Below are 57,671 nucleotides of genomic sequence, written 5' to 3'. Positions count from 1 at the left end.
GCCCACCACCGTTCCCGCTCTGTCGATGCAGATGACGTCCACTGCGACGGGCGCCCCTCGCAGCACACCGAGCGCCTCGTCCCTCGCCCTCATCGCCACCAGGTCACCCAGCGGGACGCCCGCCGCCTCGCACAGGCGCAGGGCCTCCAGGCCCGTGTTCGCGGACGCCACCTGGGTCGTCAGGGATTCGTCCGCGCCGCCCGCTCGGGCCAGTTCCGCAAGGAAACCCTTGTCCACCTGGGAGCGGGCCGAGTGCAGGTCCAGATGGCCCGCCGCCAGCTTCGACAGTTTGGCGAAGCCGCCGCAGATGGTGAGGCGGTCGACGGGGTGACGGCGTACGTACTTGAGGACCGCGCCCGCGAAGTCGCCCATGTCGAGCAGGGCGTCCTCGGGCAGGTCGTACTCGGCGACGACCGTCTTCTCCGAGGTCGAGCCCGTGCACCCGGCGACATGCGTGCGCCCGGCCGCCCGCGCCACGTCCACGCCGCGCCGGATCGAGTCGATCCACGCCGAGCAGGAGTAGGGCACGACGATGCCGGTCGTCCCGAGGATCGACAGGCCGCCGAGGATGCCGAGGCGCGGGTTCCAGGTGGAGCGGGCGATCTCCTCGCCGTGGTCGACGGAGATCGTGATCTCGACGTCAGGCGCGACGCCCGCGCGCTCGGCCACCAGGGTCACGTGGTCCCGCATCATCTGCCGCGGCACGGGGTTGATCGCGGGCTCACCGACGTCCAGGGGAAGGCCGGGGCGCGTGATCGTGCCCACACCGGCGCCCGCCTTGAAGACGACGCCCGAGCCCGGCGGCAGCCGCCGCACCGTGGCCCTGACCAGCGCGCCGTGCGTGACGTCCGGGTCGTCGCCCGCGTCCTTGACGACGCCCGCCATCGCGTACGAAGCGGTGAGCTCCTCGGCGGCGAGCGCGAACGCCGGCGTCTGGCCCTTGGGCAGCGTGATGGTCACCGGGTCGGGGAAGTCACCGGTCAGCAGCGCCGTGTACGCGGCCGTGGTGGCGGCGGTCGCACAGGAACCGGTCGTCCATCCGGGCCGCAGACCGGTGTGCTTGAGTTGGGCGCTGCGCCCACCCTTGGCCTTAGCTGCCTCACTCATGAAGGAAACCGAACTCCGTGCACGTACTGATTCTGGGGGGAACGACCGAGGGCCGCCTTCTGGCGGAGCTCCTCGCGGACGAGACGGGGGTCCGGGTGACCAGTTCCCTGGCGGGTCGGGTCGCGGCGCCCCGGCTGCCGCCCGGCGAGGTGCGCGTCGGCGGCTTCGGCGGGGCCGAGGGGCTGGCGGCGTGGCTGCGGGAGCACCGCGTGGACGCGCTCATCGACGCCACCCATCCTTTCGCTGGGACGATCTCGTTCAACGCGGCGAAGGCCGCCGCGCTCGCCCATGTTCCCCTGCTCGCGCTGCGCAGGCCCGGCTGGGTGGCGGGACAGGGCGATGACTGGCACGAGGTCGGTTCGCTGGATCAGGCAGCACAGGTGCTTCCTGAGCTGGGGCGGCGCGTGTTTCTCACCACCGGGCGGATGGGGCTCGCCACGTTCTCCGGGCCTGAACTGGCTGATCTCTGGTTCCTCGTACGTTCGGTCGACGCGCCCGAGCCGCCGTGTCCCGCGCGCATGGAGGTACTGCTCGACCGAGGGCCTTTCGCCCTCGACGGGGAACGGGAACTGCTGCGGCGGCATCGGATCGACGTCGTGGTGACCAAGGACAGTGGGGGTTCGGCCACCGCACCGAAGCTTGTCGCCGCGCGCGAGGCGGGGATTCCTGTCGTGGTGGTGCGAAGGCCCGCCGGGCCGGAGGGGGTTGTCGGCGTCGCCACGCCGGGGGAAGCGGTTGCCTGGGTGCGCCTGCTGTGTGGTTAGGCGCGGGTTGTATGTGGCTGGTCGCGCAGTTCCTCGCGCCCCTTACAGGGGCACGGATCCGCCCCGTAAGGGGCGCGGGGAACTGCGCGACCAGCCCCCACACACCCACAGCCGACACGCGCCCGCAGAACCCCTAGTCCGGATACCGCCGAGGAGTCCACACAACCTGCTCCGCGCCCCCGCGCCTCCGTACCCACCGGGTCTGCGAGGACCCGACGATCAGCAACGTCCGCATGTCGACCTCGGCAGGGTCGAGGTCACCGAGCCGCACCACTCGCACGCTCTCCTCAGGTCCTCCGACGTCACGCCCGAGCACCACCGGCGTATCCGGTGCCCGGTGCTCCAGCAGAAGCTCCCTCGCCTTGCCCACCTGCCACGTGCGGCTGCGCGAGCCGGGGTTGTAGATGGCGATGACCAGGTCCGCCGCGGCCGCCGCGGCCAGCCGCTCCGCGATGACCTCCCACGGCTTGAGACGGTCGGAAAGAGAGAGGGTCACGTAGTCGTGGCCGAGGGGCGCGCCCGCGCGGGCGGCGGCGGCGTTCGCGGCCGTCACCCCCGGCAGCACCCGCACCGGAACATCCGCGTACTCCTCCTGCGAGGCGACCTCCAGGACGGCCGTGGCCATCGCGAAGACGCCCGGGTCACCGCCGGAGACGACGGCGACGCGACGGCCCCGCTTCGCCAACTCCAGGGCGAACTCGGCGCGTTCGGACTCGACGCGGTTGTCGGAGCCGTGCCGCTGCTGTCCGGGGCGGTGCGGCACGCGGTCGACGTACGTGGTGTAGCCGACCAGGTCGTCGGCCTCGGCGAGGGCGCCGCGCGTCTCGGGGGTCAGCCAGAGCGGGCCCGCGGGACCGGTGCCGACCACGACGACCTCACCGCGCTCCGGGTCCGCCGAAGGCTCGGGCGCGGGACCGCCCGTCAGCGGCGCCACCCGGCTCGGCAGCACCGCCACGGAGAAGTACGGCACCGACTCCGGGTCCACGTCGGCCAGTTGACCGGTGCGCTCGCCCTGCATGGTGGCGCGCTCCACGTACCGGGCCTCGTCGAGGCGGCCCGCGCGCTCCAGGGCGCCGCGCACCTTGCCGAAGGTGCGGCCGAGCTTCATGACGACCGCCGAGTCCGTGGCCGCGAGGCGTGCGGCCAGTTCCTCCTCGGGGAGCGTGCCCGGCAGGATCGTGAGCACCTCCTCGGCCTCCACCAGGGGCTCGCCGAGCCGGGCCGCCGCCGCGCTCACCGAGGTCACCCCGGGGATCACCTCGGTCGGGTAGCGGTGCGCGAGCCGTTTGTGCATGTGCTGGTAGGAGCCGTAGAAGAGCGGGTCGCCCTCGGCGAGGACGGCGACCGTGCGGCCCGCGTCGAGGTGGACGGCCAGGCGCGCCGCGGCCTCCTCGTAGAAGTCGTCGAGAGCGCCCCGGTAGCCGCCGGGGTGGTCGGTGCTCTCCGTGGTGACGGGGTAGACCAGCGGCTCCTCGATGTGGTCGGCGCGGATGTGCGCGGCCGCGATCGAGCGGGCGATGGAGCGGCCGTGCCGGGCGGAGTGGTACGCGACCACGTCGGCGGCGGCGATGGTCTCCACGGCGCGCACGGTCATCAGGGACGGGTCGCCGGGGCCGAGCCCGACGCCGTAGAGCCGGCCCTGCGGGCTCTGCTCGGTGTGCACGCCGCTCATTCCGCTTCGCTCGCAATCGCGTTGATCGCCGCCGCGGCCATCGCGCTGCCGCCCCGACGTCCCCGTACGACCAGGTACTCCAGACCGGAGGAGTGCTCGGCGAGCGCGTCCTTGGACTCGGCGGCGCCGACGAAGCCGACCGGTATGCCGAGGACCGCGGCCGGACGCGGCGCGCCCTCCTCGATCATCTCCAGGAGGCGGAAGAGCGCGGTGGGCGCGTTGCCGATGGCGACGACCGAGCCTTCGAGGCGGTCGCGCCACAGTTCCAGGGCGGCGGCGCTGCGGGTGGTGCCCATGCGCTGCGCGAGGTCGGGCACGGACGGGTCGGCGAGCGTGCAGATCACGTCGTTGTCGGCGGGCAGCCGCTTACGCGTGACGCCGCTCGCGACCATGTTCGCGTCGCACAGGATCGGCGCGCCGTCGCGCAGCGCCTTGCGGGCGTCGGCGATCACGCGCGGGCTGTAGGCGAGGTCGCGCACGAGGTCGACCATCCCGCAGGCGTGGATCATCCGCACCGCGACCTGACTGACGTCGGCGGGCAGGCCCCCGAGGTCCGCCTCCGCGCGGATGGTGGCAAAGGACTCGCGGTAGATGGCCGCGCCGTCCTTCTCGTAGTCGAACACTGTGCTCTCGCTCATCTCGTGGCCGTTGTTGCCGTTGGTTTCGTGGGGATACGTGCCGTGGTGACCGTCTCGGTCAGGGTGCCGCCCGTCATGGGCGCGCGGTCCTCGCCGACGATGCGCACCGTCACCTCGTACTGCCCGTCGCCGGTGGCGAGGACGTCGACCCAGTCGCCCCACGGGTGCCCGCAGCGCCGTTCGCAGCCGGACCAGTGGACGGGCAGACCGCCGAGGCCGGGGACGGCGTCGGCGCGTACGTCGGAGAGGGACTTGGCGCAGCCGGGGCGTCCGGTGCAGGCGCCGACGCCCAGCCAGGGCGATTCGGCGTCGGTGATGTGCCCTGCGTCGGCGAGTACGGCGAGGCGCTCGCGGGCCGCGGCCTCGTCGGCGAAGCCGGGGACGACGAAGCCGCGCCAGGGCGTGACGCGCAGTTCGTCGGCGGGCAGCGGCAGGAGGGCTCGCCACTGGGCGGCGGTGACGCGGCCGAGGGGGGCGTTGACGACGACGGCGTCGCCGACCACCCCGGGTGCCTGCGGGGCACTGCGGGCGACGGACCACGGCTCGGCGCGCACGGCGTCGATGCCCGCGCGCTCCAGTGCTCCGGCGAGGTCCACGCGCCGCTCGCGGGGCAGCTCCCACACCCGCCAGGCGCCGTTGCCCGCGGCGGTCGCGGCGGCGAGGAAGGCCCTCGCGGCGGTGAGTGCGGCGCGGGGGGCGTCGGCTCCGGCGACCCGGAACGCCAGGCCGCCGACGCGGACGATCGCCGTCCCGCCCGATTCTGCGATCAAGGTCACATCGCCGCCGAGCCCGACGACGTCCCCGCGCCCGTCGTCCAGGGCGAACAGGAAGCGCCCTGAGAGCTCCGCGGTCCACCCCTCGGAGCACAGGAGTCCGTCCAGCTCACGGGCCCACAACTGCACGTCACCGTGGCCGAGTCGGTCGATTCCCGCCAGCGGTGACGCCACCACGTTGCGGATGCGTTCGTGCCGTTCGGAGGGGAGCAGGCCCGCTTGTGAGAGCAGCGCGGAGAGTTCGCCGCCGCAGGTCTCGCCGAGGCCGCGCAGCTCGATGTTGCCGCGCGAGGTGATGCTGAGGTTGCCGTCCGCCAGACGCTCCGCGGCGGTGGCCAGCACCTCGGCCTGACGGGACGTCAAAAGGCCGCCGGGCAGGCGGAGTCGGGCGAGGCGGCCGTCGTCGGCGCGGTGCAGGCGAAGGGCTCCGGGGCAGGCGTCGCCCCGGTCACGTATGGGGGGTTCGCCCTGTTTTGGGGATGTTGCTCGGGTGGGCGGCATGGCGGCGAGCATACCCACGCCGATCCGGCGGGACGCCTCCCGAGACGGGCCGTCCTGGCAGGTGGCCGCACCGCCGACCGTGGGCAGGACTTACTATGCAGGCGGCGGACCGCCAGGTCCGTCGACGCCAGCGACGGCGTGGGTCCACCAGGACCCGAAGGAGGAAGCCCGGTGCGAATCCGGCGCGGTCCCGCCACTGTGAGCCCCACCGACGTGGGGTGAGCCAGGAACTCCTGCCGTCCATACGACCACCCGGGGCGCGGACACCCCGAGGAAGGCCTGCGCCCGCATGCTTCTGCTGCTGTCGACCTCCGACACCGACCTGCTCAGCGCCCGCGCGGCGGGAGGCCCGGTCGACTACCGGTTCGCCAACCCCTCCCGCCTGGACCTCGACGGGCTGCCCGCGCTGCTCGACGGCGTCGACCTCGTCGTCGTACGCCTCCTCGGCGGTGTCCGAGCCTGGCAGGACGGCCTCGACCAGCTCACCGCCAGCGGCCTCCCGGTCGTCGTGCTCACCGGTGAACAGGCGCCCGACGCCCAGCTGATGGCCTCCTCCACCGTGCCCGTCGGCATCGCCGCAGAGGCGCACGCCTACCTCGCGCACGGCGGCCCCGCGAACCTGGAGCAGCTGGCCCGCTTCCTCTCCGACACGGTGCTGCTCACCGGCCACGGCTTCGAGCCGCCCGCGGCCGCCCCGTCCTGGGGCCCCCTGGAGCGCGCCGCCCGCGCCGACGGCACCGAAGGCACGGACAGCCCGACCGTGGCCGTGCTCTACTACCGCGCCCACCACATGAGCGGCAACACCGCGTTCGTGGACGCCCTGTGCGGCGCCATCGAGGACGCGGGCGCACGGCCCCTGCCGCTGTACGTGGCCTCGCTGCGCGCCCCCGAGCCCGAGCTGATCGAGGAGCTGCGCGCCGCCGACGCCATCGTGACCACGGTCCTGGCGGCCGGCGGCACCAAGCCCGCCGAGGCCTCCGCGGGCGGTGACGACGAGTCCTGGGACGCGGGCGCGCTGACCGCCCTGGACGTGCCGATCCTGCAGGCGCTCTGCCTGACCGGGTCGCGCTCGGCCTGGGAGGAGAACGACGAGGGCGTATCGCCGCTCGACGCCGCGAGCCAGATCGCCGTGCCGGAGTTCGACGGACGCCTCATCACCGTCCCCTTCTCCTTCAAGGAGATCGACGAGGACGGCCTCCCCGCGTACGTCGCCGACGCCGAGCGCGCGGCCCGGGTCGCCGGAATCGCCGTACGCCACGCGCGCCTCAAGCACATCCCGGCCGCCGACAAGCGCCTCGCGCTCGTCCTGTCCGCGTACCCGACCAAGCACTCCCGCATCGGCAACGCGGTGGGCCTGGACACCCCCGCGTCCGCCGTGGCGCTCCTTCGCAGGCTCATCGGCGAGGGCTACGACTTCGGAGCCGCGGAAGAGATCCCCGGTCTCGTCTCCGGCGACGGCGACGAGCTGATCCGCGCGCTGATCGACGCGGGCGGCCACGACCAGGACTGGCTGACCGAGGAGCAGCTCGCCGCCAACCCGGTGCGCATCCCCGCCGCCGACTACAAGCGCTGGTACGCGACGCTGCCCGAGGAGCTGCGCGAGTCCGTCGAGCAGCACTGGGGCCCGCCGCCCGGCGAGATGTTCCTCGACCGGTCCCGGGTGGGCCAGGGCGGCGACCCGGAGGGCGACATCGTGCTCGCCGCCCTGCGCCGCGGAAACCTCCTGATCATCATCCAGCCGCCGCGCGGCTTCGGCGAGAACCCGATCGCGATCTACCACGACCCCGATCTGCCGCCCTCGCACCACTACTTGGCGGCCTACCGCTGGATCGCGGCGTCCGCGTCGGACGGCGGTTTCGGCGCCGACGCGATGATCCACCTCGGCAAGCACGGCAACCTGGAGTGGCTGCCGGGCAAGAACGCGGGCCTCTCGGCGGCCTGCGGCCCCGACGCCGCGCTCGGCGACCTGCCGCTGATCTACCCCTTCCTGGTCAACGACCCGGGCGAGGGCACGCAGGCCAAGCGCCGCGTGCACGCCACGCTCATCGACCACCTGGTGCCGCCGATGGCGCGCGCCGACTCCTACGGCGACATCGCGCGCCTCGAGCAACTCCTCGACGAGTACGCCCAGATCAGCTCCATGGACCCGGCGAAGCTGCCGGCGATCCGCGCGCAGATCTGGACGCTCATCCAGGCCGCGAAGCTCGACCACGACCTGGGCCTGGAGGACCGCCCGGACGACGACGGCTTCGACGACTTCCTGCTGCACGTCGACGGCTGGCTCTGCGAGATCAAGGACGCCCAGATCCGCGACGGCCTGCACGTCCTCGGCCAGGCCCCGAAGGACACCGACCGCGTCAACCTCGTCCTCGCGATCCTGCGGGCCCGCCAGATCTGGGGCGGCACGACGGCGCTGCCGGGTCTGCGGGAGGCGCTCGGCCTGGACGAGTCGGCGGCCACGCGCACCAGCGCGGACGAGGCCGAGGACAAGGCCCGCGCCCTGGTCCAGGCGATGGACGACGCAGGGTGGGACCCCGCCGCGATCGCTTCCGTGGCCGCCGACCAGAGCGAACAGGTCGCCGCCGTCCTGGAGTTCGCCGCCCGCGAGGTCGTGCCGCGCCTCGCGGCCACCACCGCCGAGCTCGACCACGCCGTACACGCCCTGAACGGCGGCTTCGTCCCGGCGGGACCCAGCGGCTCCCCGCTGCGCGGCCTGGTCAACGTCCTGCCGACCGGCCGCAACTTCTACTCGGTCGACCCGAAGGCCGTCCCTTCCCGCCTCGCGTGGGAGACGGGCCAGGCCCTGGCCGACTCCCTGATCGAGCGGTACAAGTCCGACAACGGCGAGTACCCCACCTCCGTGGGCCTCTCCCTGTGGGGCACCAGCGCGATGCGCACCGCGGGCGACGACGTCGCGGAGGCCATGGCCCTGCTCGGCGTCCGCCCCGTCTGGGACGACGCGTCACGCCGCGTCACCGGCCTGGAGGCCATCCCGTACGAGGAGTTGGGCCGCCCTCGCATCGACGTGACGCTGCGCATCTCGGGCTTCTTCCGTGACGCGTTCCCGCACACGATCGGCCTGCTCGACGACGCGGTGCGGCTCGCCGCCTCGCTGGACGAGCCCGCGGACCACAACTACGTACGCGCCCACACCCAGGCCGACCTGGCCGAGCACGGGGACGAGCGCCGGGCCACCACCCGCATCTTCGGCTCCCGCCCCGGGACGTACGGCGCGGGCCTGCTCCAGCTCATCGACTCCCGCGACTGGCGCACCGACGCGGACCTCGCCGAGGTCTACACGGTGTGGGGCGGGTACGCGTACGGCCGCGGCCTGGACGGGCGTTCGGCGCGCGAGGAGATGGAGACCGCGTACAAGCGCATCGCGGTGGCGGCGAAGAACACGGACACCCGCGAGCACGACATCGCGGACTCGGACGACTACTTCCAGTACCACGGCGGCATGGTGGCCACCGTGCGCGCGCTGCGGGGCACGGCCCCGGAGGCGTACATCGGTGACTCGACGCGCCCCGAGACGGTCCGCACCCGCACGCTGGTCGAGGAGACCTCACGCGTCTTCCGGGCCCGCGTCGTCAACCCCAAGTGGATCGAGGCGATGCGTCGCCACGGCTACAAGGGCGCCTTCGAACTCGCCGCCACCGTGGACTACTTGTTCGGGTACGACGCCACGACGGGCGTCGTCGCCGACTGGATGTACGACAAGCTCACGGAGACGTACGTCCTGGACCCGACCAACCGCGAGTTCCTCCAGGAGGCCAACCCCTGGGCCCTGCACGGCATCGCGGAGCGCCTCCTGGAGGCGGAGTCGCGCGGCATGTGGGCGAAGCCGGACCCGGCGGTGCTCGAAGCGCTGCGCCAGGCGTACCTGGAGACGGAAGGCGACCTGGAGGACGAGGGCTGAGCCGGGAAGGGGGACGCTCTGCCATGACGACCGGAACCGCCACCCGGTACCTCTACCTCGCCCGGCACGGTGAGGCCACCGCCGACGAGAGCGGGCTGACGGAGACCGGCCGCCGTCAGGCCGTGCTCCTCGGCGAGCGGCTGCGCGGCGTACCGCTGGCGGCGGTCCACCACGGGCCGCTCCCCCGTGCCGAGCAGACCGCGCGGCTGGTCGGCGAGCAGCTCGACGGCGTCCCCCTGCACCGCTCGGAACCCGCCGGGGACTACGTCCCGTACCTGCCGCAGGCGGCCGAACTCCCGCAGGAGATCGCCGAGTCCACGCTGCGGCGCCTGGCGGAGTTCCCGGCGGCGGAGCGCGAGGGCGGCCCCGCACTGGTCCGTGAGGCCATGGCGCGCTTCACGGGTCCGGTGCCGGGCGACGAGCCGCGCCACGAACTGGTCGTCACCCACAACTTCCTGGTCGCCTGGCTGGTCAGGGACGCGCTGGACGCCCCGCCGTGGCGCTGGATCGGCCTGAACCACGGCAACACCGCGCTGACCCTCATCCGCTACGCCCCGGGCCGACCTCCCACCCTCGTCTTCCAGAACGACGCGCGGCACCTGCCGAAGGACCCGGCTCAGACGACCTGAGGCAGCGCCAAGTTGTTGACCAGCGGCCCTTCGATGGTGACGCCTTCGGTGATCAGGGACTCGGTGACGGGCAACGGCGCGGGGTTGGCCACGGCAGCGGCGGCGGGCACGGCGGTCACCGCCAGGGACAGGGCGAGGGCGCCGAGCAGGGCGGCGGAGGCGACCAGAACGCGACGAGAGCGCATGCGACTACCTGTCTTCTTGGAAAGGCCGAAAGGCCGAAGGAATTCGGGGTCTGGGGTTCGGGGTCTGGGGTTCGGAGTCTGGGGGTTCGGAGTCTGGGGGTTCGGCAAGGAACCGAGAGGGCAGCGAGGCTAACCCCTCCTGGACAATCCCGCGCATCCGACGACCCTTTCGTATGATCGTCAGTGACTTCCTGATCGCGCCGGGGTTACACACGGCGAGACGGGCCGCGGTCGGCGACCCGTACCCGCACGGTCCAAGGAGGCTGCAGTGAACGGCAGTTGGGTACAGGCAATGTCCCGTTGGGCGCTGGTCGCAGCGATGGCAACCGCACCCGCTGTCCTGTGCTCCGGCACGGCGCACGCCGACGAGACCCACACGAACGCGCACAACGCACCCAAGGTCGCGCTGATCAACACCGGCCAGATCGACGACCCGCTGGAGGACGTGCTGGAGCACACCCTCAACTTCGGGGACGGCTACAGGTGGGACTGACGCCCCCGGCTCCCCACGGCTGACCGGCCACGTGCGCGGACCCCTGCCCCGGGGTTCGCGCACGCGCGCTTCACGGCAGCACCCCGCTACCTCACTACCTCACCTCACGGAGCGAGGCAGGAAGCCCCCGGAACCTCCGCCGGCACCCCGGGGCTCGCGGGATCGACGAGGGTGGTGACATCACCGGCCGACTGCGTCAGGCAGTCGACGGTGGTGACGGGATCCGGCACGGCACTGGCGGTCCCGGCGAGAACCCCCACCAGCGAGACGGCCCCCAGGGCGACGGCGACGGCGCGGCGCATATGAACTCTCCTTTGCGTCAACGGACTTCGTTTGCGACTCGATACACGACACGAGCCGCCCGGTGGCTCCCCACCGCGGTCCGCCGATAAGCCCCACATCACCCGTACGTGAACGCCGTAACGATCCGCCTCAGCACTTCACGCTCAAGTTCTTCTCCGCGAACAGGAGCAGCCGGACAGACGATCCTTCTCCAAGTCCCTCGCCGTCGGCACGCTGTCAGAAGACCACCATCACAGGCGTTCCGAACCCGATGTCTCCCGGTGCGGGCGGGCCGACAGGCCGTCGATGCTGGTGGAGTTCTTCTTCCGCATGTACTCCTCCAACTCCTCGTCGGACTTGCGCATGCCCCACTGGTCCTGGAGGTCACGCTCGCGGACCAGGTCCATCTCCGGCACGGTGAATCCGCAGGAGTCGGTGATGCGGGTGAGCGAGACGACGATGATGGAGCGCGGGATCGGGTGCTTTCCGAAGTGGCCGATCAGGGTGTCCCACTCGGGGGCGTCGGGGAAGACGCAGCGGGCGGTGCCGTACAGCCGCAGGGTCTTGGGGCGGCGGGTGAACGAGCAGAACATCAGGGTGATGCGGCCGCTCTCGCGGACGTGCGCGATGGTCTCGGCCCCGGAACCTATGAGGTCCAGGTAGGCCACCGTCGTGTCGTCGAGGATGACGAACGTGTCCATGCCGCCCTTGGGCGAGACATTGACGTGGCCGTCCGCGGACAGCGGCGCGGTGGCCGTGAAGTACAGGGGCGCCTGGGCGATGAAGTCACGCAGCGCGGGGGTCAGCCCTTCGTAGAGCTTGCCCATAGGGGATTACCTCTCAGAACTCTCTCGACTCTTGCGGCTCTGCGAAATCACTCACCTCTCTCGGCTGCCTAAGCTCTCCGGACTCCCCGGAGCGGCATGCAGGCTCCCGTGCAGATGGACCAGGCCGCCGCCCGGGGAGCCGACCCGTACGTGCTCCACGGCGCAGACGATCAACTCGTGGTCGCCCAGCGTCAGTTGATGGTGGCGCGTGCCGACCAGCCACGCGGCGCAGTCGTCGAGCAGCGGCACCCCGTGCGGTCCCGTGTGCCAGCGGGTGGGCGGCGCGAACCGGTCGACGCCCGTGGCCGCGAACCGCTCGGCCACCTCGCGCTGGCCCGCGCCGAGCAGTTGGATCCCGAACCTCTCGCAGTCCTTGACCCTGGCCCAGGTCGACGACGTCTCGGCGAGCGCGAAGGAGACAAGGGCCGGTTCGGCGCTCACCGAGGTGAACGACGTGATCGTCACCCCGGCGGGCCCCGAGGGCGTGGCCGCCGTGAGCACCGCGACCCCGGAGGCGTGCCCCCGCAGCGCGGTGCGCAGCTCGGCGGCGGCGACCGTGGGCACCGCGGTGGTCACGACGACGTCCCGGTGGGCGTGGTGCCGAGCAGCCGTTCGGGCCGGGGGGCCACGGCGGCGATGGAGCGCGGTGCGCCCGAAGCCGTGTCGGGCCGGGTCTTGATGCTGATCCGGTCGGCCAGTTCGTGGGCCAGGGCGCGCGCCTCGTCGGCCGAATCGCCGCGGACCATGAGCAGTCCCGAGCGGTCGTACGACCAGGCGATGGGAGCCACCGTGCCACCGGGCGCGGCGGAGAGCTGGAGGGTCACCACCCGCGGATCGGCGCGCACCTCGTCGGCTCCGGTGACGGACTCGACGATGCCGGGCTCGGCGGTCAGGAAGCGGATGGCGCCCCCGCCCCGTGCCGGTCCCGGTGTGATGGGCGCGGTGCGATCCGCGTACCAGAGGAAGGCCAGCGCGTCGATGTCGGTGCCGTACACCTCGGTGACCAGGTCGGCGATCCGGTCGCCGCCGCGCCGGTTGTGGGACTCCACCAGGCGGGGCCCTTCGGCGGTGACGATGACCTCGGAGTGCGAGGGGCCGTCCTTGACGCCCACGGCGTCCAGCATCCTGGTGACGAGCGACTCGATGCGGGCCGTGGTGTCCGCGTCGATGGCCGCGGGCTGGATGTGCCCGACCTCGACGAACGAGTCCAGCTTCTCCTTGGCCGTGTACGCGACGACCACGTGCTCGCCCGCGAAGCTGAAGGCCTCCACGCTGAACTCGGGGCCCCGCAGGTACTGCTCCATGATGAACGTGTGCAGCCCGAACTCCGCCGCCCAGGCAGCGACTTCGGGGACCGCGTCGGGGCCTTCCACCAGGCGCACGCCCAGGCTGCCCGAGCCGTACCTGGGCTTGATCACCGCGGGGCCGAATTCGGCGACGAAGGCGCGGATGTCGGCCTCGTCGTGCCCGAGGCGCGCGGCGACCCCCTCGATGCCTCGCTCGGCGAGCAACTCCCGGAAGGCCAGCTTGTCCTGCAGCACGCGGACGGTGTCGAGGCCGGTGCCCGGCAGGCCGAGCGCCGTCGTCGCGGCCGCCGCCGACTCCAGGCCGTCCTCGATCATCGAGATGACCCGGGCCAGCGGGCGGTGCCGGTGCACGGCCGCGAGGAGGTCCGCGACGGCCTGCGGGTCGCGGTAGTCCGTGAGGTGGGCCTCGGCGACCAACTCAAGGCCCGCCGTGTCCAGTTCGTGCGGGCCGTACACCCAGACGATGTCGAAGCCGGCCTGCCGCGCCTTCTTCAGGGTGGCGACCTGGCCGCCGATGACCGCGATCCGCGGTGCGGTCCCGTTCGTGTTTGTACTCGTGTTCTCGTTCTCGTGCGTCATGCGCGCAGCTCCCGTCCCGATGCCTTCTCCAGCCAGCGCACGACCTCGACGTTGTCGGCGCCGGCCGGCAGTTCTTCGTGCGCCTTCTCCCACAGATCTTGGCAGGCGTGCCCGAAGGCGGCGGGGCCGCCCGCGGAGTCGAGCAGCGAGGTGCCGATGCGGATGTCCTTGAGCATCAGGCGCAGCGCGAAGCCCGAGTCGAAGGTGCCGGGCAGGATGTGGTCGGGGAGCTTGGTCTGCGAGGCGTGGTTGCGGCCGGTGGAGGCGTTGATCACTTCCAGCATCGCCGCGGGTTCGAGGCCGAACGCCCGCCCCGCGAGCATGACTTCGGCGACCGCCGCCAAATTGACCGCGGAGAGCAGGTTGTTGAGCGCCTTCAGCGCGTGGCCCGCGCCCGCGGGGCCCACCCGGTACACCCGGCCGAGCGCGCCGAGCACCTGCTCCGCCCGCTCCACGTCGCCGGGTTCGCCCGCGGCCATCAGCGTCAGCTCGCCCGCGCGCGCGGCTGCCGGGGAGCCGGAGACCGGCGCGTCCACCACGGCCACCTGGTGCACGGCGGCGGCGCGGCCGAGGTCCAGCGTGTCCTCGGGCGCCGAGGAGCCCGTGTCGACGATCAGGGAGCCCGCGGCGAGATGCGGAAGCAGCTCGTCGGCCACCTGCCGGACCGCGGCGCCGTCGGGCAGCATGGTGACCACCACCGGCGCGGCCAGGTCCGCGACGGACTCCGCCGCGCGCACGCCCGGGTGCTCACCGGCCGCCGCGGCGACGCCCGCGTCGGTGTCGTACGCGATGACGTCGAACCCGCGCTCCGCGAGCCGACGGCACATCCCGCCGCCCATGGACCCCAGTCCCGCAAATCCCACCCGCATGATCCGTTCCTTTCTTCGTACGTGTGCTCAGGTCTCGGTGCTCAGGTCTCAGTGCTCGTGCCGCGGCACGACACGGCACGGCACGGCGTGCCGCCGCTCTCATCCCGCGAAGATGGCGACCAGCCCCCGGACGATCAGGACCAGCGCCGCGACGACCGCGAGGGCGAGCACCGCGCCGCGCATCCGGCCGCTGCCGTCCACATGCCGCCGGACAGGGCCCGACAGCGCGAAGCCGACCACCACGGCGGGCAACAGCAGGGCCCCGAAGGCCAGTTGCTCGCCCGAAAGACGGCCGACGACGGTGAGGGAGCCGAGCGAGAGCAGCGTCCCCGCCGTGTAGAAGACGTTGAGAGTGCCGCGGACCGTGGGTCCGGACTCCTGGTGGTAGACGAGCGCGATGAACGGCCCGCCGATGGACGACGTCGTCCCGGTCAGGCCCGCCACGGCGCCGGAGGCGATCAGGGTGCCCCGGTTCTTGGGCAGCCGGGCCGGGTCGAAGGCGAGGAGGGACACGACGCCCAGGGTGATGCCCGCCGAGAGCAGGTCGAGCGTCGGCACCGAGACCACCAGGACCACGGACGAGGCCGCCGCCGTGCCCACGACCCGCCCGGCCATCGCCCAGGAGACGCCGTACCAGTCGGTGTGGGAGATCTCCCTGACCGCCCCGAGCGCGGCCAGGACGGCGGCGACGAGCAGCAGCGACCCCGGCATGAGGTCCGGCGCGGCGATCTGCACCACCGGCGCCGACACCAGGGCGAGGCCCACTCCGAGGCTGCCCTGGACCAGTGCGCCGAGGAACACCGCGAGGGACGCGAAGGCCCAGACGGACAGTTCAGGCATCGACGGGCACCCCCGCACGCATCCGCTCCCCGGCCGCGCGGGCGACCCGCTCGGCCGCGACGCCCGCCACCGCGAGCACCGCGGCGGCCACCACCCAGCCGAGCGTCCCCGAGCCGAGCAGCAGCCCGGTGACCAACAAGGGCCCGAGGACCCGCTGTCCCGCCACGCTCAGATTGAAGACGGACAGATAGCGTCCGCGCTGCTCCTCGGGGGCCAGGGCGATGGACAGGTCCCACACCGCGGAGTTGGCGATCACCTCGGCCAGGGAGAGCGTCACCACGGCGGCGGCCAGCCACGCCACCGCGGGCCCGCCCCCGACGGAGCCGGACTCGGCGAAGCACAGACTGCTCACCGCGAGCACGGAGCCCGTCCACGTCAGCATCCGCGTGGTGCGCCGCTGGCTCGTCGCCAGCTTGCTGACCGGCACCTGCAGCACCACGACGAGCACGGTGTTCAGCGCGAACAGGACGGACACGGTGGCCCGTGGGGCGCCCGTGTGATCCAGGATCCACACGGGCATCGCGACGAGCAGCATCGTGTCGAAGAAGAACAGCAGGAAGTTGAGCCCGGTCAGCGTCAGATAGCGCGCGTCGGGCAACACCCGGCTCCTGACCGGCTGTTCACCGGCCGCCTCCGGAGCGGCATCGGCCGCGGGCGCGGCCGTTTCGGGCACCCGCAGCACGAGCACCGCGCCGCCCAGGAAGGCGAGCCCGATGGCGAGCAGCGTGACCCGGTAGGCGGCCTGGGTGTCGCCGACGAGCGCGGCGCCCGCCGCGATCGCGCCGACCCCGAGGCCGCAGTTGCGTACGACGTTGACCACCGCGAGCAGCCTCGTGCGCTCCTGGCGTTCCGGCACGGCCACGGCGACGAGCGCCTGGAGCACCGGTGGCCCCGCTCTGTCGCACGCCACCGCGCACAGCGTCACCACCATGAACTGCCAGAAGTCCGTGACGAAGACGTACGCCGCGCAGCACACCCCCCGCCCCAGGTACACGGCGGCGAGCACGCGTCTCGCCCCGTACCGGTCGGCGAGGGCCCCGCCGAGCAGGGAGATCCCCAGGGCCACGACACCGGCGACGGCGAGCCCGGAGGCCACCTGGTTCGCGGAGAGGTCCACCTGCCGGGTGAAGTAGGCCATGGAGCTCGCCATGAACAGGCCGATGCCGAGCGACTGGACGAGGGCTGCGGCGGCGAGCCTGCGGCCGCCCGCGGTGAGCGTCACGTCATTCGGTCCCGAAGTCGAAGTCGACCTGGTCCTCGAGCTCCATCTCGCGCACGATGCGCCGTACTCCGGAGAAGTCGCGCACCAGCAGGCCGGTGCCGGCCTGGCGGCGGCAGTCCTCGACGATCTCGTCGGCCTTCTCGAAGCCGGCCGCCTTCAGGATGCCGGGCCACACCGCGAAGTCCTGCTCCACGAAGGCGTGCAGCGCCTTGGGCAGCGAGTCGACGAAGGAGCGGCGCTGTTCGGTGTTCATGTGCACGTACAGCGCCTTGGCGACCTCGACCATGACGGAGGAGTGCGCGGACTCGTCGCGGGCGTGCAGGCGGGGCACCAGGGCGTGCAGCGGCTGGACGGTCTTGTCGCGGGAGAGCAACTCCAGATAGGCGTTGACGCTGATCTCCGAGACCGTCGTCCACACCAGCTTCAGCAGGTCGCGCTCCCAGCGCTCCGACACCTGCGCGTCGGCCTCCAGGAGACGGCGGTAGGTGACGGTGTGCGGGTAGGCGGGCTCGCCGGTGACCTGCCGGACCTCGCGGGTGCGCTGCATCGCGATCATGTGCATGTACGTGTGCCAGACTTCGTCCACGTGCGTCTGCTGGACGGCGCGCTTGAGCTGGACGCCGTCGGCACCGGGGAAGGCGCCGTGCATGATCATGGCGAAGGTCGGGTTGGCGACGTACTCCTCGGCCGCGATGACCCGCTCGTTGTAGACGAGCCAGGCCATGGTGAGGACCTTCTGGCGCTGCTCGGGCGTGGCCGCGAGGTACAGCGGGTGTTCGGCGAACGGCAGCAGGCGCTCCGGGTAGTCCGGCAGCTGCTCGTCGTACTCCTCCGGCTCCGATATCTGGTCCAGATCGGTGCGGATCGTGGCGCGCCGGGGCCAGGAGTCGGCGATCCGGCGCAGCACGGTCTCGTCGATGTGGTCGAACCCGTCCTCGACGGTGTGCTCGTGCTCGGTGATGCTCAACTCAACTCCCCTTCGTTTACGGCGTCCTGTGCGGCGGCGGTGATGGCCTCGGCCAGCAGGGCGAGGCCGGGCGCGAGGTCGTCGGCGTCCGCCACGATCGGCGGCATGATCTTGAGAACCTGGCCGCGGGCGCCGGAGGTCTCCACCAGGAGTCCGCGTGTGAAGGCGGCCCGCGAGACCTTGTCCGCGAGCGCCGGGTCGGTGAAGCCGAGCCCGCGGATCAGACCGCGGCCGAGGACGGTGCAGCCGAGGTCGGCGAACTTGGCGGCGAGTTCGGTGAGCCGGTCCTCCAGGGCGGCGGCGTTGCGCAGCACCTGTGCGGCGAACTCCGGCTCCGCCCAGCGGTCCAGGCACGCCGTGGCGGTCACGAAGGCGAGGTTGTTGCCGCGGAAGGTGCCGCTGTGCTCGCCGGGGCCCAGCTGGTCGAGCTCGGGGCGGACCAGGACGAGGGCCATGGGCAGGCCGAAGCCGCTGATGGACTTGGACAGGCAGATCAGGTCGGGGACGATGCCCGCCTCTTCGAAGCTGAAGAAGGTGCCGGTGCGCCCGCAGCCCGCCTGGATGTCGTCGACGATCAGCAGGATGCCCCGCTCGCGGGCGACGTCGGCGAGCCTGCGCAGCCAGGGCGCGCTCGCCGCCGAGAGGCCGCCCTCGCCCTGCACGGTCTCCACCACGAAGGCCGCGGGCAGGTCGATGCCGCTGCCCGGGTCGTCGAGCATCCGGGTCAGGTAGTCGATGGTGTCGACGCCTTCGCCCGCGTACCCCTCGTAGGGCATCCGCGTGACGTGGCCGAGCGGCACTCCCGCTGCCCCGCGCTTGAACGAGGTGGCGGACGCGGCGAGCGCGCCGAGCGAGAGGCCGTGGAAGCCGCCGGTGAACGCGATGATGTCGGTGCGCCCGGTGACCCTGCGGGCCGTCTTGAAGGCCGCCTCGACGGCGTTGGTGCCGGTCGGCCCGGTGAACTGCACCCGGTGGTCGAGCCCGCGCGGCGCGAGCACCACCTCGCGGAAGCGGTGCAGGAACGCGGCCTTGGCGCCGGTGTGCAGATCGAGGCCGTGGACCGGACCGTCGGCCTGCAGGTAGTCGATGAGGGCGGCGCGCACCTCGGGCGGGTTGTGGCCGTAGTTCAGCGCGCCCGCGCCGGAGAGGAAGTCGATGTACTCGCGGCCGTCCGCGTCCCACATCCGGTGGCCCGAAGCCCGCGTGAAGACGGCGGGGAAGCGTCGGCAGTAGGTGCGTACGGCCGATTCGAGCTCGTCGAAGACGGCCGTGTCCGACCCGGGGGTCACCGTTTGCGCGGCGAGTGGTTCGGCGGTGGTCATGAGGCACTCCAGGGGTCGATGCCGGTGATCTCGGCCGTCTCACGGGGGGTCAGGGCGGTGCGCGGGGAGAGCGGGAACCAGCCGGCGAGGCTGAGCCGCACCAGCTCGCGCATGCGGTCGGCGATCAGCTCGGGGGTGTAGCGCTCCGCCACCTCGGCCGCGTCGATCACCGGGGTGGGCGGGAAGTAGCGGCCGCCGGGCACGGGGCGCACGACGGCGTCCCACAGGTTGAGGCTCTGGCCGCCCCAGCGGGCCCGGCCGCTGAACACCGAGTACAGCGGGAGGCCTTCGGGGTGCGGGCGGCTGAGCGCCTGGTTCACCGCCTCGCTGACCATCTCCACGATCAGTCCGCAGCCGCCCGCGGAACGGGACCTGCGGGCCTGCGCGAAGAGCGCGAGGGCGCCGTCCAGGGCGTCGCCGTGCCGGGTCAGGCCGCCGCTCTGCGGGGTGTAGCCGAGGTGGGCGAGGGTGGGCGTGCCGGTCGCGGCGACCGCTTCGATGCAGTCGAACTCGCCCTCGCCCGCCACCTCGATCTTGACCGCGTCCGCACCGGCCGCGACGAAGCGGTCGGCGGCGACGCGTGCCGTGGCGGGGCTCTGCGTCGTCCCGTCCGGCAGGTCGGCGAGCAGGAACGGCCGCCGGTCCGCGGGGAATTCGGCGTCCAGCGCCTTGCGCACCTCGGCCACCAGGCCGGTGAGCGTGGCAAGGCCCCACTCCTGCTCGTCGGCGCCGGTCAGCGTGGTGCCGCTGCGGCCCAGGTGGGTCATGAAGTACGAGTCGCCGACCATCACGCACTCGACGGGGGCATCGAGCAGGTCCGGTGCGCGCAGCGCCTGGGCGAGGCCTTCGACCTCGTAGCCCCGATACGCGTTGATCTTGAGCCCGAGCTGTGCCGGACTGTCGTACCTGTGCAGGTACGGGGCCAGCGCGGAAGCCGCCGCCGGCCTGGCCACGGTGGTGTCAACGGTCATGGCCGCCCTCCCAATAGATCTTGTTGATACGGCCGATGGCGTCCACGACCCGCTCTTCGGGCGCGGCGGTGAAGCAGAGCCGGGCCCAGCCGTCGCAGTGGGCGCCGAACACCCGGCCGGGCGCGAGTCCCACCCCTGCCTCGGCGCAGCGCCGCACGAACTCCTCGCCGTCGCCGTACCGGGAGAGGTCCAGGAAGGTGTAGAGCCCGCCCGTGATGCCGGTGTGCGGGATCTCCAGGGCGTCGTCGGCGAGGTGCCAGGCGCGCTCCGCCTCCGCCCGGCGCCGCGCGAGCTCGTCGGCGGGGGTGGCGAGGGCACGGAACGCGGTGTACTGCGCGGCGGTGGACACCGAGTACAGCGTGTGCAGCGACCACTTGGTGAGGGTCTCCTCCGCGCCGGGCGGCGAGATCAGATGGCCCACGCGGGTGCCGGGCATCGCGTACGTCTTGCTGCAGCTGTGCACCGAGAAGGTGCGCTCGGCGGCGCCGGGAACGGTCGCCGTGTCGAGGAAGCCGCCGTCGCTGAAGTCGTAGTTCTCGTACGCGTTGTCGGCGATCAGCCACAGGTCGTGGCGTTCGGCGAGCGCGGCGAGGGCGGCGAGGGCCTGCTCGTCCAGGCGGAAGCCCGTCGGGTTGTTGGGGTTGTTGAAGTAGATCGCGCGGGTGCGCGGGCCCACGGCCCGCTCGATCTCCGCGATGAAGTCGAAGTCCGGGTCCTCGCTGAGCTCCAGGAAGACCGGCACCTCGCGCGGTGTCCCGCCGGCCGCCCACACCAGGCCGGTGGCGAACAGCCACTGCGGGGAGAGGATGAGGACCTCGTCGCCCGGGGTCAGGATCGCGTGCAGGGTCACCGCGATGGCGTGGGTGGCGCCGCTCGTGACCAGGACCTGCCCGGGGTCGACGGCGGTGCCCCGGCGCGCGCTCGCCGCGTCGGCGAACGCCGAGCGCAGGGCAGGCACTCCGGAGGGCGGCGCGTGCTCGTGCGCCGCGATCCCGAACTCCGCGCGCTCCCAGGTGCCGGGGCGCGCGCACGGCTCGAAGACGGTCTTGCCCTGCTGCAGCGGGACCGGCTCGGCGTGCGCGCCGGAGCGCAGCAGCCGGTCGACGGTCACCAGCGGGGAGGGCGGTATCTGATGGAGGGTTCTACCGAACGACGGCATGAGGTGTACTCACTTCTGAACGTGGAACGGACCCGGGCCGAGCGGGAGTTCGGCGGCCGCGCCCCTGGCGGGCCGGTCGATGCCGAGGTTTCCGCGCAGGGTGGTGCTCTCGTACTCGGTGCGGAACAGGCCGCGGCGCTGCAGTTCGGGCACCACGAGGTCGACGAAGTCGTCCAGGCCCTCGGGGAGCACGGGCGGCATGACGTTGAAGCCGTCGGCGCCCTCCCCGGTGAACCACTCCTCCATGAGGTCGGCGACGTCCTGGGGGGTACCGATGACGATGCGGTGGCCGCGGCCGCCGGTCAGGGACTGGTAGAGCTCCCTGATCGTCAGGCCCTCGCGGCGCGCCTTGTCGTAGACGAGCTGCTGGCGGCTGGTGCTGCCCTGGGTGGGCGGCAGTTCGGGCAGCGGCTCGTCCAGCGGGTAGCCGGAGATGTCGATGTCGCCGAGGAGCTGCGTGAGCAGGCCCAACCCGACGACGGGGTCGACCAGTTCCTGCAGTGCGGCGTACTTGTCCTCGGCCTGCGCGCGCGTGCGGCCGATCACGGGGAAGAGGCCGGGCATCACCTTCACCTGGTCGGCGTCGCGCCCGTAGGCGGCCACCTGCTGCTTGATGCCGCGGTAGAACGTCCGCGCCTCGTCCAGGGTCTGGGCCGCGGTGAAGATCACCTCGGCCCAGCGGGCGGCGAAGTCCTGGCCGTCCGCGGAGGCGCCGGCCTGGACGAGCACGGGGTAACCCTGCGGCGAGCGGGCCACGTTGAGCGGGCCGCGCACCGAGAAGTGCTCGCCCTTGTGGTCGAGCACGTGCAGCTTGTCGGGGTCGAAGTAACGCCCCGACTCCTTGTCGTACCCGAAGGCGTCGTCGTCCCAGCTGTCCCACAGGCCGGTGACGACCTCCATGAACTCCCTGGCCCGGTGGTAGCGCGAGCCGTGGTCGGGCTGGGAGTCGCGGTTGAAGTTCTTCGCCTCGGCGTCCGTCACCGAGGTGACGATGTTCCAGGCGGCCCGGCCCGCGCTGAGGTGGTCGATCGAGGCGAACTTCCGCGCGATGTGGAACGGTTCGTTGTACGTCGTCGACGCGGTCGCCGCGAGGCCGATGTGCGTGGTGTGCACCGCGAGGGCGGACAGCAGCGTCAGCGGGTCGAACTGGAGGAAGCGGCCCCATCGGCTCAGGTCGTCGGCGTTGCGGTACGGAGTGCGGATGCCGACGCCGTCGGCGACGAAGAACATGTCGAACTTGCCGCGCTCGGCGGTGTGCAGGAGCTCGCGGTAGTGGGCGAAGTCATGGCCGCCGTCCGCGGGGGCCGTGGGGTGCCGCCAGGAGGCCACGTGATAGCCGGGGGAAAGGAGAAAGGCTCCCAGACGGAGCGTACGGCGTGTCACGCCCATTGCAGGTCTCCGGTGTCCTTGCAGGTGAGGAGCTTTGGATCGAGACGGACACTAGATGAGCGGTGAAGTGCGGACACGGTTCTGCGTGCACTGTGGCTTTATCGCGGAAAGCCCCTTCTGCTTCTTTTGATTACCTCGCGGTAACGGCCCGATTGCAGCGGTGGAACGGCGTGGGCCCCGCACCCTCGGAAGGAATGCGGGGCCTGGCGACGCCGGGGCGTCCTCGTGGTGCGCTCAGTGGGGGCGACGGGTGCGGGAGGCGCCGTGCGTGGGTTCGTAGTGGTGCTCGGGGCGGCCCGCACCGCCGTATTTCAGGGCGAGTTGGACGCTGCCGCGCTCCTGCAGATGCTTGAGGTAGCGCTGGGCGGTGGAGCGGCTCACCCCGGTGAGGTCGGCGACCTCCTGAGCGGACAGCGCCTTGCCCGCCCCGCGCAGCACGTCGCGGATGCTCTCGGTGGTCGCCGCCGAGTATCCCTTGGGCGGCACCTCCGCCTGGACGGGAGTGTGGAGCGTGCCGAAGATCTCGTCGACCTCGCCCTGCCCCAGGGAGTCGAAGCGTTCGAGGCGGTCCCGCATCTGCGCGTACGACGTCAACTTGGCCCGCAGCGCCGCGAAATTGAACGGTTTGACCAGGTACTGCAGGACGCCGTTGCGCAGCGCCGAGCGCACGAGCTCCGCCCCGTGGGCCGCCGAGATCATGATGACGTCGGTCTCGTGGCCGAGCCTGCGGAGCCTGCGCACCAGCTCGATCCCGTCCTCGTCGGGGAGGTAGTGGTCGAGCAGGATCAGATCGACGCTGCCGCGCTCGACGGCCATCAGCGCCTCGGCGGCCGTGTGAGCCCGGCCCACGACGCGGAATCCCGGGATGCGGGACACATAGGCGGAGTTGACCTCGGCGACGTAGAAGTCGTCGTCCACGACCAGTACGTCGATCATGGTGTTCACAGCGCGACTCCCGCCGTCATGGAGGGATCCCGGGGCAGCCGGACCGTGAACACGGCACCACCGCCCGGCCGTTCGGCGAGCCGGACCGATCCGCCGTAGCGCCGCGCGACGCCGTCGACCAGCGTGAGACCGACGCCCCGGCCCCGGTGGGAGGGCGCCTCCTTCGTCGACCAGCCGTCGAGGAACACCGCGTCCCGCAGGGCGGCGGGGACACCGGGCCCGTTGTCGGCGACGCTCAGCACCGTGGCGTCGGCCTCCGACCACATGCCGACCTCGGCGAAGGGCTTGGCCGCAGGGTGCTCGGCAGCCGGGTGCTCGGCGGCCGCTTCGACCGCGTTGTCTATGAGGTTGCCGAGCACCGTCACCAGGTCGCGTGGATCGACGGCGGGGCGGGACGGTGGTGGCTTGTCGGCCAAGCGGAGGGTGACACCCCGCTCCGCGGCGGCTGCCCGCTTGCCGGCGAGGAGGGCGTGGAGGAGCGGCTCGGACGGTCTCTCACGGGGTGGCTCGGACCGGGGCGCGCGCTGCCGGACCCGCGCGAGGTCGCCGGAGAGCTCGGCCACAAACTGCCTGGCCAGCGCGTACATTTCAAGGTCGAGAAGACCTGCGAGGGTGTGCAGGTAATTCGCCAGTTCGTGGTCCCGAGCCGGTGACGTCGCGGCGAGAATTCGTTGGTTCTTCAACTTCCCCCCAGTGCATACGCAAGATGAAGATTGTGAGTTCCTCGCTCTTCCTACACGGTCAGAATGAGCAGAACAATCTTTCCGAGGTAAAGCCGGGGTATGTGTGAGGACCGCCCTGACCTGGGATCACGCATCTAGCCTTAGATCCCGCACGCGCCCGGGTGCGTGCTTTTCAGGACTCCTGGGAGGTGCCGGTGAAATCGGGAGCAGAACGGCGTGTTCTGGCCTTTGTGGACAGCGACTACGCGGACACCCCGTACGACAAGTGGGGCGCCGATACGGGCGTACGACCACACCTTCTGGTCTCCGAGGGCAAATTCCCGCAGTACCGTCACGTACCGGACGCCGTCTGCGTCCCCGACTACCGCGAGGGCGGCGAGGCGGAGCGGACCGCCCTCGACCTCGCCCTGCGCATACGCCCCGACGCGGTGATCGCCCGCATGGAGAGCGACCTGCTGCGCGCCGCCCGGCTGCGGGAGCTCCTCGGCGTACCCGGCCAGGACTTCGCGAGCACCCTCGCGTTCCGGGACAAGATCCACATGAAGAACCTGGTGCGCCGAAGCGGCATCGAAGTACCGGAGTTCGCCCCGATACGCGTGGTCCTCGACCTGCTCGGCTTCGTCCGCGAGCACGGCTACCCCGTGGTGGTGAAGCCGGCCCTGGGCTCGGGCTCCACCGGCACCCAAGTCCTGCGCGGCCCGGCGGACTTGACCGGGCTCCTCGCCGAGGGCCTGCCCGAACACGCCGAGGTGGAGCGGTTCGTGGAGGGCCAGATGTACGTGGTGGACGGTCTGGTGGCGGCGGGCGCACCGGTGGCCACGTTCGTCTCGCGCTACCTCAACGACTGTCTGTCTTTCCACGACGGCATCTACCTGGGCTCGGCCCAGCTCAGCCGTGAACACCCGCTGACGGAACGGCTGATCGGCCATGCGCGCGAGGTCCTCGCCGCGCTGCCCACCCCCGAGTGCACCACCTTCCACCTGGAGGTCTGGCACACGCCCGACGACCGCCTCGTGCTGTGCGAGGTCGGCAGCAGGACCGGCGGCGCGCTGACCTCCCCCGCCGTCCACGCCGCCACCGGCTTCGACCTCGACGAGCAGTGGTTCCGCGCCCAGGTCGCCCCGGAGACCCTGACCGGCACGGGAGTTCACGGCGTCCCGCCGGGACGGAGCGCGGGCTGGGTCGTCTTCTATCCCGAACGGGGCACGCTCGCGGCCCTGCCCCAGGACCCCCCTCCCTTCGTGGTGGAGGAGCGCCTGCGGGCTACGGTGGGCGCGACATACCAGGGGGGTGTGAAGTCCGCCCACTACTTGGCGGCCTACGTCCTGACCGGCGCCGACGACCAGGAGGTCGAGCGGAACGCGGCGGAGCTCGCCCGGTGGTTCGCCGCCGGGGTGCGGTGGACAGGACGCCACGGCGAGGACGGCCTCGCGACCCCCGACTGACAACAGATCAAGCCCGTGACGACGGCCCGTGACGACGGATCGAGCCCGCTACGGGGAGCCAGGGAGCGGAATGCGCTACATCATCATCGGATCCGGAGCGGTCGGCGGTTCGATCGGAGGGCGGCTGCACGAGAGCGGCCTGCCCGCCGTCCTGGTCGCCCGCGGCGCGCACTACGAGGCGCTGCGCGACAACGGGCTGCGGCTCACGGTCCCCACCGGCACGCTCACCCTCGACGTGCCGGTCGTGTCGGGCCCCGAGGACGTCGAACTGCGCGCCGACGACGTTCTCGTACTCGCCGTCAAGACCCAGGACAGCGTGGCCGCCCTGGACGCATGGGCCGCGCGCCCCGTGGTGGGCGGCGGCACCGCGGGCGAACGCCTGCCCCTGGTGTGCGCCCAGAACGGCGTGGAGAACGAGCGCCTGGCGCTGCGCCGCTTCCGCGAGGTGTACGGCGTCTGCGTGATCCTGCCCAGCAGCCACCTGAACCCGGGTGAGGTCGTCGCCCCCTGCGGCCCGCACACCGGCGCCCTGGTCATCGGCCGATACGGCGCAGGGTCCGACGACACCGCCCGGCGGATCGCGGGCGACCTGGAGAAGGCCGGCTTCCTCGCCCCGGTGGCGGCGGACGTCATGCGCTGGAAGTACGGCAAGCTCCTCGGCAACCTCGCCAACGTGGTCGAGGCCGTCTGCGGCTCGGCCTCGGGCGACGCCGCGCAGGACCTGGTCGCCCGGGTCAAGGCCGAGGGCGCCGCGGTCCTCGACGCCGCCGGCATCGCCTACGCGAGCGGCGCCGAACTCACCGAGCTGCGCAGCGGCACGGTCGACCCCCAGCCGATCCCCGGCGTACCGGCCCACAGCTCGACCTGGCAGAGCCTGGCACGCGGCGCGGGCTCGATCGAGACGGACTACCTCAACGGCGAGATCACCCTGCTCGGCCGCGAACACGGCATCCCCACCCCGGCGAACACCGCCCTGCAGCACGCGGCCAGGGAAAGCACCCGCCTCGGCCGCAAGCCGGGCGAGGTGACGGCCGAGGAGCTGAGCGGGGGCATCGCCGGGGCCACCTCGACCTGAGGCCCGGACGCCGCACCGCCGGTCGCCCCCGTCAGGCTTCGGCGTCGTCCCGTGACTGCGCTCTCGGTGGTGTCGGCGCGACCCTCGGCGGGTTCGCGGGCCGCACGGCGGTGCGTTCGGGATGGCGCTGGCGGATGGGCGTGAAGGAGGCGGCGGCGGCCACGGCCAGGAAGACCACGGCCACGCCGATCAGCGGACCGCGCGTACCGAAATGCCCGACCAGGGCGGTCAGGGCGGCCGCGCCGAGGGGCGCCAGGCTGCCGTGGATCGTCCAGAACGCGGAGGTGACGCGGCCGAGCAGATGGTCGGGGGTGACCTCCTGCCGCAGGGACATCGAGCAGACGCCGGCCAGCGCCATGCCGAAGGAGTACAGGACGACCGTCACGGCTGCCACGGAGACGTACCCGAAGACGCCGAGCGCCAGCGTCGCCACCGAGCACAGGGTCATCGAGCCGATCCAGCAGCGGCCGAACCCCCAGGAACGCCGCAGCCGGGCGGTCGCGGCGGCGGCCACGCAGGTGCCCACGCCCGCCAGGGCGAGGACGTAGCCGACCGTGCGTTCGTCCTGCGCCAGACCGTGCCGCAGGTGGTAGATGAACACGTCGGTCATGCCCAGGCTGAGGAACGTGGTGATCGTGAGCAGCACGGTCAGCGCCCGCAGCACCGGCGTACGCCACAGGAAGGCGGCGCCGACGCGGAAGCCGGTGCGCAGATCGTGCGCGCGCTTCGTGGCACCGGCCGGATCGCCTTGCGACGGCCGTTGGGCGGTCCTGAGCCTGACGAAGAGCAGCCCGACGAAGGAGATCCCGAAGCTGCCCGCGTTGATCGCCACCGCGGCCGTGGGCCCGAAGAACCCGGAGACCACACCGGCCAGGGCGGGCCCTGCGATGTACGCGATCGCGTTGGTGGCCTCCAGGCGTCCGTTCGCCTCGACGATCCGGTCCTTGTCGACGAGATTCGGCACCGCGGTGACGTACGTGATCTTGAACAGCATCTCGAAGACCGAGGCCAGGACCATGACCACGTACAACAGCCAGATCTGCGGGCTCAGCGCCCAGCAGACGGGGATCGCCCCGTAGAGCACCAGGCGGGCGGCGTCGCACAGCATCAACAGCCGCCGCCGGTCGAAGCGGTCGGCCCAGGCGCCGCCGACGAGACCGGTGAGCAGCGCCGCGGCGCCCGCGGCCGCGGTCAGCAGACCCATCTGCGCCGCGGAGCCCGTGGTGTGCAGCACCAGGAGCGGCACCGCCACCAGCGAGAAGGCGTTGCCGATCTCGGACAGCGCCTGCACCGCCCAGAAGATGGAGAAGTCCCGGTTGGACCAGAGCGAACGAGCGGGCATCAGAAGGCTCTTCCGTCCGAGGGGTCATCGAGGTGCCGCGTACGGCTCCACCTCCCGTGAATTCACTGAAGCCTAGACCGGGATCCGCACGGTCCACGCAGTGTCCGTCGGCCGACAAGGAAGGCCGGGAACCGGCCAGGGAGCTCGATGTCGGCTGCCGGTCACGGGTGGTAGATCTCGGCGACCTTCACGGCGATGCCGTCCGGGTCCTTGAGGACCTTCACCTTGACGGTGCCCATCCTGGCGGCCTTCACCAGGTCGTCGTAGGTGCACTTGAGGGTGCCCGCGCCGGTGTTGTCGGCGGAGACGCTGCCGTCCGGGGCCCCGCAGATCGCCGCGGCGCCGAGGATGGCTGTGCTGTCCTCGACGAGGAAGGCCTGGTCGCCGACCATCATCTTGTGGTCGGCGAGATAGGTGAGGGTGCCGGTGTACGTGCCCTCGCCGCCTCCGGTGTTGACGCCGTCGCCGTCGGCGCCGGTGCTGGTGCCGTCCTGCTGAGAGGCGCCGCCGGAGTCGGCGGAGCCGGTGTCGTTCTTGTCGCCGCCGGCCGCGGGATTGCCGCCGGTGGACGCCGAACTGCCGCTCGGCTCCGCGGATTTGCCCGGCGCCGCCGAGGCGGTCGCCGACTTGGCGGAGTCGGCGGCGCCGCTGTCCTTCGTACCACTGCCGTCGTCGCAGGCAGTCAGCGAGAGGGCGAGGGCCGCGACGGCGGCGACGGCGAGCGTGGACTTCTTGCGCGGGACTGTACGCATGGTGATGCTCCCCCGAATGGTGCTTGTCGTGGTGTACGGCCTCAGCCTGCCGCGTCGCGCTGCCGTTCCACTAACACCTGACTAACGCAACGTCGTCGCAGGTCAATGGGGTCGCGCCAGGGACTTCTCGACCTGTTCCGCCCTGGCCAGGTACGCGGCCTCCCCCGACGGCCCGTCGAGCACCGCGGCGATCTCCCCGAGCCGGGCCAGGGCGCGCACCGTACGGGCTGGAAGGTCCTCCTCCTCGTTGGCGGCGACAGCGGCGAGCAGGGCGTCGCGGGCCTCCTGGTGCCGCCCGCCGTGGTGCAGCGCGATGCCGTACGACTCCCAGATGAGCGGGCGCCATCCGGCGATCTCGCTGTCGGGGATGGCGTCGAGGCAGCGGGCCATGTGCTCGGCTGCCGCCGCGAAGTCGTCCTGGGTCAGGGCGACATGGGCGGCGTGGTAGCGCTCCAGGGTGACAGCGATCGGATGGTCGGCCGTGCGGGCGTCGCGCACGGCGTCCGCCAGCGCGTCGAGCACGCCGGCCGGGTTGCCGTGCCGGTGGCGGGCGATGGCGAGCAGGACGAGGACCTGGCAGGAGACCTCGGGTGCGAAGCTGCGCAGCGGAGCCACCGCACCGGCCAGCAGGGTCTCGGCGCGCGCGAACTGCCCGGTTTCCACGAACAGCATGCCCGTGACGGCCCGCAGCCAGCCGATGCCCTCAGTGCTGCCGATCCGCTCGGCGGCGGCGAGGGCGACGCCCAGCGGCAGCTGCCAGCCGGGGTGTGGCCGCCCGTGGACGAGCGGCCACAACAGGGCGGCGATCCGCCAGGTGCGGTCCTCGTCGTCGAGCCGGGCAGCCGCCGAGACGGCGGCCACCAGTGACTCCTGCTCCTTGAGGAACCAGCCGAACACAGCATCGCAGTCGGCGAACCGCGGTACGGGTAGCCCAACTTCGAGCCCCTCGGGCAGCGGCACGGTCCGCGAGCCGCCGGGGTCGAAGACGTTCACGGCGGCGTGCTGGGCGCGCAGCCAGTGGTCGACGAGGCGCCGGGTGACCGCGTCGGCCTCCTCGGCGCGGGGCAGTCCGCGCGCGTAGAGCCGTACGAGGTCGTGCAGGGCGTAGCGGCCGGGCGCGGCCTCCTGGACCAGGTGCGCGGCGGCGAGCCGGTCCAGGCCCGTGCGAGCCTCGGCAACCGGGATGCCGGCGGCGGCCGCGGCGGCGTGGGCGTCGCTCTCCCGGGTGAAGGAGTGGCCGAGCGCACCGAGCAGCCCGGCGTCGGCGGGCGCGAGCCGGGCGACGGAGGCGCGCAGGGCGGCCTCGACGCCGGTGTCCTCGGCGGACAGGAGTGTCAACCGGGCGCCCTCGTCGGAGAGTTCGACGGCCAGGTCGGCGACCGTCCAGTGCCGACGGCCCTTCAGCCGGGCGGCGGCGATGCGCAGGGCGAGCGGCAGGCCGTCGCACAGCCGGGCCACCTCGCGCACGGCGCGCCCGTCGGAGGCGTCGGGGCCGAGCGCCTCGGTGAGCAGCAGGGCCGCGTCGTCCTCGTCGAGCACCTCGACGGGGATCGGCGTCGCGCAGTCCGAGGCGATGACGGCGTCGAGCCGGGTCCGGCTGGTGACGACGGTGGCGCAGCAGGGACCGCCGGGCAGCAGGGGACGGACCTGGGCGGAGTCCTTGGCGTTGTCGAGGACGACGAGCAGCCGCCGGTCCTTGACCATGGACCGGAACAGTGCCGCCGCGGCGTCGAGCGAGTCGGGCACGGCCGGGGCCTGGACTCCGAGAGCGAGCAGGAACTCCCTGAGGACATCGGCCGGTTGGGCGGGATCGGTGCCGCTGTGCCCGCGCAGATCGGCGAAGAGCCGGCCGTCGGGGTAGGCGTCGGCGTGCGCGTACGCCCAGTACACGACCAGCGAGGTCTTGCCGACCCCGGCGGGTCCCGCGACCAGGGCGATGGGGGCCTCGGAGGCGGTGGCGGTGCCGGTCAGCGCGGCGAGCTCGGGGGCACGACCGCGGAATCCGCGGGGCGGGCGCGGCAACAGGTCGGGGGCGGGGGCCCGCACCGGAGTCCGTTCGGCTGCCGGTTCCTCGCCCCTCTCGTCCCGCCCTCCCCCGGCCGTCCCCTCAAGGACCTCCTCGTACGCCTCCCGCAGCGCGGGCCCCGGGTCGACGCCCATCGTGTCGGCGAGTTCTTTGCGGGTGCGGTGATAGCGCTCCAGGGCGTCGGACTGGCGGCCCGCGCGGTACAGCGCCCGTATCAGTGCGGCGATGAGCGTCTCGCGCAGCGGGTGCGTCGCGGCCTCCTTGCCGAGCAGCGCCACCGCCCGGTCGTGCTCGCCGAGCGCCGCACAGGTGGCCGCCAGCTGCTCGACCGTGGCGAGTCGGCTCTCCTCCAGCGCGTTCGCGGCGGCGAGCAGCGGGGCCGTGCCGTTGATCCCGCCGAGCGCGGGCCCCTGCCACAGAGCCAGCGCCTCGCGCAGCATCAGCGCCGTGTCGGCCGGCTCGCTCTGCTGCCGGGCCAGCGCGACAAGTTCCTCGAAACGGCGCACGTCAAGCAGCGTCTCGGGCAGCCGCAGCGCGTACGCCCGCCCCTGCGTGGTCAGTTCGACGCCGTACGCGTCCAGGCCCGCCTCGGCGATCAGGGCACGCAGCCGTGAGACGTGCCCCTGGATGACGGTGCGCGCGTGCTGCGGCGGCTCGTCCTCCCACAGCGCCTCGGTGAGCGTGTCGACGGAGACGGCGGCCGGGGCGCGCAGCAACAACATGGCGAGCAGACTCCGCCGCTTGGCGGGCCCGAGCGGCACGGGCCCTGCCCCGCCGTTGATCGCCACGGTTCCGAGGAGCTGGAACTCCATGTGCGTGCACTCTCCAGGCGGGCCGACGGAAACAGAAGGGCGGGGGCAACGAGGGTATCGCCAGGAATTACCGGCCAGTTCGGGCGCTTTGTGATGGTTGGCGCCCCTGGACGTGCGACGCGGGCCAAGGGCCAGGCGTCAGGGTGTGGCGGTGAGGGACGGCCAGAGCGTGCCGGCGGTGAGGGAGCGGGCCAGGCGGCGGGCCCAGTAGGTCTCGTCGCCGTCTTCGTCGCGCCAGGACCACAGGCGGGTGGTGGCGAGGTGGAGCGGGTTGAGCAGGGTGATGCCGATGGCGCCGTGCAGTTGGTGGGCGATACGGGCGATCTCGGCGGCCGAGGCTGCTGACTGGGTCTTGGCGGCGGCTACGGCGAAGTGCGCGTCGGGGCCGCCGATGTCCAGCGGGACGGCGGCGGCCTGGACCGCGGCGCGGACCACGGCGGCTTCCTCGACCAGCCGCGCCTCTTCCTGCTTGACGGCCTGGAAGCGGCCGAGCGGACGGCCGAACTGGGTGCGTGCGGTGGTGTGGGCGACCGTCAGGTCGACGCAGCGTTCGGCGGCACCGGCGATCAGGGCGGAGCGGGCCAGGGCCGCGCGGAGCCCGGCCTCGTCGAGCAGTTCGGCATCGATCCGGCGGACCTGCGACGCGGGGACCTCAAGGGCGGCGAGGTGCAGGTCGTCGCGGGGTTCCTCGGCGAGGTTGCCCCCGGGGGTGAGGACGGCCTGGTCGGGGGTGAGGGTGAACAGGACGGGGCCGAAGGGGGCGGTGGCCAGGACGAGAACCGCGGTGGCGGCGCGGGCCCAGGGAACGCGGCGCAGGGTACCGGTCACCAGCAGGGTGTCGTCGTCGCCCAGGCAACCGGCCGAGCCGACGGGAGAGGCGGCCGGATGTGCGTAACGGATGGTCAGCTCGGGGGCGATCGCGTAGCTGAGCGGGCCGTCGGGGACGGCGAGTCCGGCGCGGCGCAGCAGCGGGCGGGCGACCAGGGCGGTCTCGGCGAGGGGTGCGGGGACGGCGCGGCGCCCTGCCTCCTGGGCGGCGACGAGGAGTTCGGCGGTGGAGGCGTCTTCGGAGGGGAGGGCCACGGCGTCGGGAGCGGTGGTGTTGGTGACGGTGGCGATGGCGTCCGCGGCGGCGTGGAAGGCGGCGGTGTCGTAGGCGTCGGCGGAGATGACGGGGGCGCTGGTGTCGATGGTGTGGGTGTTCATCGATGCTGCCGTGTGGGTGTTCATCGGTGCTGCCGTGTGGGTGTTCATCGGTGCTGCCGTGTGGGTGTTCATCAGTGCTGCTCCAGACCTCGGGTGATGATGCCGCGAAGGATTTCGTTGGTGCCGCCGCGCAGGGTGTAGCCGGGGCTGTGCAGCAGGGCGAAGGCGAGCAGTTCGGGGTGGCTGCCGGGAGTGGCGTGCGGATCGGCCGGGGTCGGCAGGACGCTGCGGACGGCGTCGACCAGCGCGCCCTCCAGACGGGTGCCGAGGTCCTTGACCAGGGCGGCCTGGATGTCGGGCGAGGCACCCGCGTCCAGTGCGGCCGCCACCCCGAGGGACAGTCGGCGGACACTGTGCAGACGGGCCGTCAGGATGCCGACCCGGGTGAGCTGTTCGGCCGTGACCGAGCCCCTCTCCAGTTCGCGCAGCAGGGAGACGAGCAGGGGGAAGGTGGACAGGTAGCGTTCCGGGCCGCTGCGCTCGAAGGCGAGTTCGCCGGTGACCTGCTGCCAGCCGTCGCCCCGCTGCCCGAGCACCATGCCGTCGGGGACGTCGACGCCTTCGAGATGGACGGCGTTGAAGCGGTGCTCGCCGCTCATCAGCCGGATCGGCTCGATCCGCACGCCCGGCGCGCGCAGGTCGACGACGAACTGGCTGAGCCCCGCGTGCTTGTCCTCGGCGTCGTCGGTGCGGGCCAGGACGATGGCGTAGTCGTTGACGTGAGCGCCGCCGGTCCACATCTTGGTGCCGGTCAACCGCCAGCCGTCGGCGGTGCGTTCGGCGCGGGTGGCGACCGAGGCCAGGTCGGAGCCGCTGCTCTTCTCGCTCATGCCGATGGAGAAGAAGCACCGCCCGGCGGCGATCCTCGGCAGAAAGAAGCGACGCTGCTCCTCGGTGCCGTGCCGGAGGACGGACGGTCCCGCTTGCCGGTCGGAGACCCAGTGGGCACTGACCGGGGCGCCGGCAGCGAGCAGTTCCTCGATCACCACGTAGCGCTCGAGGAAGCCGCGGCCCGCACCGCCGTACTCGGTGGGCAGGGCCATGCCGACCCAGCCGCGCTCGGCGAGGCGGCGGCTGAAGCCGGGGTCCCAGCCGGCCAGCCAGGAGTCGGGACGGCCGAGGACGGTGCCGCGGACGCGCTCCTCGTCGAGAAAGGCGCGGACCTCGCGGCGAAGCCGACGGGTGGATTCGGGCAGGACGACATCGGGGAAGGCGCTCGGTGAAAGCGTCGAAGGAGACATGGTTCATCCGCTCCCGGGGTTGGTGGATGGGCGATGCGTTTCTTCTCGGTACGCGAATCCAGTACGGGCATTCAGTACGGGCATTCAGTACGCGAACCCGCTATGGGAACTAGGTACGGGAACTCGGTCAGTTCGCGGGGTGCAGCAAGGCAGGGTCGAAGCCGACTTCACGGAGCACCTGATCGGTGTGCTGGCCGATGCGCGGGCAGGGCCGCGGCTCCGGCTCCGGGTCGGCCGAGTAACGGACCGGGCGGCCGATGACCCGGTAGGGACCCTCGGTGGGATGCTCGGCACGGCGCAGCAGGCCGCCCTCCTGGGCGTAGGCGGTGGTGGCGGCGGACTCCAGGTCGAGCACCGGGGCGGCGGCGATGCCCGCCCGGTCGCAGAACTCCTGCCATGCGGCGCTGGTGTGCCGCGGCGTCAACTCCGCGAGCAGCGGATAGAACGCGTCGGCGTTGCGGGCCCGCTCGGGTCCGGTGGCGAAGCGCGGGTCGGCGGCCAGTTCGGGGCGGCCGACGAAGGCGGTGAAGTCCCGCCAGTTGCGGTCGCTGTGCGGCAGGATGCACATCCAGCCGTCGGCGGTGCGCAGGGCGCGGCGCTGCGGGCTGAGCGAGCGGGCCGAGCCGAACTCCCCGTCGGTCTCCAGGGCGGCCGCCCCCAGGTGCTCGACGAGGTTGAAGGCGAGCATGGTGTCGGCCATGGGGACCTCGATGTGCTGTCCGGTGCCGCCGTGTTCCCGGTAGTGCAGCGCGGCCAGGACCGACTGGACGATCTGCATGCCGCAGATCTTGTCGGCAAGGACCGTGGGCACATAGTGGGGCCGGCCGGAGACCTGGTGGTTGAGCCAGACCAGACCGCTGGCCGCCTGGATGATGTCGTCGTAGGCGGCGCGGGTGCCGTAGCGGCTGTCGCTGCGGAAGCCCTGGGCACTCGCGTAGATCAGGCCGGGGTTGACGGCGGCGACCTCGTCGTAGCCGAGGCGGAGCTTCTCCAGGGCCTGCGGGCGCAGGTTGGTGATGAGGATGTCGGCGGTGCGCAGCAGGGCGAGCAGGGCGTCGCGGCCGTGCGGGGCCTTGAGGTCGATGGCGGCGCTGCGCTTGTTGCGGTTCAGGTTGAGTGCCGGGCCGCCCATGCCGGGGTGGCGCCGTGGCGGGTAGTGGCGTGTCATGTCGCCGGTGGGCGGCTCCACTTTGATCACGTCCGCGCCCAGGTCGCCGAGTTGCTGTGCGGCGTACGGGGCCATGATGACACTGGCGAGTTCGATGACGCGGACTCCGGCGAGGAGTCCGCGGCCGGACGGGCCGCTCGGCTTCTGGGACATCTCCTGGTGCCTCCTGGGGCATAGGGGGGTTCGGGATCGCGCCCCGAAGGGGCGCGGGGCTGTGTCGATGTGCGGCTCCGCCGCGAGGGGAGTGCCCCCTGCTCGAACGGAGTTGAGAGCTTGGGGGAGCGACCAGCCACGACCGACCCGCGGTTGGCGCACCGGCCGTCCTGCGGAGCGCTCAGCGCCACTGGAGGGCGTCGGACCCGAGCGGGGAGCGCCGACCGGGCTGAGGGACCGGGCGCCCGCTGTACGCGAACGGCGTCGCCGGTTCGGTGAGCGGGCCGAAGTCCGTGTCGGTGGCCGACAGTTCGGCGAGGGGCACGCGCCCGGGGCGGGGCAGGTCACGCACGTCCTCCCACGCGAGGAGGCCGAGTTCCCGCACCCAGTGGCACACTCCGGCCAAGGTCACGCGGATCCGCCAGGAGCCGCCCTCGGTCGCACGTCGGCGCAGGACCGTCGCGACGGCGGCGGCCCCGAGGTAGGCGGCGAGGTAGTCGTTGAGCAGGTACGTCGGCGGCAGCGACGGCCGGTCGGTCCACTCCTCGACGGCGAATCCGGTTGCCGAGCAGGCGAGTTGGTCGAACCCACCGCGTTCGCCCCAGGGTCCTTCGGCGCCCCAGGCGTGGTATTCGAGGGTGATCAGTCCGGGGCGGCGCCGGACGAGTTCCTCGGTCGACGCCCCGTGCCGGGCAAGCCCCCGGTAGGCGTGCGCGAAGACGTCCGCGTCCTGGAGCGCGTCGTGGAAAGCCGCACGGTCATGATCGTCACGCAGGTCGCAGTAGGCGTTGCGCTTGCCGCCGCCGGTCATCGCGATCATCGGGATCGGGTCGGGGCGGTCGGGACGCGACAGGTGCAGCACGTCGGCGCCGAACTGGGCGAGGAGTCGCGTCGATACGGGACCGGCGATGACATGGGTGAGATCGAGCACCCGTACGCCCGCGAGCGCCTCGTCGGCCGCACCGATCGGCCCCAACGGCCGGACGGGCCCGTCACCGACACGCTCGATCTCGACGACCGGGCGCTGGGCCACGTACCGCCCGGCGGGATGCGCGAGCCACTCGTCGCGGGTGCGCACGGCACACGCGACGCCACCCCGCGCGCAGATGGCCTCCTCCAGCGTGAAGGCGTCCCAGTCGGCTGCGGCCCGCGCGATCCCCACCTTGTCGAGCGGGCAGCGCAGCACGGCGGCGACGGCGTCCCGCAGATGCGGATAGGTGGTGATGATGAAGATCCACCGGCCGTCGCGGGCCCGGTAGAAGTCGTTGTTGCCGAGCAGCGTCGGATCGTCGAGGAGAGCGCCGAGCGGTCGCCCCGAGAGTGTCGTGCGGTAGGTCGCCATGAGCTGGTCGATCGCGGCCTCGGCCCGCACTTCCACCCTCTGGTGCGGGTGACCGCGCTGTTCGCCGAGTGCCGCCGTCTGCCGCCCGAAGACACCGATCGCGGCGGACATGGCATCGGCGAGGCGGTGCACCGAGGGCACCAGGGGATCGGCCCCGACGACGGTGACGTCCTCGGCTCCCCGGGCCGGATCGAGGTCGCCGAGGGCGTGCAGGAGCCCGGAGACGATCTCGCCGACAGAGGTCGGCGAGATCGTCCCGGTCGTGGTCAGCGGGTGCGAAGTCATGCCGGGATGTTCGTTCCCGGCGCCGCACGAGCGCCCGGATTCACGGATATCCGTGAATCGATGCGGAGGTCAGGTCCGCTTCTCCTGGATGTGCGCGAGCAGCCGGGCCGCCGCCCGGTCCAGGCGAGGCCGCTCCGAGCGGCCGTGACGCCGGTGCATCAGGGCGAGGGCCCCCGTGACGACGCCGCCTTCGGTGACGGGGATCGCCAGCGCACTGACCTCGGTGTTGGCGAGCCCCTCGCTGCGGCTGATCCGCGACGCGCGGATGGCCGGAAGGGCGCGGCGGAACTCGGCGACTCCCTCGGGGTCGTGGCGGGCGAGTTCGTCGAGCAGTCCTCGGCGCTCCGCCTCGTCGGTGAAGGCAAGGAGCAGACGGCCCGCGGCAGTGCGCAGCAGCGGCCGGGCGACGTGCTGGTCGGCGAGCGGCACGAGGCGGGGGATGTGGTCCTCGCCACCGCGCGCGACGTACACGGCATCGAGCCCGACCCGCACCGTGAGCAGCACCGGGGTACCCGCGACGCGGCTCAGTCCGTCGAGCTCGGCCTGACTGATCCGAGGGACGACCCGGCCCGCGATGAGATTGAGGACGTGCGGGGCGGGCCCGAGCCGGAAGCGCCGGTGCTGTTCCAGCAGAAAACCGGTCGCGACAAGCCCGTTGACCAGATCCTGCACCGAACTCGCCGGCGCCCCGAGCGTCCGCGCCAACTCGGCCACGGTCACCCCGCCCGGCGCCCGCGCGGCAGCCTCCAAAATCCACGCGACCCGATCCACCGTACGGTGCCCGCGCCGCCGCCCGCGCTCACTCATCCCACCCCGCCTCGTCGCTCCGCGCGTCGCCGACCGCTCGCCGACACGGCCCGGGAACCTGCGTCACATGCGTCGTTCGGGCGCCGAAGCAACAGCGAGTCAGTGGCCCTTTCCCACGGGCTCCAGAATCGCCACGCACTCCACGTGATGCGTCATCGCGAAACATGTGGAACGGAATCGCGTGAAAGGAGTCGCAGGTCAGCGCCCCGCACAGCCGCATTGGGACAAATCGACCGTGTGCGTTGTGTGCGCTACGGGCATTACGTGCGCGAGTCTGACACACGCCGCTCAAGGCATCCACCACCTCGTAACAGCCCTCGATCCAAGTTGATGCCTCTGCCTTCACACGGCGACCCAGATCAGGGAGATGATGCCCGACTGCCAAGACATGTCCCCGCTGACCGCGCACGGACGTGGAACGGCCACACCGGCCAACTTGCACAAAAAGATCGACATTCTGACCGCTCCCGAACTCACCAGCGCCCTGCTGTTGCTGGTCGACGGCCCGGCACCGGATGTTCTCGTGGATCTTAGGAACTTGGACTTCATCGACGGTGCCGGTCTTACTGCCCTGGCCACGGTGCAATTGCTCCGCTGACGGTCGCCAAGGACTCCGCCTGATCTGTACCCGCCCGATCACGTCGTGGATGCTGCGCCGCCGACGGCACGGCTCCCGCCTGGCGTCCGTCTGGTCGCGGAGCATCACCCGCAACTCACGACCGGACGGACGCCGCCGCGAGGGCGCCGGAGAGAGGAACAACGCGCACCTCGCCGCCCGGGTCTGTTTGATGGGTCAGCGATCGCACCTGCGGATCGGTCCGCTTCTTGTTCGGTCGGGTGCTCATGGCGGCCGTGCCGTGCGGAGTCGTGCATTGCCGGCCATACGCCCCTCGGTTCGCCGCCGCAGGACTCGTGCCGCTGCTGGGCTGGTACGGACAGCGCCAAGCGGTGCCGCAGTCGTACACCTCGCCCCAGGGCACATGCGACAGTCCGGTCACCTGCAACCTGGGCACTCTGGCCGCCTCTGCCTCCGCGACCGTCACGCTGGCCCTGGCACCGACGACCACCGGCACGGTCACCGTGACCGGCGTCACCCAGACGAACGAGCCCGGCCCCGACACGAGCAACAACTTTGCCTCTGAGACCACCACGTTCAACAATGCCAACGGCTGCACGATCACCGGCACCAACGGCGACAACTTCATCGTCGGCACCAATGCCGATGACGTCACCTGTGCCCTGGGCGGGGACGACAACGTCGAAGGCGGCAACGACGCCATCTACGGCGTGGATGGCCGCGACAGCCTCTTCGGCCAGAACGACGACGACACCACAGACGCAGCGAGGCGAAAGCAGGCGGACCCACGCCCTCCAGAGTCCCGCGGGCGTCGAGGCCCTCTGCGCCCGCGGAAGAACAGGGGCCTCGACGCCCTTCAGAGCGCGCCACTTGGGCTTGACGGGCTCGGCCGGACCGGGAGAGGGCATGCTGGGGTCAGTCCAGCTGGGGCAAGATCCCTTCAGGGCCGCCGGATTCAAGGATTCCGCGGAAGGACGCCATCATCGCGTCCACTCCGCCGGTCGGGATGATGACGAGGTCCGGGCACTGGAAAAAGGCACCACTGCCGCATTCCCCCGTTTTCTTCCAGCGGTCCATGACTCTCGCGATTTCGGGAAGCGTCATGAAGGTGGCGCTCCACCTCGTTCCGTCGGGCATACGGAGTTCGGCGTCGACGTTTTCGACGTCTTCAACCTGGTCCTCCGCCCCCAGCATGAAGAGGGCGGTGAACCGGTCATCCGTGACGAGGTGCTGCGGGTCACTTTCCATAGAGCTGCTTCAGCCTCGCAATCACCTTGGACTCATTGCTCTTGTCCGCCCTGGCGACGACCTGGATGCCGCCGTCCACGTTTCGGAAGAACAAGCGGCCGCCGTTGCGGCCGCGTGCGTATGTGACATCGGTGCCCGCCAGCGCCTTGCTGCCGAGCCCTGGATTCATGTTTCCATTGGACAGCTGCTCCAGCAGTCGATCAAAGTCACGCTTGACCGTCTGATTCTTCCCGGCCTGACGCTCGGCCTTCGACAGCAGGGAGTCCTGGCCGACGACGGACGTCACGAGCTTGCACGGGCTGGCGTTGTGCACCAGGACCGCGGTGTCACCGGCCAGCACGTAGTACGTGTGCGCACCGGCGACAGCAAGGTTGTGGACCTTCTCCGTCGGGGCCGTCCACGAAGTGACCGTTTCGACCCGGACGGGTGCACCCGAGTCGGTCTGCAAGGCCATCTCGGGCTCGAGGTCAGCCGCGTTGGTCCACTGACCGAGGCTCTGGGTCCAGAAGGGGTGCTGGTCGGTCGCGGTGACCGAGGCGGTGCGGTCCCCCTCGTCGCCGTCGACGTCCACGGCGACCTTGACAAGGTTCTTCTCGCCGCTGCCGACGATCAGGTCCGTGACAGGCTGACTTTCGGTGCGGCCGGTCGCCGGGTCGGTGGCGAGGACCTGGTCGTCCTCCCGTACCTGCTCGATGGGTACGGCGGAACCGTCGGCCATGAGCACGGGTGTGCCGGGCAGGAAGCTGTTGCCCGCACAGGCGGTGCCGACGTTCCCTCCCTTGCGGGCCTTGCGGATGTCGTCGGCGGTCAAGACCTTGCCGCCGACCTTGAGCCAGCGCAGGACGGCGAGCGAACCGACCGCCCGCTCCTTCCCGCTGAGCTTTTCACCGGTGGCCAGGTCCTTGCCGACCAACGCTTCGACGATGCCCTTGCCATCACCGATGCCCGGCACCAGGTCCAGGAACAGGGACATCCGGCGCATCTGCGTGGCCTCGTCCAGACCGGAGGATCCTGTGCCCCAGGAGTCGCCGACATGCGAGAAGTCGAAGCCGATGTCAGAGACAGAGGTGAGCTTTTCGGCGCCCTTCTTGATTCCGGGGACGTGCTTGTTCGCGGCCGTCATGCCCCGGTTGGCCTGGGCGATGCCGGAGTTCATCTCCTTCATGCCCTTGTTGGCCTTGGCGATCCCCTTGTTGGCCTTGGCCAGGCCCCGGTTGACCTCGGTGACGCCTGCGTTCATCGTCTTCAGGCCGCGGTCCATCTGGGCGAAGCCCTTGTTCATCTGGTCGAACGCCGCGTTGAGCTCCCTGAGCTCCTTGTCCCAGTCGGTGGTGCCCTTGACTGGCTTGACTTCCCTCCCCGGCGGGAAGCCGTAGTCACCGACGATGACGGTGAGGACACTCAGCAGGAAGAGCGAGTCTTGCGTCGTGCCCATGATCTCGTCGGCCTTGGCGATGTTCGATCCGAGGTTGACGAGGTGCGGCTTCGCGGCCCGGGCGGTCTTGACCGCCTGGGTCAGGATCCGCTCCTGCTCCTTCGGGTCGGACGTGATCGAGGGGTCTTCGAGCTCGGCGAACTTCAGCTTGCCCAGCGCGCTCAGCTCTTTGTTCAGCGCTTTGAACCGGGCGCCGTCGTCCTTCATCGCCGCTTGCGTTCCATAGAGGAACAAGGCCGTGCCTGCGCCGGCCACGACGGCCTTACGTGCGAACTCCCGCAGGCAGGTGACCTTTTCGACGAGCTTCAGATCGTCGCACTTTGCGTAGTGGGAGATCCTCTCGGCGATTCCTATGAGGCTCTGCGGCTTCTTCTCCGCGGCGACGGCCGTACTGCCCGCTCCCACGGCGGTAGCAAACGACAGGCACAGGGCGGTCACGAGCGTGACCATCCTGGTGGTGAATCGGTGGTTCATAAGTCCCTTGGTCATGGGGGCGCAACACCCCATGACGATGTGAACCCCCGAGTCGTTCCTGACAGGTACCCGCCAGGTTTACCGGTATGTACGCTAACACCACGACATTCCGGGGCATCACATCCTCAACCTCCGTATCCACTCAGGGGCATGCGCGTTCGCCCGAGGGCCAGGGCTACCGACCTCGGCGCGTTGCCCGATGGCGCGTCGCGTTGCCGGTCCCGGGCCTCGCCGGGCGGCCAGAATCTTCACGGATCGGCGACAGAGCGATGGTGTCGTTGCGGATTCGAGCCCAACTCCCAGGCAACCGTGATCCATGCCATATGACCTGGGTGACCTCAAGGCATGGTTTGCCACTATCTGCCCGCAAGGTGACACCTGGTCCAGACCACAGCCGCCGGATACCTTCACATTCCGATCTAGATCTTCATTGAATTCTCAGAATGTGGTGGGACATGGAATGGCGGAGGTGCCGTTGGGGAGCGGCACGGGGGGTGACAGTCGCGGCGTTGCTCGCGCTTGCCGGGGTTACGTGCGAGGCGGCGATGAGTCCGGCCTCGGCGGCAGACGTCGGCAGTGAGCGGGCGGAGGCTGCAGAGGGCGCCTCGCGCGATCCGGCCGATGCCGCGCATCGGGGTAAGGCGTTCTGGGAGGACGACGGGCTTCCGCCTGAGTCCGAGGAGCAGAAGGCGTCTCGTGCCGCTGTGTCCTCGGGTAAGCGCGCTGAGGTCAAGTCGCTGACGACAGCGACGAGTCAGCTGTTCGCCAATCCGGATGGCACGTTCACGGTGGAGGCGTCGGCGGAGCCTGAGCGGATCCGCAAGGGTGGTGACTGGGTGCCCGTCGACACCTCGCTGGTGAAACGTGCGGACGGTTCGCTCGCACCGCGAGCGGGAGAAGACATCGAACTGTCCGGTGGCGGCAAGGACAAGCCACTGGCCCGCGTTGCCGTCAATGGCAAGGAATTCGCGGTCTCTTCGCCGTGGAAGCTGCCGGAGCCGTCGGTCCAGGGCTCAACTGCGGTGTACGCATCGGTATTGCCGGACGTGGACCTCGCTGTGACGGTGAGCTCCGATGGCTTCACGTATCACCTGGTGGTGCACTCTCGTGAGGCGGCGGCGAACGCGGAACTGAAGTCCGTGAAGTTCCCCGTGACGACCAAGGGCCTCTCCTCCCGAGCCACTTCGGAAGGCTCCGCCGCCTTTGTCGATGCCGGGGGCCGTCCGGTGGTGAACAGCGGTGCGGCGCTGATGTGGGACTCGGCTGCGGCGCCGACGCCCGCGTCGCCGGCCAAGGTGGCGCGGTCCAGTGCGGTGACACCCACCGCTGATGCGCTGAGCGCTGGTGCGGGTTCCCGGACCGAGGTCATGGATGTGACGATCGCGGACGACGCCCTCACGGTCGTTCCTGATCAGCAGTTCCTGACGGATGAGAAGCGGGTCTTCCCCGTCGTCCTGGACCCGCCGGCGGTCAAGGCGACGCTGACCAGTTGGACCACGGTGTGGTCGGATTCTCCGGGCACGAGCTTCTGGAAGACCTCGCATGCGCTGGGCGTGGGCTACGACGCCTATGTGGACAACAAGAAGGCGCGCTCGCTGTTCCAGTTCGATACGCGCAAGGTTGCCGGCAAGAAGATCCTCAACGCCACGTTCACCGCGTATGAGATCTGGTCGGCGAACTGCGACAAGCGTGACGTCGAGCTGTGGCGTACGGGCCAGATCTACAGCTCGACCACGTGGAAGAACCAGCCTTCGTGGAAGTCGGAGGTGGACACGGTCTCCGCCGCGAAGGGTCACTCGTCAGCGTGTCGGGACGGTGATGTGGAGTTTGATGCCACACCGGCTGTTGCATACACGGCCAAGGCGAAGGCCACACTGACCACGCTCGGGCTGCGGGCAAGCGAGTCGGACCCGATCGCGTGGAAGCAGTTCATGTCGCCGACCGACAAGGACGCGACGTCGACAAAGAAGCCGCGCCTGTCCATCACCTACGTGTCGGTGCCCAACGCCAAGCCTTCCTCCGTCAAGATGTCCGACCCCAAGGTGTCGTGCTCGGCGTCGTCGAGCCCCGCGCTGATCCGCGATGTGACACCGCGGCTTACGGCCACACCGACTTCAGCGGACAAGTCGAATGCGACATTGCGGCCCAACTTCGAGTTGTACAAGGACGGCAGTTCGACGGCGACCGTGCTCAAGCCGTCGACGTGGACTGCCAGTGGCACGGCCGGAACCGTGGTCACCTCTTCCCTGGCGGAGAACACGACTTATCGTTTCCGGGCTCGCACGGAGTACAAGTACACCTACGGCGGCAAGACGGACTCTCTCTACGGTCCTTGGTCCAGCAGTTGCTATTTCAGGGCTGACACGCATGGACCGGCCGCGCCGACGGTCAGCTCCAGCGTCTATACCGAGTGCGTGGGCGATACCTGCGAGGGTGACGCGCAGGACGGCAGTGTCGGTATGACGGGCACGTTCAGGATCATGGGGTCCAGCGACGTGCGGCGCTACGACTGGTGGCTGAACGGAGTCAAGGCGGGCAGCAAGACATTCGCCGTCAACATCCCCGTCACCACGATCGATGTGACGCCGGACAAGCGGCTCACCAACACCCTGCGGGTGCAGACCTTCGACGCGGCAGGGAATGCCGGAAACACTACGGACTATTTGTTCAACGTCGCCAAGGCGGCCGATCCGGTCGGTGTGTGGAAGTTCGATGAGAACAGCGGCACCACAGCCGCCAACTCCGCTGCCGACGGCAAGGCCCTCGAGTTGAGCAAGGCGGCGTGGACGGCCAAGGCCCGCAGCGGTGGTGGCTTCAAGGCCAACGGCACCGCAGCCGCTGTCGCGCCGGGCCCTGTGGTCGACACGACAAAGAGTTTTGCGGTCTCGGCTTGGGCCAAGCTCGACTCGAGGTCCTCGACGGCCACCGTCCTCAACCAGAACGGCACCAAGGTCGGGGCCTTCCAGCTGTACTACTCCAGCGCGTATGACCGGTGGGTCTTCAACCGCTACGACCAGGACTCGGACTCCGAGTCGACGGTCATCCACCGCGCCAAGTCCTCCAAGCCGGGTGTGGTGGGCGCGTGGACCTATCTGCTGGGTGTCCAGGATCTGCAGAAGAAGGAGTTGCGCCTGTACGTCAACGGCCGTTTGGAAGGCACGAGCAGTTTCACGAACGCCTGGGCTGGCAAGGGCCCTTTCGAGGTCGGGCAGTTCACGAGCGCCTCTGGCTCCTCCAGCCCATTCACCGGTGACATCGACCAGGTACAGGCATACAACCGCGTCGTCTTCCCCGACGAGCTGTGGGCGTTGGAGAACATCGAGAACCCGGATACGGGGCATCCGCAGGCAGAGCTTTTGGCCAACTGGTCCTTGGACGAGACGTCCGGTACCACTGGCGCCGACAGCTCAGGCCGGGGCAATCAGCTCGATTTGAAGCCGGGGGCCGCCTTCACCACCACTGACGATCCGGCCCATGGCAACGTCGTGGAACTGGATACAGCCGTGGAGGGGCACACCACGGCTGGTGTTGAACTGGACAACTCCGGCAGTTTTACAGTCGCGGGCTGGGTGAACCTGGCGGCGCAGTCCAAGCTCGAGAACACCACCGTGGCGCACTCGCCGACACTGTTCGCCCATCCCGGGGCCAAGCGAAACGCGTTCCGCCTGTGGTACCGGCAGGAGGCCGGTCAGAGCGTGGGTGACTGGAACTTCGGGCTGTTCGGCACGGACGCACTCGGTGGTCCCGCGTACGCGATGGCATCGGACGAAGTGAACCCGCCGGACGGCTGGGTCCATGTGGTCGGTGTCTATGACTCGGCCAACCAGTCGGCCAAGCTCTACGTCACCGGCGAGCGCCAGGGCGATGAGGAAGGTGTCCTCGTCGAGGACACCTTCCAGCCGACCGGCCCGCTGATGATGGGCCGTGCCCGACGCCACGACACCGGTGAGTTCGGCAACCTGCTGCCCGGTCAGTTCGATGACCTGCGTGTGTACGCGGGCGTGCTGTCCGAGGCCGAGATCACACAACTGGCCACCGTGGATGAGCCTCCGGTGCCGATCGAGTAGCGGACGCGCCTCGTCGTCCCACCTTTCATAAACCCCGCGGGGGTGCCGGAAGCAGTCCGGCACCCCCGACTTCCAGATGCGGAGATTTCCCGTGGCCAGGCACCTCACCGTGCTGCACAAATGGGCATGGAGCAGAGCCAGCCGTCGTCGTATGGCGGCCATCTCGCTTCCTGTCTCGGCGGCCATCGTTGCCACCCTCTTGGGCGCGGCACCTGCCCAAGCGTATGAACGCGAACACAGCGCCCTGGAGAAGGCTGACTACGGCAAGGCCAAGCCGTTCGCCTTCAAGGGCAAGACGATCCACGACCCGACCGTCGCGGCCGCGCAGAAGTCCCGCAACCAGGCGGGGCGCAAGGTCAACTGGCCGAATACCGAAGCCGTTACCGTCACCCTCCCCAAGGGCTCGAAGGGACCGGCGCAGGCAGGCGATCTCCCGGTGCTGCTGGCGCAGCCGCGCGCGGCTAAGCACAGCGTCAAGGCGCCGCAGGCGTCAGCGCCGGCCCCCGGCAAGGCGAAGGTGACGGTCCTGGATCGGACGGCCACCCGCAAACTTGGCGTGAACGGCCTGGTCATCAGCCTGGAGCGCGCCGATGGCAAGACCGGGGCCGCGGACTTCGGCACCACCATCGACTACAGCGAATTTGCTCACGCCTACGGCGGCAACTGGGGCTCCCGCCTGCGCGCCGTACAGCTGCCGGCCTGCGCGATCACCACGCCGGAGAAGGACATCTGCCGCCGGGCGACCCCTGTGGCCTCCTCCAACAACAGCGATGCGCAGACCGTCACCGCACAGGTGCGAACGCCTGCCGCCAAGGCTGCCGCACCCGCGATGGCAGTGCTCGCGCTAGCCGCCGGTGCGGGTTCGGACCAGGGCACCTACGAGGCGACCCCGCTCTCCGCCTCGGCGACCTGGGCAGCCGGTGGCTCCAACGGCGACTTCACGTGGAACTACCCGCTCGATGTACCGCCCGCTCCGGCCGGTCCGTCACCGAACCTGTCCTTCGGCTACTCGGCGCAGAGCGTGGACGGGCACACCTCCTCCACCAGCTCCCAGCCCTCGTGGATCGGTGACGGCTTCGACCTGCCCATCTCCTACATCGAGCGCTCGTACGGCAGTTGCGACGACGACGGCCAGGACAAGAAGTATGACCAGTGCTGGAAGGAGGACAACGCCTCGATCGTCCTGAACGGCAAAGCCACCGCTCTGGTCAAGGACGAGAAGACCGGCGAGTGGCACACCAAGAGCGACGACGGCGAGCGCGTGGTGCGCTCCACCGGCGCCAGCAACGGAGATGACGGCGACGCCGACGACAAGGGCGAATACTGGACGGTGACGTCGACCGACGGCACCCAGTACGTCTTCGGCAAGGACAGGCTGCCTGGCTGGACCAGCGGCAAGCCGGAGACCAACTCCGTTTGGACCGTGCCCGTCTTCGGTGACGACTCCGGTGAGCCGGGCTACTCCAGCGGGGACTCCTTCGGCTCGCGTGCCAAGACCCAGGCATGGCGGTGGAACCTCGACTACGTCGTGGACCCGCACGGCAACGTCATGACCTACTGGTACGGCAAGGAGACGAACTACTACGCCAAGAACGGCACGACCGGCAACGGCACCGCCTACACCCGCGGCGGCTACCTCAAGCGGATCGACTACGGGCAGCGGACCGACACGATCTTCTCGACCACGCAGCCTGCCGCCGCGCGTATCAAGTTCGCCACCGCCGAGCGCTGCATCCCCGTTTCCGGCGGCGAGGACTGCTCGTCGCTGGGGCAGTCCAACCGTGCCGCCTGGCCCGATGTTCCCTTCGACCTGATCTGCAAAGCCGACACCCCCTGCACCGACCAGCGGTCGCCTTCCTTCTTCTCTCGCAAGCGGCTGACCGATGTCACCACCCAGGTCTACAAGGGCAGCGGGGCCGGTGCCGACACCGACTACCGGGACGTCAACAACTGGCACCTGGAGCAGTCATTCCCCGACCCCGGTGACGGTTCCGATCCTGGTCTGTGGCTGAAGTCCATCCAGCACACGGGAAAGTCGGGCACCGATGTCTCACTGCCCGCGGTCAAGTTCAGTGGCGTCCAGCTGCACAACCGCGTCGACAGGACCGGCGACGACGTCGCGCCGTACATCAAGTGGCGTGTGCGCACCGTCACCTCGGAGACCGGGTCGGTCCTGACGGTCAATTACTCCAAGGAAGACTGTGTCGCAGGCTCGGACGTCCCGTCCAAGCTCGACGACAACACCAGACGCTGCTTCCCGGTGAAGTGGGTCCCGCCGTCCAATCCCACACCGGGCACCGATCCCAAACCGCGCACCGACTGGTTCCACAAATACGTCGTCACCCAGGTCAGCGAGTCGGACCCGACCGGCGGCGCACCGCTGAAGCAGACCGACTACAGCTACAACGGCGGCGGGGCCTGGGCCTACGACGACGAATCGCCCATCACACCGGCCAAGTACCGCACCTGGGGCATCTGGCGCGGCTACCAGAAGGTCACCACCACCACCGGCGAGGCGTCGGGGACCCGTTCGAAGACCACCGCCCTCTACTACCGGGGCATGGACGGCGACAAACAGTCCGACGGCACCACCCGCAAGGAGACGGTCACCGACTCCAAGAACACGGCCAAGACCGACTCCGAACAGTTCGCCGGCCAGGTGCGTGAGCAGATCACGTACAACGGCACCGAGGGCACCGAAGTATCCGGAACCATCAACACCCCCTGGTCCCAGACCACCGCGACCGACAAACACTCCTACGGCACCGTCCACGCCTACATGGTGCGCAACGCCACCGCGGTGACCCGCACCGCCGTACCCGGCACGGCGGACATGACGCTGGTCAAGAAGACGACGTACGACCCCACCAGCGGCCTGGCCCTCAAGGTGGAATCGGACGCGGGCGGCCAGAAGGACTGCACGGTCACCGAGTACGCCACCAACACCAAGGAGTGGATCCTCTCCCTGCCCAAACGCGAGGAGAAGGTCGCTGTCGGCTGCGACGCCACTCCTCAGCGCACCAACGACCCCAAGACCACGGACGTCGTCTCCGAAGCCCGTATCTCCTACGACGACCAGGCGTGGGGCAAGGCACCCACCCAGGGCGACGCCACCCGGACCGAGCGCGTCACCGGCTACACCTCCGACGGCACCGCCAAGCTGCAGACCGTCAGCACCGCCAAGTACGACGCCCTGGGCCGTCCCACCGACGCCTATGACACCAAGGGCACCCGCACCAAGCACACCGAGTACACCCCGGCCGGCGGTGGTCCGCTGACCAAGACCGTCGAGAAAAACGCCCTCGACCACACGGTCACCACCGAGCTCAACCCCGACTGGGGCGTCAACGTCGCGAGCACCGACCCCAACGGCAACCGCACCGAACTGGCCTACGACAGCCTGGGCCGGCTCACCGATGTCTGGCTCGCCGATCGCGACCGCGCCGCCGGCAAGACGCCCAGCAAGAAATTCGAGTACAAGGTCCAGAACACCGCCGCGTCCTGGGTAGCCACCAAGTCCCTCAACAACGACGGCAGCAGCTACCAGACCTCGTACGCGATCTACGACGCGCTGCTCCGCCCCCGCCAGAGCCAGGTCCCAGCGGCAACCGGCAACGGCCGCGTGATCACCGAGACGAAGTACGACACCCGCGGTCTCGAAGTCTCCACATCAGCCGACTACATCGACACCACCGCGCCCGAGAGCAAGCTCGCCACCCTCCTCACGTCTCCGCCCGCCGGCACCGAGACGACCTACGACGGCGCCGGTCGCCCGGTCGTGGAGAAGACCCTCGCCCTCGGCAAGGAGTTCTCCCGCACCAAGACCACCTACAAGGGCAGCTCCAGCACCGTCGAACCCCCTGCGGGAGCGTCCGCGGTCACCGAGACCGCCGACGCGCGCGGACGCGTCGTCCAGAAGCAGGAACACGAAGGCAACTCCGCCGAAAGTCCGTCCACCAAGCTCAACTACGACTACGACCATGCCGACCGGCTGACCAAGGTCACCGACGACGACGGCAACACCTGGAAGTACTCCTACGACTTCCTGGGCCGCAAGACTGACATCCACGACCCCGACTCCGGCCACAGCAAGACGACTTACAACGACCTCGACCAGGTCGAATCCACCACCGACGCCCGCGGCAAGACCCTCGGGTTCACCTACGACCTGATCGGGCGCCCCACCGGGCGTCTCGACGGCGCCGTGCCCGTCGTCGACGGCAAGCCCGCGCCGGACGACTCCAAATACCTGGCCCGCTGGACCTACGACTCCATCGCCAAGGGGCACCTGACGTCGGCGATCCGCTATGTCGGCGGCAAGAGCGGAGACGTCTACGCCACCACCAACGCGTCCTACGACAAGCTGTACCGCCCCCTCAAGGAGCAGTACACCGTCCCCAAGAGCGAGGGCGCACTCGCGGGCACCGGCACCTTCACCGTCAGCAACGCCTACAACCTCGACGGCACCCTCCAAAAGCGCACCATCCCCGCGATGGGCGGACTGGATGCCGAAGTCCTGGACTACGGCTACACCGAGCAGCGCCTGCCGGACACCCTCAAGGGGCTGACCGGCATCGTCCAGAACACCGACTACCTGCCCGCAGGCGAACAGATCCGCACCACGCTCGGTACCTCCTCCACCGCCAAGTGGACTGAGATCAACACCTCGTACGAGGACGGCACCAAGCGCCTGGCCCGACAGACCGTCAAGTCCGAGTCCAACCCGGGCACCGACTCCGACGTCTTCTACCAGTACGACCCGGCCGGCAACCCCCTCCAGATCGAGGACAAGGCCACCAGCCCCGACGACAAGCAGTGCTTCCGCTATGACAGCCATCGCCGTCTGAAGGAAGCCTGGACCGCGAGCGGCGACTGCTCCACCGACCCCACCACAAGCAACACCGGTGGCTCGGCCCCGTACTGGCAGTCGTTCACCTACGACAGCGCCGGCAACCGCAAGACGGCCACCGACCATCTCGCCCGCGGGGGCGCAGCCACCACCAACTACACCTACAAGACTGCCGACCAGCCGCGCCCTCACGCTGTCGCGTCCACCGAGACGAAGACCGACGGCAAGACGGTCACCAACCACTACACCTACGACGCCGCCGGAAACACGGAGACCCGCACCCTCGACGGCAAGAAGCAGTCCCTGGACTGGAGCACCGAAGGCAGCCTCGCCAAGGTCACCGAAGCCGACGACAGCACCACCGAGTTCCTCAACGACGCCGACGGCAACCGCCTCATCCGTCGTGACAAGAGCGGCACCACCCTCTACCTCGGCGAAACCGAACTCCGCCTGGCCAAAGCGACCGGCAAGGTCGAGGCAACCCGCTACTACAGCCACGGCGGCAAGACCGTCGCCGTACGCACCCCGTCCGCACTGACCTGGGTCACCAGCGACCACAACGGCACAGCCAGTCTCCAGATCAACGCCTCCACCCAGGCCGTCACCCGCCGCCAGATGACTCCCTTCGGAGAGCAGCGCGGCACCGACCCGAAATCCTGGACAGGTGACAAGGGCTTCGTCGGCGGCACACAGGACCCCACCGGCCTGACCCACCTGGGCGCCCGCGACTACGACGCATCCACCGGACGCTTCATCAGCGTCGACCCCATCGCGGACCTCAAAGACCCGCAACAGATCAACGGCTACGCCTACAGCAACAACAACCCCGTCTCCTTCTCCGACCCCGACGGCAAATTCCTCGGCGGTCTCATCGGCCTCGTCGGCATCATCACGTCCGTCGTCATCCCTGTGATCAACATGGTGTTCGGCGGCGGTGGCGGAGGCGGCGGCTCCGGCGGCATGAGCACCATGGGCAGCGCCAACTACGGCGGAGGCGGCGGCTACGGCGGCAGCAGCGGTGGCGGAGGACCCGACTGCAGCTCCAGCTACCCCGCCTACAAACCCGGCTGCAACACCAACGTCGAACCCGCCGACCCTCGCGCCCAGGGAACCTGGAAGGACCTCGTCAAGGGCGGGATCCGGGGTGGCGGAAATGTCCTGAGCGACTCGCTCGACCTCGGCGTCAAACTCACACCTTCCTGCTGGATCTTCGGCGACTGCAGCCCTTCACGGGACGCGTGGGACGACTTCGTCAAGGGACACGGACTCGACGGGGACAACAAGGCAAACGACGCCGGTGCGGCCGCGGTTGAGGTCAGCAGCGTGATTGCGGGAATTACCGGACTCTTCCGGGGCATGAGCAAGAAGCTCCTCAAGGGGTTTTCCGGCAAGTCGAGCCCATGGGAGCTTTCCCCCGACAAAAGAGGATTCGAGATTGAGGACATGTTTGGCGGAAATCTACCAAACAACTTCCCCACAATCGATAAATGGGACGCATCCACCGGCACAGCAACGAGCATCAAGACGATCGACACAAGCGCAAAATCCTACCAGAAGACATCCAAGCTGAAGAGTACCGCAAACGGCTACGTAAAGAAGATGGAGAACTACAATGGGGGCTCCTACAGCGGCACCACGGTGAGGGGGGCAGATATCAAGAATAGGAATCTTGAGATCGGAATCCCCACCACTGCATCAAAAGCGCAACTTTCCACACTCAACGACGTCAAGAAGAGCGCAGTGGCACGCGGAGTCACCGTGATCATCACAGAAGTGGAGTGACGGGGTAGACTCACAGGGGGGTGAGGGGTATCCCTCACCCCCCTCGCTTTAAACCGACAAAGAATTAAACTAAAGAAAAGGAAGTGCATTCATGCCCGAAATTTTTGAAGAAATCGCAGAGCTCTCCAGCTGGATCGCTGACGCCTTGCAATACTCTTCCTACTCGGCCGACTTCACACCCCAAAGCTTGGCCGAAATCGACCGATTCTTCGATGACCATTCTCAGGACGGAGAGCCTCGCCCCGGTGGCCTTCTGGAAGAGCAGCTTGGCATGAAAATCTTCTCACTCGGAGCTTACGTAGGGGAAACCATCAGGCGGCAGGTAGGCGGCGAGTGGAGGCCAGACGAGAACAATCCCAGCGCCAAGGGAAACACCTCCTTGCATCTGCCTGACGGAGCCGTCATCTGGCCAATTCAGCGAGTCATGAAGAGGTATAAGATGGGCTCGGAGGAAGGCATCGCCACCTACGGAAAAGCCCTCGGGCTGCGCTAAAGAACGCCAGTCCTATCGTCAACCAGCACTGCTATCGGCCTCACGAAGCGAGCGGGCGTCCAAATCTCTGGGCTGGCTGCCTGCCGTCCGACTGATTCGACTGGTACGCGATCCGGTTCGAAGACACCCGCCTGCCAAGGGGAAAACCAAACAGGCCAAGCTGATCTAAATCGGCGCCGACGGGTTGAGAATGCTGTCGGCCCTGCACAGGTCGGACGCCCCTCCGTCGGAACGGCTGGTCACGCTTTACGACACCGAAGCGCGAGGAAGCGCGAAGCGCGGCACTTTCTGGGACAGCTACAAGGTCCACCTCATCGAGACCTGCGAGCCGGACAGCCACCTCGACCTCAAAAACGAATGGCGATGGCCCCTGAGAAAACCTCACCGTGCCGCGTATTCCGTAGGGCTCGGCATGCAACGAAACGCATCAGACGGGCCGTTGCCGCCGTGCGCGCCCTACTGATCTGCGGAAACGCTGGATAAAATAGGCGCACTGAGCATGGAATCAGTCGACAAGGAGCGTCATTCCTCGTTCCATCCAGTGAGTTCAGCGACAGATGCGGTGGCCAGTTTGAACTCGTCATGAACTTGGATGCATGATACACGCAGGTCTTCCAGGAATGCTCTCGTGAGCCCAGCTTCCACCTGGTCGCTGTTCAAGCTCCTGATGGAGGCCACGAAGGCATTCTGGGCATCCTGTTCCAGTTGCTGGAGTCGTCCAACTGCTTCTTCCTCCCCTGCTCCGACCATGGCGATTCTACTTCCGCTGAGCTTGAAGTCGAAGCTGCCGAGAATCGTTTCGAGAGTCTGGCCGGACATCTCAGCCCGCGAAGGAGCCGGATTCATGAAAACGGCGATCGCGTTGGCTGCGAGCATCGCAGACTGGAGGATGGAGAACCCCTTGGTTCCCGGATCATCAGCCTCAAATGACTCTGCCCTCACCTCGAACTCCTCCAGGATTTCCAGGAGCTCCTCCTCCTCTACTTCGCCGAGCGGAGCCTTCCAGGCGCTGTCGAGGATGTAGGAGAACCATTCGGCGTCCGATTCATCGGCAAGGGCGGAGAAAACTCCGCTGCCGCGCTCCGCGCAGGAAAGGCAGAATCCTACAAGGAAATTTCTCGGGATATCGTGAAGTGCGGAATAGGTCTCCACATTGCGAGTCAACTTAGTCTCCCTTGTCCCAGAGCAGCGTGTAAGGCGAATTCTTCGACATGTGGCCGCGAATCCCCTGCCCTCCTACTTCTACACCTAGCGCGCGTATCTGCGGCAGGCATATGGCGTTGCAGAAGTTTCGCGAAGCTGCCCCGTAAACGGCGTGCTCGTTGGGGCCCAGAGACTTGAGTATACCCTCCTCGGCATGCCCGGGAGCGCGCACGAATGTCTCACCCTCTCGCAATTTCCAGGCGCTAGGCATAGGACCATCACCATTAATGCCGATTCGTTTGCTGTATTGCTTCGTCTCGGAATTAAATACCCCGATAACCGAGGTGGTTCCCTTGACGTCGGCCAGCCAGTAGTCATTCCGAATGGCCTGCAGCTCTTCAGCACGGTCCAGGGCTAGGAGTGCATCCTGCTGTGTTCCCGGGCTGCAGGGTGCGAGGCCCAGTGGATCGATCCATACGAATGGATTTCTGACGTAGGTGCACGCGTTTGGCGCCGGCGTCAGCCCTAGGGGGTCGGGGGTGAGGTAGCGGGCGGTTTCGGGGTCGTAATGGCGAAAGTAGTTGTAGTTGAGATGTGTCTCTGGGTCGAAGTACTGGCCAGGGAATCGGAGCGGGGTGTAGGCGGTGCTGGTCGACTCCCAACTGGTTGCCCCCCAGAGGGTGGTGCGAGTGCGCCAGGCGATGTCTCCTGTTTCATCTACGAGCTCGGTGGGGGTGCCCACGAGGTCGGTGACGATCGCGAAGAAACGCGAGTCGATCTCGTGCTGGGGTGCGTCGGCCGCGGTGAGGCGTTCCGTCTGGGCGACCGGGCGCATGCCCTGGTGGTCCCAGGTGAGGGTGACTGGGTTCGGCAGCTTTGCAGAGGTGGTGGTCTGCTCGCAGAGGGTGGTGCCGTCCCAGGTGAAGTCGGTGCGCTCGACGACCGTTTCCCCGTCGGCCGCTATCTGGAGTTTGGCTGTGCGTCGGCCGAGCGGGTCGTAGGTGTAGCGCCAGAGGGTGCCGTCCGGGGTGACTACCGACACCAAGTGGTCTTCTGTGTCCCAGGTGTAGCGCCATGTGTCCGGTTTCCGGGATAGGCGGCGCTTCTGGCGCAGAGTAATACGTCCGGCGGCATCGTGTTCGTAGCGGACCTGACCGGCGCGGGTGATGCGGGTGCCGGTGTAGGTACGTGGTCCGATGGCCTCCTGATCGAATTGAGTGAAGGGCCAGGTGGCGTGGGTTTGGTTGCCGGCCTCGTCGTAGGCATAGGTTTCGGCCCAGTCGGTGGCGTGAACCGCGGTGACACGACCCGCTGCGTCGAGCTCGAAGCGGCGGGAACCGTTGAGCTGGTCGTCGACGGCGGTCGGAGAGCCATCGGCCCGGTAGGTGTAGGTGCGCTGCTGGATCGTGACGCCGGTGGCATGGGTGACGGTGTGATTCGTCAGGCGGCCGAGGGGGGCGAAGGTGCTGGCCAGGGTGAGACGTTCGCCGATACGGCGGGACAGTTCGCGTCCGGCCGCGTCGTGCTCGGAAGCGAGGGTGCGGCCTGCGGTGGTCAGATGGGTGCGGTTCCCGGCGGCGTCGTAAGCGTAGGTGCTGGTCGCGCCAGTGGGGGTGGTGCGGGAAGCAGGGCGTCCCAGAGGGTCGTACGCATAGGTGGTCGTGCGGCCGTTGACGGTTTCGGCCAGCAGACGACCTGCTGCGTCGTAGCAACGGTTCAGCGCGACGTCGGAGCCGTTGGCCTCCATCAGTCGGCCTGCAACGTCGTAGGTGTAGACGGTGATGCCGTCCGCATCCTTGGTGAGCGTCCGGCCCATCGGGTCGCGTTCATAGCGGATGGTCTGTCCGGCCGGGGTGGTCCTGGTGGTGAGGCGGCCTGCCGCATCATGGGTGTAGGCGAGGGAACAGTCGTCGAAGTCCGTCTCGCCGACCAGGCGGCCCGCGGGGTCGAAGGTGTATCTCCAGGTGGCGCCGTGTGGGTTGGTGACCTGGGTGAGCCGGAGTTCCGTGTCATGCGTGAAGGTGTAGCGCACGCCGTCGGGGCCGGTGCGGGCGGCAAGCAGGTCGAAGTGTGTGTATTCGAAGTGTGAGATGCCACCCAGCACATCGGTGTGTTTGGTGCAGTTGCCCTCACCGTCATACTCCCATGACTCACGGGCGCCGTCTGGGGCGGTGCGGGAGGCGAGGTTGCCCTCCACCGTCCAGGCCAGGCGGGTTACCGCACCCAGCGGGTCGGTCAGGGTAACGGGTCGACCGAACGGGTCGCGCTCATAGGTGATGCGGGCGCCGAGCGGGTCGGTGATCTCGACCGGGAGGCCAGCTGCATTGGGACGTATCCGCAGCGTGTTGCCCAGGGCATCGGTGACACTGGTGAGATGGCCCGCTGCTGCGAAGGAGTAGCGAGTGGTGGCCGCGGTCGGGTCGGTCAGCTGCGTGCGGTTGCCGTGGACGTCGTAGGTGTGATGCCACTGGGCGCCATCAGGCTCGCTGACCGTCGTCGGCAGCCCGAACTCGTTGTACTCCGTGCGTGTTTCACCTCCATCCGGATGTCGTACGGAGGTGATCCGGCCTTGCTCGTCGTAGGTGTAGCGGGTGGTGTGGCCGAGGGCGTCGGTGATCGCGGTGAGCCGGTGCTCGGTGTCCCATTCCTGGAGCATGGTGTGCCCGAGCGGGTCGGTCTTGCGGATCAGGCGCAGGGCTTCATTGTGCTCGTAACGAGTGGAGTGGCCGAGGGAGTTGGTGACTGCGGTAGTGCGTGTGGCTTCGTCGTAGGCAAGGGTTCCGGAGAGGAAGCCGTCGCTTCCCTCGGTGTGGACAACTCGGCCTTGGTGGTCGTAGGTGTACGCGTATGTGGTGTCGTTGCGGTCGGTCCACGTGGTGATGCGGCCCTCGGCGTCATAGGTGAACCGGGTGGGTAGGCCGGAGGAGTTGGTGACCTCGGTCAGGTCGCCCTGGGCGTTGTAGCTGAAGGAGACAAGGACTGTTCCTCGGCTTTCAGGTTGCGCCGGGTCGAGCAGACGAAGAGCGGAGATGCGGGGCAGGTCGCGGTGGTGGTCGACAGCGATGCGGTATCCGCCGCAGTGGGCGACTTCCTCCGGGATGCCATCGGCGGTGTAGTGGATGGTGATCCGCTGACCGTTGCGGTCCACGATCGCCTGGAGGGGCAGATCGACCGCCTGCCCGTCGTTGACCGGATGCGGGGAGTGGAAGACGTATGCGTGCCCGGTGTCGGGGTCGGTGAGACGCAGGCCGCCGTCGACATCGGCGTCCCAAGTCAGGGGTATTCGGGGACCGAGCCCGGGGTAGACAGGATCGCTTCTTCCAGGGGTGGGGAATGAGTACGTCAACCGGGCGCCGTCGGGTGCGGCATAGATGATGCCGCTCTCGTCGATCTGTAGGCGTTGGTCGAGAGTGGAGGCCCAGGTGGGGCCGAACCAGCCGCCCCATCGGTACGACGACAGGTGGGTCCGCTCCAGCACCAGGGACAGGGCGCCAGGCAGTTCGACGTCGGTCTGTGGCAGCAGCATGTCGCCGGTGGCCACGTCGATCGGATCCAGGTCGCACTTCTTGAACATGGACCGGATGGAGGCAGGCAGCTTCTCCCACTCCGAGGGGCGCAGCTTGAGCCGGGACAGGCCCGAGCCATCAAGCCCCAACTTCTGCCCTAGCTTGGCCAGTTCGCTGGGCTTGAGCTTGCCCAGCCCCTTGCCGAGGACCTTGCCCAGACCGCCGATACCCACCCCGAAGGCGGCCCCCATGGCCAGGGTCTCCGCCAGCTTGTCCGGGTCCTTGAACGTTCCCGGATCCTGCAGCAACGCGTCGAAGGCCGCGAACTTCATGCCCTCGCCCGCGAGTTTGCCTGCCTTGGCGATCGTCTTGATCTCCCCGAGGGCCTTCAGCGCCCGCT

Annotated in this window: 42 protein-coding genes and 1 riboswitch (1 of these 43 running past the window's edge); of the genes, 11 read left to right on the top strand and 31 right to left on the bottom strand. The window is 69.7% G+C overall.

Annotation, left to right across the window (positions count from 1 at the left end):
• Window positions 1-1,107 carry the 5' portion of a cobalt-precorrin-5B (C(1))-methyltransferase gene (locus AB0B50_RS40995; protein ID WP_362341957.1) on the bottom strand. 21 nt of this gene lie to the left of the window's left edge, so 1,107 of the gene's 1,128 nt are visible here — the first part of the coding sequence; its start codon is at window positions 1,105-1,107; its stop codon lies off the left edge, out of view.
• 17 nt (window positions 1,108-1,124) lie between these two features.
• Here AB0B50_RS40995 and AB0B50_RS40990 point away from each other — a divergent pair, with 17 nt between their 5' ends.
• A complete protein-coding gene (locus AB0B50_RS40990; protein ID WP_362341954.1) occupies window positions 1,125-1,871 on the top strand; it encodes a cobalt-precorrin-6A reductase in 747 nt (248 codons plus the stop codon).
• A 133-nt stretch (window positions 1,872-2,004) separates the two neighbouring features.
• Here the strand turns inward: AB0B50_RS40990 and AB0B50_RS40985 are convergent, their stop codons facing one another.
• The 3 genes from AB0B50_RS40985 to AB0B50_RS40975 are packed head-to-tail and all read right to left on the bottom strand — an operon-like array spanning window position 2,005 to window position 5,467.
• Window positions 2,005-3,543 (bottom strand): precorrin-2 C(20)-methyltransferase, encoded by a 1,539-nt coding sequence (locus AB0B50_RS40985; protein ID WP_362341953.1) that lies wholly within the window; start codon window positions 3,541-3,543, stop codon window positions 2,005-2,007.
• A complete protein-coding gene (locus tag AB0B50_RS40980; RefSeq protein WP_362341950.1) occupies window positions 3,540-4,181 on the bottom strand; it encodes a precorrin-8X methylmutase in 642 nt (213 codons plus the stop codon). Before AB0B50_RS40980 ends, AB0B50_RS40985 begins: the two co-directional genes overlap by 4 nt.
• Complete coding sequence (locus AB0B50_RS40975; protein WP_362342042.1) at window positions 4,178-5,467, bottom strand: cobalamin biosynthesis protein CobG; 1,290 nt, start codon at window positions 5,465-5,467, stop codon at window positions 4,178-4,180. Before AB0B50_RS40975 ends, AB0B50_RS40980 begins: the two co-directional genes overlap by 4 nt.
• 105 nt (window positions 5,468-5,572) lie before the next feature.
• Window positions 5,573-5,711, top strand: a riboswitch (cobalamin riboswitch).
• A 33-nt stretch (window positions 5,712-5,744) separates the two neighbouring features.
• Between AB0B50_RS40975 and cobN the strand changes: the two genes are divergently transcribed.
• Both cobN and AB0B50_RS40965 read left to right on the top strand, forming a co-directional pair.
• Window positions 5,745-9,374 (top strand): cobaltochelatase subunit CobN, encoded by a 3,630-nt coding sequence (gene cobN, locus AB0B50_RS40970; protein WP_362341947.1) that lies wholly within the window; start codon window positions 5,745-5,747, stop codon window positions 9,372-9,374.
• Between the two features lie 23 nt (window positions 9,375-9,397).
• Window positions 9,398-10,003 carry a histidine phosphatase family protein gene (locus AB0B50_RS40965; protein WP_362341945.1) on the top strand — a complete coding sequence of 202 codons (606 nt, stop codon included), beginning with the start codon at window positions 9,398-9,400 and terminating at the stop codon, window positions 10,001-10,003.
• Here AB0B50_RS40965 and AB0B50_RS40960 read toward each other — a convergent pair.
• A complete protein-coding gene (locus AB0B50_RS40960; RefSeq protein WP_362341942.1) occupies window positions 9,991-10,188 on the bottom strand; it encodes a hypothetical protein in 198 nt (65 codons plus the stop codon). The two genes, AB0B50_RS40965 and AB0B50_RS40960, sit on opposite strands and share 13 nt — an antisense overlap.
• Before the next feature lie 292 nt (window positions 10,189-10,480).
• On the opposite strand from AB0B50_RS40960, the gene AB0B50_RS40955 reads away from it, so the two are divergent.
• Window positions 10,481-10,681, top strand: coding sequence for a hypothetical protein (locus tag AB0B50_RS40955; RefSeq protein ID WP_362341939.1), 201 nt, complete (start codon window positions 10,481-10,483; stop codon window positions 10,679-10,681).
• 104 nt (window positions 10,682-10,785) lie between these two features.
• On the opposite strand, the gene AB0B50_RS40950 is transcribed toward AB0B50_RS40955, so the two are convergent.
• The 14 genes from AB0B50_RS40950 to AB0B50_RS40885 all read right to left on the bottom strand — a co-directional run bounded on the left by AB0B50_RS40950 (window position 10,786) and on the right by AB0B50_RS40885 (window position 24,043).
• Window positions 10,786-10,983 (bottom strand): hypothetical protein, encoded by a 198-nt coding sequence (locus AB0B50_RS40950; protein WP_362341936.1) that lies wholly within the window; start codon window positions 10,981-10,983, stop codon window positions 10,786-10,788.
• Between the two features lie 231 nt (window positions 10,984-11,214).
• Window positions 11,215-11,790: a pyridoxamine 5'-phosphate oxidase family protein gene (locus AB0B50_RS40945; RefSeq protein WP_362341933.1), complete on the bottom strand. Its 576-nt coding sequence runs from the start codon at window positions 11,788-11,790 to the stop codon at window positions 11,215-11,217.
• A gap of 51 nt (window positions 11,791-11,841) precedes the next feature.
• Window positions 11,842-12,366: a flavin reductase family protein gene (locus AB0B50_RS40940; RefSeq protein ID WP_362341931.1), complete on the bottom strand. Its 525-nt coding sequence runs from the start codon at window positions 12,364-12,366 to the stop codon at window positions 11,842-11,844.
• Complete coding sequence (locus tag AB0B50_RS40935; RefSeq protein WP_362341929.1) at window positions 12,363-13,676, bottom strand: ATP-grasp domain-containing protein; 1,314 nt, start codon at window positions 13,674-13,676, stop codon at window positions 12,363-12,365. The genes AB0B50_RS40940 and AB0B50_RS40935 overlap by 4 nt, the downstream gene beginning before the upstream one ends.
• Window positions 13,673-14,545: an NAD(P)-dependent oxidoreductase gene (locus AB0B50_RS40930; protein ID WP_362341926.1), complete on the bottom strand. Its 873-nt coding sequence runs from the start codon at window positions 14,543-14,545 to the stop codon at window positions 13,673-13,675. The genes AB0B50_RS40935 and AB0B50_RS40930 overlap by 4 nt, the downstream gene beginning before the upstream one ends.
• A 99-nt stretch (window positions 14,546-14,644) precedes the next feature.
• Entirely contained in the window at window positions 14,645-15,385 is a 741-nt protein-coding gene (locus tag AB0B50_RS40925; RefSeq protein ID WP_362341923.1) for a TSUP family transporter, read from the bottom strand.
• Window positions 15,378-16,607 (bottom strand): MFS transporter, encoded by a 1,230-nt coding sequence (locus tag AB0B50_RS40920; RefSeq protein WP_362341920.1) that lies wholly within the window; start codon window positions 16,605-16,607, stop codon window positions 15,378-15,380. The genes AB0B50_RS40925 and AB0B50_RS40920 overlap by 8 nt, the downstream gene beginning before the upstream one ends.
• A gap of 1 nt (window position 16,608) precedes the next feature.
• The gene (locus AB0B50_RS40915) at window positions 16,609-17,574 is read right to left on the bottom strand and encodes a diiron oxygenase (protein ID WP_362341917.1); all 966 of its coding nucleotides are present in this window, start codon (window positions 17,572-17,574) and stop codon (window positions 16,609-16,611) included.
• On the bottom strand, window positions 17,571-18,896 hold the full coding sequence (ectB, locus tag AB0B50_RS40910; protein WP_362341914.1) for a diaminobutyrate--2-oxoglutarate transaminase: 1,326 nt from the start codon (window positions 18,894-18,896) through the stop codon (window positions 17,571-17,573). The genes AB0B50_RS40915 and ectB overlap by 4 nt, the downstream gene beginning before the upstream one ends.
• Window positions 18,893-19,867, bottom strand: coding sequence for a 3-methyl-2-oxobutanoate hydroxymethyltransferase (locus AB0B50_RS40905; protein ID WP_362341911.1), 975 nt, complete (start codon window positions 19,865-19,867; stop codon window positions 18,893-18,895). The genes ectB and AB0B50_RS40905 overlap by 4 nt, the downstream gene beginning before the upstream one ends.
• A complete protein-coding gene (locus tag AB0B50_RS40900; protein WP_362341908.1) occupies window positions 19,857-21,026 on the bottom strand; it encodes a pyridoxal phosphate-dependent aminotransferase in 1,170 nt (389 codons plus the stop codon). The genes AB0B50_RS40905 and AB0B50_RS40900 overlap by 11 nt, the downstream gene beginning before the upstream one ends.
• Window positions 21,027-21,035: 9 nt before the next feature.
• Complete coding sequence (locus AB0B50_RS40895; RefSeq protein ID WP_362341905.1) at window positions 21,036-22,409, bottom strand: LLM class flavin-dependent oxidoreductase; 1,374 nt, start codon at window positions 22,407-22,409, stop codon at window positions 21,036-21,038.
• A 240-nt stretch (window positions 22,410-22,649) separates the two neighbouring features.
• Window positions 22,650-23,351 (bottom strand): response regulator, encoded by a 702-nt coding sequence (locus AB0B50_RS40890; protein WP_362342039.1) that lies wholly within the window; start codon window positions 23,349-23,351, stop codon window positions 22,650-22,652.
• Between the two features lie 5 nt (window positions 23,352-23,356).
• A complete protein-coding gene (locus tag AB0B50_RS40885; RefSeq protein ID WP_362341902.1) occupies window positions 23,357-24,043 on the bottom strand; it encodes an ATP-binding protein in 687 nt (228 codons plus the stop codon).
• A gap of 194 nt (window positions 24,044-24,237) precedes the next feature.
• On the opposite strand from AB0B50_RS40885, the gene AB0B50_RS40880 reads away from it, so the two are divergent.
• Together AB0B50_RS40880 and AB0B50_RS40875 are read left to right on the top strand one after the other, a co-directional pair.
• Window positions 24,238-25,488, top strand: a complete 1,251-nt coding sequence (locus tag AB0B50_RS40880) for an ATP-dependent carboxylate-amine ligase (protein ID WP_362341899.1) — start codon at window positions 24,238-24,240, stop codon at window positions 25,486-25,488.
• A gap of 70 nt (window positions 25,489-25,558) precedes the next feature.
• Window positions 25,559-26,563 (top strand): 2-dehydropantoate 2-reductase N-terminal domain-containing protein, encoded by a 1,005-nt coding sequence (locus AB0B50_RS40875; protein ID WP_362341896.1) that lies wholly within the window; start codon window positions 25,559-25,561, stop codon window positions 26,561-26,563.
• Between the two features lie 31 nt (window positions 26,564-26,594).
• On the opposite strand, the gene AB0B50_RS40870 is transcribed toward AB0B50_RS40875, so the two are convergent.
• From AB0B50_RS40870 to AB0B50_RS40835, 8 genes are all read right to left on the bottom strand, one after another.
• The gene (locus AB0B50_RS40870; RefSeq protein WP_362341893.1) at window positions 26,595-27,905 is read right to left on the bottom strand and encodes an MFS transporter; all 1,311 of its coding nucleotides are present in this window, start codon (window positions 27,903-27,905) and stop codon (window positions 26,595-26,597) included.
• Window positions 27,906-28,066: 161 nt separating this feature from the next.
• Window positions 28,067-28,657 (bottom strand): hypothetical protein, encoded by a 591-nt coding sequence (locus AB0B50_RS40865; RefSeq protein ID WP_362341890.1) that lies wholly within the window; start codon window positions 28,655-28,657, stop codon window positions 28,067-28,069.
• A 102-nt stretch (window positions 28,658-28,759) separates the two neighbouring features.
• Entirely contained in the window at window positions 28,760-31,495 is a 2,736-nt protein-coding gene (locus tag AB0B50_RS40860) for a BTAD domain-containing putative transcriptional regulator (RefSeq protein WP_362341887.1), read from the bottom strand.
• A 138-nt stretch (window positions 31,496-31,633) separates the two neighbouring features.
• The gene (locus AB0B50_RS40855; RefSeq protein ID WP_362341884.1) at window positions 31,634-32,773 is read right to left on the bottom strand and encodes an acyl-CoA dehydrogenase family protein; all 1,140 of its coding nucleotides are present in this window, start codon (window positions 32,771-32,773) and stop codon (window positions 31,634-31,636) included.
• Entirely contained in the window at window positions 32,773-33,942 is a 1,170-nt protein-coding gene (locus AB0B50_RS40850; protein WP_362341881.1) for an acyl-CoA dehydrogenase family protein, read from the bottom strand. The genes AB0B50_RS40855 and AB0B50_RS40850 overlap by 1 nt, the downstream gene beginning before the upstream one ends.
• 127 nt (window positions 33,943-34,069) lie before the next feature.
• Window positions 34,070-35,263 (bottom strand): CoA transferase, encoded by a 1,194-nt coding sequence (locus AB0B50_RS40845; protein ID WP_362341879.1) that lies wholly within the window; start codon window positions 35,261-35,263, stop codon window positions 34,070-34,072.
• A 181-nt stretch (window positions 35,264-35,444) separates the two neighbouring features.
• A complete protein-coding gene (locus AB0B50_RS40840) occupies window positions 35,445-36,890 on the bottom strand; it encodes a CoA transferase (RefSeq protein WP_362341876.1) in 1,446 nt (481 codons plus the stop codon).
• Between the two features lie 69 nt (window positions 36,891-36,959).
• Complete coding sequence (locus tag AB0B50_RS40835; RefSeq protein ID WP_362341873.1) at window positions 36,960-37,697, bottom strand: helix-turn-helix domain-containing protein; 738 nt, start codon at window positions 37,695-37,697, stop codon at window positions 36,960-36,962.
• Window positions 37,698-38,085: 388 nt separating this feature from the next.
• On the opposite strand from AB0B50_RS40835, the gene AB0B50_RS40830 reads away from it, so the two are divergent.
• Both AB0B50_RS40830 and AB0B50_RS40825 read left to right on the top strand, forming a co-directional pair.
• Window positions 38,086-38,295, top strand: coding sequence for a hypothetical protein (locus AB0B50_RS40830; RefSeq protein ID WP_362341870.1), 210 nt, complete (start codon window positions 38,086-38,088; stop codon window positions 38,293-38,295).
• Between the two features lie 245 nt (window positions 38,296-38,540).
• A complete protein-coding gene (locus AB0B50_RS40825) occupies window positions 38,541-39,284 on the top strand; it encodes a hypothetical protein (RefSeq protein ID WP_362341869.1) in 744 nt (247 codons plus the stop codon).
• On the opposite strand, the gene AB0B50_RS40820 is transcribed toward AB0B50_RS40825, so the two are convergent.
• Together AB0B50_RS40820 and AB0B50_RS40815 are read right to left on the bottom strand one after the other, a co-directional pair.
• Window positions 39,190-39,522 (bottom strand): hypothetical protein, encoded by a 333-nt coding sequence (locus AB0B50_RS40820; RefSeq protein ID WP_362342050.1) that lies wholly within the window; start codon window positions 39,520-39,522, stop codon window positions 39,190-39,192. The genes AB0B50_RS40825 and AB0B50_RS40820 overlap by 95 nt on opposite strands.
• Entirely contained in the window at window positions 39,512-41,446 is a 1,935-nt protein-coding gene (locus AB0B50_RS40815) for a polymorphic toxin-type HINT domain-containing protein (protein ID WP_362341866.1), read from the bottom strand. The genes AB0B50_RS40820 and AB0B50_RS40815 overlap by 11 nt, the downstream gene beginning before the upstream one ends.
• Before the next feature lie 479 nt (window positions 41,447-41,925).
• Between AB0B50_RS40815 and AB0B50_RS40810 the strand changes: the two genes are divergently transcribed.
• The 3 genes from AB0B50_RS40810 (at window position 41,926) to AB0B50_RS40800 (ending at window position 52,622) form a co-directional block, all read left to right on the top strand.
• Complete coding sequence (locus tag AB0B50_RS40810) at window positions 41,926-45,498, top strand: LamG-like jellyroll fold domain-containing protein (protein WP_362341864.1); 3,573 nt, start codon at window positions 41,926-41,928, stop codon at window positions 45,496-45,498.
• A 91-nt stretch (window positions 45,499-45,589) separates the two neighbouring features.
• Window positions 45,590-52,129: an RHS repeat-associated core domain-containing protein gene (locus AB0B50_RS40805; RefSeq protein ID WP_362341861.1), complete on the top strand. Its 6,540-nt coding sequence runs from the start codon at window positions 45,590-45,592 to the stop codon at window positions 52,127-52,129.
• 91 nt (window positions 52,130-52,220) lie between these two features.
• The gene (locus tag AB0B50_RS40800; protein ID WP_362341859.1) at window positions 52,221-52,622 is read left to right on the top strand and encodes a hypothetical protein; all 402 of its coding nucleotides are present in this window, start codon (window positions 52,221-52,223) and stop codon (window positions 52,620-52,622) included.
• Between the two features lie 522 nt (window positions 52,623-53,144).
• Here the strand turns inward: AB0B50_RS40800 and AB0B50_RS40795 are convergent.
• Together AB0B50_RS40795 and AB0B50_RS40790 are read right to left on the bottom strand one after the other, a co-directional pair.
• Window positions 53,145-53,774, bottom strand: coding sequence for a hypothetical protein (locus tag AB0B50_RS40795; protein ID WP_362341857.1), 630 nt, complete (start codon window positions 53,772-53,774; stop codon window positions 53,145-53,147).
• Window positions 53,775-53,787: 13 nt separating this feature from the next.
• Entirely contained in the window at window positions 53,788-57,603 is a 3,816-nt protein-coding gene (locus AB0B50_RS40790; protein WP_362341856.1) for a DUF6531 domain-containing protein, read from the bottom strand.
• Window positions 57,604-57,671 lie beyond the last annotated feature (68 nt).

Origin of the sequence: Streptomyces sp. NPDC041068, from assembly GCF_040647455.1 — a bacterium.
Classification (GTDB): Bacteria; Actinomycetota; Actinomycetes; order Streptomycetales; family Streptomycetaceae; genus Streptomyces.
This window is presented reverse-complemented; position numbering and strand designations above follow the sequence as displayed.

Excerpts from the sequence above, each read along its gene's own strand:
- AB0B50_RS40870 (WP_362341893.1), bottom strand. The coding sequence starts at position 27,905 with ATGCCCGCTCGTTCGCTCTGGTCCAACCGGGACTTCTCCATCTTCTGG.
- AB0B50_RS40850 (WP_362341881.1), bottom strand. The coding sequence starts at position 33,942 with ATGTCTCCTTCGACGCTTTCACCGAGCGCCTTCCCCGATGTCGTCCTG.
- cobN (WP_362341947.1), top strand. The coding sequence starts at position 5,745 with ATGCTTCTGCTGCTGTCGACCTCCGACACCGACCTGCTCAGCGCCCGC.
- AB0B50_RS40835 (WP_362341873.1), bottom strand. The coding sequence starts at position 37,697 with ATGAGTGAGCGCGGGCGGCGGCGCGGGCACCGTACGGTGGATCGGGTC.
- AB0B50_RS40975 (WP_362342042.1), bottom strand. The coding sequence starts at position 5,467 with ATGCTCGCCGCCATGCCGCCCACCCGAGCAACATCCCCAAAACAGGGC.
- AB0B50_RS40955 (WP_362341939.1), top strand. The coding sequence starts at position 10,481 with ATGTCCCGTTGGGCGCTGGTCGCAGCGATGGCAACCGCACCCGCTGTC.
- AB0B50_RS40930 (WP_362341926.1), bottom strand. The coding sequence starts at position 14,545 with ATGCGGGTGGGATTTGCGGGACTGGGGTCCATGGGCGGCGGGATGTGC.
- AB0B50_RS40845 (WP_362341879.1), bottom strand. The coding sequence starts at position 35,263 with ATGTCCCAGAAGCCGAGCGGCCCGTCCGGCCGCGGACTCCTCGCCGGA.
- AB0B50_RS40855 (WP_362341884.1), bottom strand. The coding sequence starts at position 32,773 with ATGAACACCCACACGGCAGCACCGATGAACACCCACACGGCAGCACCG.
- AB0B50_RS40945 (WP_362341933.1), bottom strand. The coding sequence starts at position 11,790 with ATGGGCAAGCTCTACGAAGGGCTGACCCCCGCGCTGCGTGACTTCATC.
- AB0B50_RS40980 (WP_362341950.1), bottom strand. The coding sequence starts at position 4,181 with ATGAGCGAGAGCACAGTGTTCGACTACGAGAAGGACGGCGCGGCCATC.
- AB0B50_RS40860 (WP_362341887.1), bottom strand. The coding sequence starts at position 31,495 with ATGGAGTTCCAGCTCCTCGGAACCGTGGCGATCAACGGCGGGGCAGGG.
- AB0B50_RS40935 (WP_362341929.1), bottom strand. The coding sequence starts at position 13,676 with ATGACGCACGAGAACGAGAACACGAGTACAAACACGAACGGGACCGCA.
- AB0B50_RS40825 (WP_362341869.1), top strand. The coding sequence starts at position 38,541 with ATGGCGGCCGTGCCGTGCGGAGTCGTGCATTGCCGGCCATACGCCCCT.
- AB0B50_RS40830 (WP_362341870.1), top strand. The coding sequence starts at position 38,086 with ATGTCCCCGCTGACCGCGCACGGACGTGGAACGGCCACACCGGCCAAC.
- AB0B50_RS40965 (WP_362341945.1), top strand. The coding sequence starts at position 9,398 with ATGACGACCGGAACCGCCACCCGGTACCTCTACCTCGCCCGGCACGGT.
- AB0B50_RS40875 (WP_362341896.1), top strand. The coding sequence starts at position 25,559 with ATGCGCTACATCATCATCGGATCCGGAGCGGTCGGCGGTTCGATCGGA.
- AB0B50_RS40900 (WP_362341908.1), bottom strand. The coding sequence starts at position 21,026 with ATGCCGTCGTTCGGTAGAACCCTCCATCAGATACCGCCCTCCCCGCTG.
- AB0B50_RS40820 (WP_362342050.1), bottom strand. The coding sequence starts at position 39,522 with ATGGAAAGTGACCCGCAGCACCTCGTCACGGATGACCGGTTCACCGCC.
- AB0B50_RS40905 (WP_362341911.1), bottom strand. The coding sequence starts at position 19,867 with ATGACCGTTGACACCACCGTGGCCAGGCCGGCGGCGGCTTCCGCGCTG.
- AB0B50_RS40985 (WP_362341953.1), bottom strand. The coding sequence starts at position 3,543 with ATGAGCGGCGTGCACACCGAGCAGAGCCCGCAGGGCCGGCTCTACGGC.
- AB0B50_RS40890 (WP_362342039.1), bottom strand. The coding sequence starts at position 23,351 with ATGATCGACGTACTGGTCGTGGACGACGACTTCTACGTCGCCGAGGTC.
- AB0B50_RS40925 (WP_362341923.1), bottom strand. The coding sequence starts at position 15,385 with ATGCCTGAACTGTCCGTCTGGGCCTTCGCGTCCCTCGCGGTGTTCCTC.
- AB0B50_RS40800 (WP_362341859.1), top strand. The coding sequence starts at position 52,221 with ATGCCCGAAATTTTTGAAGAAATCGCAGAGCTCTCCAGCTGGATCGCT.
- AB0B50_RS40865 (WP_362341890.1), bottom strand. The coding sequence starts at position 28,657 with ATGCGTACAGTCCCGCGCAAGAAGTCCACGCTCGCCGTCGCCGCCGTC.
- AB0B50_RS40790 (WP_362341856.1), bottom strand. The coding sequence starts at position 57,603 with ATGAAGTTCGCGGCCTTCGACGCGTTGCTGCAGGATCCGGGAACGTTC.
- AB0B50_RS40960 (WP_362341942.1), bottom strand. The coding sequence starts at position 10,188 with ATGCGCTCTCGTCGCGTTCTGGTCGCCTCCGCCGCCCTGCTCGGCGCC.
- AB0B50_RS40815 (WP_362341866.1), bottom strand. The coding sequence starts at position 41,446 with ATGACCAAGGGACTTATGAACCACCGATTCACCACCAGGATGGTCACG.
- ectB (WP_362341914.1), bottom strand. The coding sequence starts at position 18,896 with ATGACCACCGCCGAACCACTCGCCGCGCAAACGGTGACCCCCGGGTCG.
- AB0B50_RS40840 (WP_362341876.1), bottom strand. The coding sequence starts at position 36,890 with ATGACTTCGCACCCGCTGACCACGACCGGGACGATCTCGCCGACCTCT.
- AB0B50_RS40950 (WP_362341936.1), bottom strand. The coding sequence starts at position 10,983 with ATGCGCCGCGCCGTCGCCGTCGCCCTGGGGGCCGTCTCGCTGGTGGGG.